Here is a 57,671-nt window from a genome sequence, read left to right as displayed (position 1 = left end):
CATGCTTTTTATTATTGCCCGTAAAATATTTTATGGCGGCAGTGTTGATGGCTGGGCTTCATTAATTACTATAATGGTCGGATTAGGCGGACTACAACTATTTTGTCTAGGGATTGTTGGCAAGTATATTGGCAATATTTATTTGGAAGTAAAAAATAGACCTTTATATATAGTTAAAGAGAAAAAATAGAGATATCATTAATCATTAGCCTTCGTTACAACCTTAAAAGATTAATTTCAAGCATTTTAGAGAGACTATGTCAAAAGTTAAATTTTGATTTAGTCTCTTTTTTGTATTAAATGCTACACCTTAGACTACCTTGAGGAATTGGTTAAGGCACTGCAACAAGAAACACAGCTAACTATTAATTTTGTTTTATTTGAAAATCAATGTTGGCCTAGTACTGACCGATTAATCTCATATAGCAGGAGTAAACAAAAATGAATGATAGGGAAAAAATTGATGATGAATTTAAAGAAACAACATAAAGAATTATCGAAAATAATTATTGCTCCTATTCTGTTATTTTAAAATTTTTAATAGATCAAATTTATTTTGTTAACCGACTCGTATATTCTACAATTTTACTATGATACTATAAATGTAAAGGGGTTGTTTAATATGGGAGTAGTTGGAAAAAGCGGAAAAAAATTTGCTTATGACTCTACAGATTTAGTAAATAACTTGCAAAAAGAAATTGATGTTTATGGTGAATTTGATTGCTGGACCACCTTTTTCCTAAGAGATGGGGTACGAATTTATACTTCTTATTTGAAGAAAGAAATGGACCACTCGGAAAAGTACAAGGTAAAAAACATGCGGAAATCTAATGAATATTTAGAAGTTATCCAAGCAAAAAATTTACTTAATAAATTAAAAAAACAAAATAAGTTATAATTTATTGTTGATACTAAAATTCACTCGCAATTCAACACACATTCTCCACTAGCTTTGACAATTAATTAATACAAAATAGCGACAGTTTTCTTGTAGTCGAGCCCTTCTGGGTTGCCTTTTTAATTTCTTTATTCCGTTTTGCTATTAAACATTGCCAATTTTTATGTAAATCATATTCCATGCTTTGCTAATTAATTAATGCTACACTCGAATTAAAAGGAGTTGTCCAAATGTACGAATACAAAAAGAAAATTAAATTTAATTGGCTACATCTAATTGTTTTTATACTTATCATTGAGCTAATTGGTGGTCTATCAGCTTTATTCGCAGGAGATATTAAAGGTATCTATAATAATCTGCACCTCCCTTTTCTATCTCCACCCGCTTATTTATTTGGAATCGTTTGGCCCTTTCTTTATGTCTTAATTGCCATCTCTGGTTATCTAATTTATCAACGCTACTCATTGAGACGAACTAAAATAGTAGACTATTCCCTATTCGTTGCCCAATTAGCGCTAAACTTCATCTGGAGTATTATTTTCTTCAGAGAGAATTCATATTGGCTGGGATTTGTAATAATACTTGTACTAGATTTTATCGTTCTAACCTGTATCGTTCATTTTTCCAAAACCAGCCGCTTAGCATCAATCCTGATGATTCCATATCTGCTATGGATTATTTTTGCATCTTATCTCACTCTAGGAGTCGCCATCTTAAATTGACTTCTGCTAATGACTTATGTTCTCACTTAAATGAGACACTACAGACTACAGTAGCCAGAAGATTTTGACCTATGAGAGAATGCTTATTTGAACTCAAGAAAGAGGAGCTGGGTCAAAAGTTAAATTTTGATTCAGTTCCTCTACTTATTCCGTATAAATGTGTTTCATAAGTCAAAATTCTCCGTCTAACTTCGAATTGCTCATAGCAAAGTGCCTGCTATGTTCGTAATTTCGAGTTAGTACTCAAATTTTCCCGACCTATGGCTCTCTCTTTTATTATACATATGTCTAAATTCTGTCATGCTTAATATATTGAAATTATGCATCTCACCAGATATTAGCAACAGGTCCAATCATGTACATTCCAAAGACCATGACAATAATGCATAATATCGTGACCGTCCACTTATAAATTCCCTTCATTTGATATTCTTCAGGTATTACCTTAGCTTCAAGAACTAACAAAAAACCGAGCACAATTGGAAGCAGTAATGCATTCATAACTTCAACAGCCACCGCCATATTTACCAATTCAAAATTTGCAAGTACCAACACAGCCCCCACTATGTGTGCTAAAGCATAGATTATATAAAATCCTGCTGTTTTATGATTCAATGGTTCATTTAAACTATGCTTCCAGTTGAGTACTTCGGTAATCCCCCAAGTACCAGCTAACGCAACAACTAGTGCAGCCACCATGGCACCGCCTAAAATACTTGCCCCGATTAAAATTTTTGCTGTCATGCTCCCAATAAATGGTGATAAAGCTCTAGCCAAATCACTTACTGAATTCAAGGAACCAGAGAAATTGCGATTTCCAACTGTTGCTGCAAATGCGATTACAAAAATCAACATTATTCCCTGTGTTATTAAAGTTCCCACAAAAGTATCATGACGCGCCTTCGTAATCGAATGTACATCTAACCTCTTGTCAACGACTGCTCCTTGTTGATAAAAAATCATCCATGGCATAATTACTGCACCAACATTAGCTGCTACCAAATAAACATATGATGAATGCCTCCAAGGTATGGTAATTAGGCCCTGTACCATTTGTGACAAACTCGGTCGAATAATAATTATTGCAATAATAAATGCTAATTCAGCTGACCCAATCACCACTCCAATTTTCTCTACCCGTCGATAACTTCCAATAAATGCGATTCCTACTAATAAAATGGTAGCAAGTGGAACCGTGATCCATTTTGATATTCCAAATAGTTCTCCGACACCTGCGATCCCTATAAACTCAGTTAATAACGCTCCAATTGCAGAAATTGCCAGTGTTCCTGCTGAAAGCCAAGCCCATCCAGTGCCAAAATTTTCGCGAATTAGTTCCCCATGTCCTTTATGTGTCACAATTCCTAATCGGACTGTCATTTCTTGAGCCATATATAAAATTGGAATTAAAAGTATTTGCGGTAAAATTATTGTATATCCCCACTGTGCTCCCGATTGAGCAGCAGTAATCAGGCAGCCTGCATCTGTGTCCGCAAGCATCACAATTAGCCCCGGTCCCCAAACCTTTAACCATTGATATTTTGAGACTTTTCCCTTCTTCACCTGCACTTTTTTTGTAATATTTATCTGCAAATTAATCACTCCTCTAATATTACTAACTATATTACTACCTCTAGAAGTATTTTTAAATAGCAAACACAAAATGTAGTGTGTATTTAAAAATCGCACACAATATGTTGAAAAATGATAACTGCTATATTTAGTTGTGCTAAACAAATAAACTTAATTAAAATTGGCCATAGATATTTTTAAACAATATCAACTAAAAGATAAAATAAAATCATGAATATTCATAAGTATTTTACATAGTTAACATTAACCAATTAGTAATAAAATAATTATTCGAAGTGGTGAAAATAACTTAGCTAATATAAAAACTAATTTTTTATGGATAGATTGTGATATCATAAAAATAAAGGGTATGATTTTAATGCATCTAATTGGGAAAAGTGGTAATCCATTGATCCATGACTGCAACTATCTGATAGATCTGCTGAAAGAAGATATTGAACTACACGGGGATTTTACTTGTTGGTGCACTTTTAAGATTTTTGATGGAATCAAACTGTATACTTCCTATATGAAAGTTAATAATTATCGAACCGAAGGAATTAACCTAAGTAACCATCATCGAAATGGAGAATATTTCGAGAGTATTCAAGCTGTGGACCTGCTCAAAATATTAAAAAAGCGCAATAAAATTGAGTGAAAAATAAGGCTGAAATTTCGTAATCTGTGCAAATTGTGCACCAAACACTTTCAAAATAACGTATATTAACGTAAGTAAAAAAATAGAAACGTTGATATATCAACGTTTCCAGATGTATATAATTAAGTAAAATTAATAAAATAAGGAGAGTACAGGATTTGAACCTGCGCGCCGGTATAAACCGGTTCGCCGGATTTCGAGTCCGGTGCATTACCACTCTGCCAACTCTCCAACAACGATAAACATTATATCAATTATCCGAGTGGAATGCAATGCAATCAAAGACTATTTATTTTAAGCAGAGGCCCTGACTATGCAAAGTCTCTAATAATTCATCTCGCTTAGTTTCTTTTGTCCCTAACTTCTTTGAACTCACTTGCTTTGTAAATGAGTCAATTCGGCGATTAGAGTCTCGTAAATCATAATATGTCTGTACAGTCTCATCATATTCCTTTAAATCAGCCACATTAATCTTATGATATTCATTTTCAAAGAAGACTGACTCTAATGGCAAGCGTGGTTTCAATTGTGGCTTCTGATCTGCAATCCCTACCTGTAATCCAAGTATCGGAAAAGTCATCTCTGGTAGATTTAATACTGCCAATAATTCTTTTGGACTATTGGTAACACTCCCTAAAATAACTGCTCCCAATCCCATACTTTCAGCTGCATTAACCGTATTTTGTACTGCCAAAACAGTATCCTCCACACCTTGCAAAAAAATGTCTGTTTGATGCAATCTACCATCATCTTTGCCTAACTGTCGTCGAATGCTCTGATTTCGATGTAAATCAACTATGAAAATAAATAGATCACCATCTGCTCCAACATATTTTTGCCCTGAAATTTCCCTGATTTGTGCCCTTTTTTTCTCGTCAGTAATATGCAATATGGAAAATTGTTGCATAAACATACTTGAAGAGGTATGACGCGCTACCTCTGCTAGTGTATTTAACTGCTCCACTGTCAGTTTCTGCTTTTTAAAAGCCCTAATTGTTTTATGAATAATCTGCTGGTTAACAATTGCATTTTTAATCATCTAATATAGCACTCCTTTATATAAACCGATGGAATAATTCTACCACTTGCTTTGTAATCTGGGAATCTTTTATTTCAGCTTTAACTCAAATAAATCTTCTTTGATAGAACCATCACGATATACAAATGCAGTATATGCTGTTCCTGTCATCGCTCCTTTGGCAAGTGCAGTTTTAGAAATTGCCTTTACAAAGAATTTCTCATCATCATCCCATAGGCAATTCCATATCCAGTCTCCATTATTGTTACCCAATTGCCCTTCTACTATAGAAATTGCATCATTTTTATTATGTACTTTGATTAGCTCAGGTCCATCAGGAACAATTGCTAATTTGCTCTCTAGGTTTACCGTTTCTTCAACGAGTTCATTTGGTAAAAAGCTCTCACGATTATCTTTTTTCAAAATTTTCTCCTTGTTTTTTCTATACAATACTATTCCAACCAAAGAAGCAGAGATACAACAATAAATAAGTATTGATTTTTTCATATATTAACGACCCTTTCATTTGCATATTATAACCCAATTTTTGACAAATTAATGTATGTCTAAATTAAACTTATAATTTACGAGGAACAAAAAAATCACAACATATTACCTGCTGTGATTTCCTTTAATTATTTTTTATTTAACTTCAGTAATCTTAACTTGCATTGAACCACCAGGAGTTTCGATCTCGACAACCTCTCCTAAACGATGGCCCACTAATCCCTTTGCAATCGGTGATTCATTTGATATTTTCCCAGCAAGTGGGTCCGCCTCTGCCGCTCCAACAATTGAGTACGTTTCAGGTTCTTCATCAGGCAATTCCTGGAATGTGACCGTCTTTCCAACTGCGATTTCATCAGCATCAATATTACCGTTATCAATAATTTCAGCATGGTTCAACATTTGTTCAATTGTCTTTATTCGTCCTTCAACAAAGGACTGTTCATCTTTGGCTGACTCATATTCAGAATTTTCAGATAAGTCACCAAAACTCCGTGCAATCTTGATTCGTTCAATAATCTCTGAACGTTTTGTTGTCTTAAGTGTATTTAATTCTTCCGCTAACTTTTGCTTTCCCTCAATGGTCATCGGGTATGTTTTTTCTCCTGCCATATCTTATGACTCCTCTCAAAATAAATTAACTGTGCGAATGTCTATTATGCCGAAGAACATCACGAATCTTCGTTGTTAATAAATCAATCGCTACTTGGTTTGCCCCACCTTCAGGCACAATAATATCTGCGTACCGCTTGGTAGGTTCAATAAATTGATGATACATTGGTTTAACTGTTCGCAAGTACTGTGAAATTATTGATTCCAATGAACGCCCACGTTCTTCAGTATCACGTTTTATTCGTCTAATAATTCTAATATCATCGTCAGTATCAACAAAAATTTTAATATCCATCAGGTTGCGCAAACGTTGATCATTAAGCACAAGAATTCCTTCAACAATTATTACTTCCTGTGGATTTTTTATTAATACCTTGTTACTCCTAGTATGTGCACTATAATCATACACCGGAACTGCAACTTGCTTCCAATTCAAAAGATCTTGCAGATGTTCAATCAGCAAATCAGTATCAAAAGCATCTGGGTGGTCATAATTAACCTTTATCCGTTCTTCAAAAGACATCTCACTTTGATTTTTATAGTATGAGTCTTCCTGAACCATCAAAAGTGAATGCTGCTTCAATTGGTTAAATATTGCCATACTTACAGAAGTTTTACCACTGCCCGAGCCCCCTGTAACTCCAATAATAACAGGTCGTTTCTTGCCCGAATTTGCCGTCATTTCTTGTTTCTCCTTTGCTTCTTTTAATTATTGTCTTTTGCTAACTTAGCAGTTAGTTTTTGGTGCTGCGCATATGTTTGTGAATAGTATACTTTACCAGTCTTGATATTCGCAATGAAATACAAATAATTTTTGTCTCTATCGGTTGGATTTAACACTGCATTTACTGAATCAATGCTTGGATTATTAAATGGTCCAGGACCCACACCTGTACTTTTGTACAAATTATAAGGTGAATCAACCTTCAAATCCTTATAAGTAACTGTTTTTTTATGCTTTCCAAGAGCGTACAGAACAGATATGTCTGACTGGATTTTCATATTCTTGTCTAATCTATTCTCAAAGACACCTGCAATCTTCTTCCGGTCTGAATCGGTTACACCCTCTCGTTCTACTAGTGAAGCAAGAGTTAGTACCTGTTGCACAGTCCACCCTTTTTTACTGATCTGTGAATAATAAGGTTTCATCATTTCATCGGTCTTCATAACCATTGAAGTAATTAACTGTTTTAATGTACTTTTCTTTGCGACAGTATAAGTTGCAGGGTACAGATATCCCTCTAACTTGTATCTTACATTTTTTGCATCCACTGCTGATCCCAACAAATTAGGATACTGTTCCTTTAATTCATTTAGAAAAGTTTTACTATTCAATAATGCTAGGAAAGCTTTCTTCTTGAATTGTGTCTTTTTCTGGATTACATCACCAATTTGGTCAGCTGTAACACCTTCGCGGACAAGTACTTTCCCCGAATTCTGTGACTCGCTTGCGCCACCTTTTTGCAACTTGAGAGCTATTTGCTTTAAAGTCATAGAGGGTTTTAACTCATAATAACCCGCCTTAAATTGTCCATATTTTTTTGCTTTAACATAATAGTCAAAAACAAAACCGCTTTTAATTACTTTTTTATTCTCTAAAATACTACCAATTTGTTTAGTTGTGCTGCCAATTGGCACTTTAACCTCGATTACTTTACTGCTCCCAGGACTCAACGGCTGCTTCGCGCTTTCGAAGTAATGATGACCGATAATTCCTATAACAACTAATAAAACAACTATCAGGAGCAACACACCTCGAACAATTCGATTCGCAAAAAGTTTATTATCCGTATTCTTATTGCTTTGCAAATCTTTATTGTCGTCATTCTTATTATTCAAAGTATCCCTCCATTCGAAATACACTATCCAGTTCATTATACATAAGATTTCTTGAATTTGCATCAAGATTCAATAATACTTAATGTATAAAAAATTAGCCTATACGAAAAAAGCCACAGATTCACTACTCTCTATAGCTTTTTTGTATCAGATTAACGAATTTCTACATTAAATTTTACTTGTAACTTACTCATTACTTTTTCAAAATCAGCGGTGACATCATCATCTTCCAAGGTTTTTGAGTTATCACTGTATGTTAACTCATATGCCAACGATTTTTGTTCAGTACTTATTTTGCCGCCTTCATAAACATCAAAAAGCTGCACATTACTTAAAATTTTGCCACTTTGTTTCTTAATAAAATTAACAATATCAGCATTTGCAATCTCCTTGCCGACAGCCATTGCAACGTCACGCGTGATAACAGGATATTTTGACACTGGTTGATATACAATTAGTTCATTATTAAAGTCAATAATCTTTTGCAAATCAAGTTCAAAGACGTACGTTCTTCCAATCCCATATTCCTTAGAAATATTTGGATGAACCTCCCCCACAAAACCGATAAAGAGATTACCTATAAAGATGTCAGCTGTTCGCCCAGGATGCATTTCTTCATGCACTTGTGAAGCTCTGTAATTGACATCTGTAACCCCCAGCACAGTTAGCAAGTGCTCCACAATTCCTTTGGTAACATAAAAATCAATCTGCTTTTTCTCATCATGCCATGATTGCACTGAATATAGCCCCGTCATTGCGGCAGCCACATGTTCAACTTCGCGCGGCCGATCATTATTCACATCACGATAAAAAACACGTCCCTGTTCATATAGCATCACATCTGAAACCTTGCGTGCATTATTATAAGCAACATCATCCAGTAAGCCACTAATCAGATTCATTCTGACGGTTGTTCGATCCGAACTCATTGGAAAATTCAATCTAGTTGATTGAGCATCTTCCATCATAAACCTTTGTGCTTTCTTATCTGAAGTTAACCCATAAGAAATTGCCTGCATCAATCCTGATTCTTCCAAAATACTTCTTGTATCCCGAATTACTTGTTGTTTATACGTATATTTCCCAGGTGTTAATTCACCACTAGGCAATGTTGCTGGTAAATTATCATAACCGTAAATTCTTGCAACTTCTTCAATCAAGTCTGCGGGAATACTGATATCCCATCTTCTTACAGGAACAGAAACTGTGAAATTACCATTTTCTTCTTCAATTGTAAAACCAAGCCTTTCGAAAATATCCTTGATTTCTGCAATTTGTAATTCAGTACCTAGCACATCATTAATTTTTTTAGTTGAAATATTAATAATCACTGGCTGAATACTATCTTGCGTACCAGCTACACCTGCAACGATTTTCCCATTGCCCAATTCAGCAATCAACTGAGCTGCCATATCAAGTGCTTCTGCAACCGTTCCGCGATTAATTCCACGCTCAAATCGCATAGCGGCTTCACTATGCAAATTATGCTTTCTAGCAGTTTTACGAATAGCCGATGAATTGAAAACAGCAGCTTCGAGTGCAATAACCTGTGTTTCAGCAGAAATACCACTATTTAAACCGCCCATCGTCCCAGCTAGAGCAATTGGCCCATTATCATCAGCAATCACAATATCATTTGGTAAAAGCTTCCTTTCTTCTTCATCAAGTGTCTGTAATGTTTCACCTGACTTAGCAAGACGAACTTCAATGCCTTTACCAGCAATTTTCTGATAGTCGAAAGAATGTAATGGTTGACCATAATCGAGTAAAATATAGTTTGTCACATCAACAACGTTGTTCATTGGGCGAATACCAGCATTCCACAAACGTCTTTGCAACCACATTGGACTTTCTTCAACCTGCACATCTTTGATAATTCGCAGCAAATATGTAGGAGATAGTTCTTTATCAGCTGCCACTTGAATATAATTAGAAATCTTATCGGTTAGATCCTCTTGTAATGCAGGCTTCTTTAAGATCACTTTCTGATCATAAATCGCTGCAAGTTCGTGTGCCGTACCTCGCATACTCAACATATCGGCTCGATTTGGTGTAACATCAAGGTCGATGATGTCTTCATCCATCCCCAAGTATGAATATACTGGTTCGCCAGGCTTAGCATCATCTGGAAGAAGGTATATTCCGGCAGCGTAGGCCTTGGGCACAACACTTTCTGAAAATCCAATTTCTTGAAGCGAACAAATCATTCCTTCAGAAACTTCGCCTCGCATCTTACTTTTTTTGATTTTCACATTTCCTGCAATTCGCGAATTAGGCAACGCTACAATTACTTTCTTGCCTGCAGCAATGTTGGGTGCACCACAAACAATTTGCAATAATTCAGCTGCTCCAACGTCAACTTGGCAAATATTAAGATGATCTGATTCGGGATGTTTTCTCACTTCGACAGTGGCACCAACCACAATCTTCTTTAAATTCTTATCAAGTCTAGAAACACTGTCAACTTCAACTGCCGTTCTTTCAATTTTCTCAGCTAGTTCTTCTGGATTAATATCTAAGTCAATATAATCCTTGAGCCATTTTGTAGAAACCTTCATTTATCTCTATCCTTTCTGCGCAAATTGTGATAGGAAACGAACATCATTTAAATAAAACTCGCGGATATCATCAACCCCATATTTTAACATTGCAAAACGATCTGGGCCTAATCCAAAAGCAAAACCACCGTAGACTTCTGCATCAATTCCTGCCATTGTTAAAACATTCGGATGAACCATCCCTGCTCCTAAAACTTCAATCCAACCAGTTTGCTTACAGACAGTACAACCCTTGCCCCCACACTTAAAGCAAGAAACATCTACCTCAACTGAGGGCTCAGTAAACGGAAAATAACTAGGCCGCAATCTAATTTCACGCTCATCCCCAAAGATAGTTCGTGCGATACTCTGCAAAGTTCCCTTCAAGTCGCCCATCGTAATATGTCGATCAATGACAAGACCCTCGACTTGGTGAAATTGGTGAGAATGTGTCGCGTCGTCAGTATCACGCCTATACACTTTACCGGGTGAAATCATTTTCAATGGGCCTTTAGCAAAATCATGCTTTTCCATGGTACGAGCTTGTACTGGAGAAGTTTGTGTACGCATCAAAATTTGTTCGGTAATATAAAAAGTGTCTTGCATATCACGTGCAGGATGATCCTTTGGTAAGTTCATCATTTCGAAGTTATAATGATCTTCCTCAATTTCAGGTCCATCCACCACTTGATAACCCATTCCAAGAAAAAGCTTCTCAAGCTGATCAATAACCTGCATTATAATGTGCGGCTGTCCCGCCTTGACTGGAACACCGGGTAAAGTAACATCAATTTTTTCTTTCTCAAGCTTTCTGGCAATTTTACTTATTTCTAATTTCTCACGGCGTTGCGTAATTGCTGCTGTCAATTCATCACGCACCTTATTTGCGAGACTACCCACAACAGGCCTTTCTTCTTTTGAAAGATCTTTCATTCCGCGCAACACTTCTGTGATGGGACCCTTCTTACCTAACAAATTAACCCGAATCTCATTAATCTTCTTTAAATCTTCAACAGTATCAATTTCACTTAAAGCTTTAACTTTTAATTTTGTTAATCTATCTTTTAAGTCCATTTGTTTTTTCCTTTCTTGTTCTTTCATACATAACGGGAACTATCAAGAAACAGTCCAAATCAAAATTTAACTTTTTGCACCGTTTCCCTCTCAAGACAAAAAGACCCCATCCCATCAAAGGGACGAGGTCTCGCGGTACCACCCTTGTTCTAGCTAATATAACGCAAATGTTATTACTACCCAGCACTTTCATGTTAACGCCCATGTAAGCGGCACATCATTCATTATGACTAAATTCCGATGGCAACTAAGGAAATGAAATTCAGATAATCTTATATGGAATAATTTCAGCCAATATATTCCTCTCTGACTATAAAAAAAATCCTACTATTTTCCGTCAATGTCTTTACTCTTTATAGAGTCTATACTCTTACATGTAATCCGTCAAGCCTTACTTGCAATCATCAAGTGTATACCATTTTTTTGCCCAATCATGCAATTCACCCATGACACAGCGAAGATTTTCGCCACGCTCAGTTAAACTATAAACTGGCCTGCAACTATCCTCATATATCACACGTTCAAGCAGTCCTTCTTCTTCCGGTTCTTTCAGGCGTTCAACCAAAACACGATCACTACACTTATCAACCTTGTTGGCAAGATCCCGAAAGCGTTGAGGTCCTTCAGTTAATAAAACATCAATTATTAACCCATTCCATTTTCTTCCCAAAATACCGAAAGTTTTTTCAAATCGTGGGCATTGAACATAGGTTTCAACTACTTTTTGCACTATCTTCACCTCCAAAACTTATCCTAACATATTTATAATTACACGAAAAAAGCCTCACCGTCAAATAAAAAGGCGAAGTTTTTCCAACTTTATTATTTCACAAAACCTAAATGCTTCTTTAAGCGGCTCTCATAACGATTAAATAAAGGCACACTAACTTCAGATGTAGCTTCATATTTATCAACCATCGTTACAATATAGCCTTCAAGATAGCGGGGAGGAGCCACAGTTGCACCCCACATATGCTTGATTATGATATCACGTTCCATTGCGGATAAATCGGTAATCTTCTTTGCATTTCGTACAGCAATTCGTGGATGAATCCATGCATGCGTTCCATTATCAAACTTAGTTGTGCGCCAATCATAATAAAACAAATCATGAAGTAATCCAGCCCTTGCAGTTGAACGAGCATTCAAATGCATTCTCTTCGCAATTCGATAACTATCAAAAGAGACTGCAATCGAATGCTCTAAACGATTTGAAAAATAATGTTGCTTAAAATCAGCTAATCGTTGAACTTCAGGAGTCTCAAGAAGCTCGCCTACATAACTCATATATTCTGAATCATCTTGCCATTCATTCTTTTTCATGCAATACACCTCTTAATAAAGTTATCTCTATCATACCTAAATCAGTATAATTTGCAATTATTAAATATTGAACTTGGAAGTTTATAAACTAATCTTAATAATTAGCTTTTTAAGGTGTACATTAAGATTCCAGCAGCGACTGCCACATTTAAAGATTCTGCCTGCCCAATGATTGGGATATATAAATTATACTTAGTCATTTCCAAATGTTTAGCTTGAACACCGTTACCTTCATTACCCATTATTAACCCAAAATCAGAATACTTGCCAATCTCGTCATAACTTTTGGCATCCTTGTTTAGTTCAGTCCCAAACGTAGGAATTTCCTTCTTTTTCAGTTCAGCAATGAAAGTTATCAAATCAGACTGCAATAATTGCAAATGAAACTGGCTTCCCTGCATTGAACGAACAACTTTTGGCTGATACAAATCGCCAGTTCCATCTCCAAATACAACACCTCTGAAACCTGCTGCATCTGCTGTTCGAATCATAGTTCCAATATTTCCAGGATCTTGAACACTGTCAAGCAACAACCATGCACCAGTTAAATCTGACGGTAGCACATTTTTCGATTCATCAATCATAATAATCGCAAAAACACCTTGTGGACTGGGAGTTTCACTTAAAGCATGGGCAACTTCAGGAGAAATATATGTAATCTCTGCTTTTGTCACATTAAATTCATTGAATTCATCAACATACCGCGAATCTGGTACAATTAAGAAACGCTGAATACTTTCATTAGCTTGCAGTGCTTCTTTAACAAGATGCCAACCATCCAAAATATATTGTTTTTGATTTAAACGTCCTTTTTTAGAAGAAAGCTTTTTCCATTCCTTAACCTGTTTATTCTGGGGTGACTGGATAATTTCCATTAATATCTTCTCCAATTTAATAATTTCTAAACAAGTATAGCATATAACGATCAACTTAAATCATACTAATATATAATGAAACAAAGCATCTAATCGGAACAACATGTGAGTGGGTAAATTAGAAGTTATCATGTGGTGCCCAGAATGCAAGTAACTAACTAAAATTTGTAAGAATTAATTTATATAATACGAGGAGTGTTTATCATGAAATCTATTAAAATAACAGTCCAGGGCAGAGTACAAGGCGTTGGTTTCCGTTATTGTACAAAAATGGTAGCTGATCAATTAAATATAACTGGAATCGTGAAAAATCAAAGTGATGGTTCAGTCTATATTGAAGCACAAGGTAATCCGCAAGCAGTTCACAACTTTGCCAAGAAAATTATCGCGTCACCCAGTCCCAGCGGCCATGTTTCCAATTACACTATTGCTGATAACGAGATAAAAGAATATACGTCATTTGAAGTAACCCTTTAGTTAAGAATTCAATATTTCTTAATAAATTATTATATTGTGAAGTGTAATTGAAAAAGTACTATATATAAAGTATAGTAAATAGCGTAGTTTATTTGAAAGGAACAATACAATGAAAAAAATAAAGCGTCTTACTATGTTACCAGTGTTCGTTGTCGCTTCTTTGATTTTAAGCGGCTGCGTTCAAAGAACTAAAAGCGGTAAACCATATGGCTTAATCTACGATCATTTAGCTATACCCACGCAACACGTTATCAATTGGCTAACAAGTGTAATGGGAGGCAGCTACGGTTGGGCAATAATAGCAATCACCTTTATTGTAAGAATGTGTCTCATGCCCTTGATGCTAAGACAAGCCCGTGGTGCAACAATCCAGCAAGAGAAGATGGCTTCTGTTCGTCCACAAATGGCTGATATTCAAGAACGTCAGAAAAACGCATCCTCAACTGAAGAAAAGACAGCAATTAGCCAAGAAATGATGGCACTGTATCGTGAAAATGGTATTTCCATGACAGGTGGAATTGGTTGTTTGCCATTACTTATTCAAATGCCAATTTTTGCAGCTCTATACGCAGCAATTCAATACTCGCCTGAATTGTCAAAAACTGTTTTCATGGGAATCAATCTAGGAAATCCAAGTATTATCCTTGCTGTTTTAACGGTTATCATCTATGGGATACAGGCTTATCTTTCACTCCTTGGAGTTGCTCCAGAGCAAAAAAAGCAGATGCAGTCAATGCTTTTTATCACACCAATCATGTTAGGCGGAATGACATTTGTCTCACCTGCTGGTTTGGGACTGTATTTCTTTGTTGGTGGAATCTTTGCTTGTTTGCAAACTATTTTGGTAAATGCAATGCGACCAAAAATCCGTGCAGAAATAGAAGCTGAATTAAAGAAAAATCCACCTAAGAAAATAGTAACTCCTGCAACTCCAGTAGTTGAAAAACCTGAGAGTAAAAAGGGAAATAATAATAATGTATCAACTAATAACCGTTCGCGCAATGCGGGAAAACAACATCGAAATAAATAGAATCACAGTTTGTTGGTAAGTAAACAACGGTATAGCTGGATGAAGTTAAGGGAGCTGGGTCAAAAGTTAAATTTTGATGCAGCTCCTTTATTTATTCCGTATAAACGTGTTTCATAAGTCAAAACTCTCCGTCTAACTTCGAATTACTCATAGCAAAGTACTCGCTATGTTCGTAATTTCGAGTTAATACTCAAATTTTCCCGACTTATGGCACACTCCCCTGATTTTATTCCAACCAAATGCATTTCATAAGTTTCTTGACAAAAAAGAGTTACAATTTCATAATAGTTAACTAGTTAACCATTATTATTTAATTTTTTCAAAAAATACCAGTTTTAGCTATTAAGGAGAAAATTCAGATGAATATCGACTTGTTATTCAATCAAATTATCCTGATGTTTGGTTTAATGTTAGTTGGTGTTTTAACTAATAAGTTGAAATTCCTTCATGAACAAACTGCCAATGATCTAACCAATATTTTGCTTTACATTGTATCTCCATGCCTAATTATCAAATCTTTTGAAACTCCTTACTCTGCCAGCCGCGTACATATCTTTTTAATGATTGCACTTGGAACATTCATTTTGTATTTAGTTCAAATTTTTTTGTCCAGTCTCATATTCAAACACGTTAAAGATCGCAATATGCGTCGAATATCAAAATTTAGTAGCGTATATTCCAATGCTGGTTTTATAGGTATTCCACTTGTTAGCTCCTTATTTGGTTCTAGCGGTGTCTTCTACGCTGTGGTTCCTTTGATTTTCTTCAATCTTTTTAATTGGACACATGGCATATCAATGTTTGTCACATCAAAAACCGAACATAGTATTAGCCAAAAATTTCGTAAAGTTCTGTCTAATCCCAATATTATTGCCATTATTTTGGGTCTGAATATTTTTTATTTCTCAATTGAATTACCTGCACTACTTAATCAAATTATTAAGTATATTAGTTCAATTAATACCCCAGTTTCGATGTTTGTAATCGGAAATAGTTTGGCCAATATTAGCCTTAAAAAATGCAAATTAACCCGCCCAATCATTATCTCACTAATTCTTCGTAATATATTCTATCCGTTACTAACGCTTATTATTATGCCTTTGCTTGGGATAAGTGGTCTTGCGTTATCAACAATAATTCTAATGATGGCCTGTCCAGTTGGCGGAATAGTTGTGTTATTTACGCTTCAAATTCACGATAACGTTAGCCCTGCAATTACATTGATGGGGATTTCAACTCTCTTGAGTCTTATCACTATTCCGTTCATTTTTTTTATTAGTAACTTATTTATTTAGCTTGACAAACACATCAAACGGGAAGGAGGATACCTACTTTGGTTCAAATTAATGAAAAAGATCTTGCGCACTCACTCAACCAAGTTTCGCGAAAAATTACTAATTTATTAAATGATCATCTCAAAGAATACGGAATTTATGCTTCACAATATCAATTATTGGTAAATATTAATCGTTACAACAATAGTACATCTAAAGAATTAGCAGCCAAACTCAACGTTAATCCAGCTGCAACTAGTCGTACTTTAAAAAGTATTGAACAACAAGGACTCATCACACGTAAACAAACATCAGATCGCAGAGCTTATCAAATAGCAATAACTAACAAAGGGCATGATCTTCTTTTAAAATTATCTGAGCGCGATACTGCTATATTTCAGAAGTTCTTTGCTCCTTTAACTCCTAACGAGAGGACAGCGTTATTAGAAATACTTACTAAGCTATTTTGATGTAATTAATAGTTACGACCTTTAATTTGTTCTCACACGTTCTTTTCCTTCCGCACACATTTCAAGTAATGGGCAAGTTTCACATTTAGGTGAACGAGCCATGCATTGGTATCGTCCCCAATATATCATCCTAAAATGTGCAACAATCCAAACAGATTCCGGGAGTTTTTTCATCAAGGTCCGCTCAATTTTTAGCACATCAGCGTCTTGTGCAACCATTCTCAGACGCTTAGATACTCTGGTAACATGGGTATCAACAGCAATTGCAGGTATCCCAAAACATTCAGCCAGAACAACGTCCGCAGTTTTTCTCCCAACACCCGGCAACGACATTAATTCCTTGCGCGATTGTGGCACAACTCCAGCGAAATCCGCAACAATTTTTTGCGCACATGCAACCAAGTACTTTGCTTTATTACGATATAGTCCGATTGTTCTAATCATTGCCATCACAACAGTGACATCAGCTTCTGCCAATTCATGCGGTGTCCTATATGTTTCAAAAAGCTTAGGCGTTAACATATTCACGGCTTTATCAGTTGTTTGCGCACTCATGATAACAGCTAATAAAAAATGAAAATCTGTATCCGCAACCAGCGAAGAATGTGCATCAGGAAATGATTCACCCATTATTTCAATTGCCTGCAAACATTCTTCATTAGATAACATTAACTTACTCCTTTTTGTTATTATTTGACCAATGATATAAAGGAATACTTGGTCTGTCTGGATCACTTTTCGTTCTGCCCTGACTCGCCGAGCTATCCTGGGTTTTCATCCTTTTTCTTTGTTGTTCTCGTTGTACATCCTGTGCAGATCGAATATTTTGTCTTTCCCAACTTAACAAAATTCGGTCAATATACTTCAGACTGTATGCCTGATTCAGCACCGCTTCTCTCAATGCCAACAGAATCAATTCAGGTAAATAATTGTCCTTGTGCAGCCATAGATTAACCGTTTCAATCTCAATGGGTGATAACGGCCTACCAAACTCAACTTCAATGCTTTGAAAAACCTTTTCTTGAGTGGACTTAAAATCTTTGTTCACCAGAGACTTTTGTTTTTGTTGTTCCAACATTATTAGTTTTTCGAACAATTTTTTAAATTGATAGATATCATGCTTAATCCCACTTTCATCTTGAATACTAGTTATTTCCATAATGTTCTTTTGGATCAAGCTATGCATTGCTTGATAAACTTCAGCTTCACTTTTTCCCATCCGCTTGGAGATGAGCTCTACTCCTGGGAAAGAATTACCTGCTTGAGTTGCACTCATTATCTGAAATACCAATATTATTTCGGTCTCATTCAAACCAAGCAGCGGATAATTATAAAGAATAAGATTAGAAATAGTTGTCTGTCCTGCTTTAAGATATTCTTCAAATGCTTTATCCATTCATACTCCCCATCCCCACTCTTCATTTTTAAATAAAAAGCCGTCAAGATAATATACATTACCCTAACTGCTTTTAGCTTACTTACTTATGGATAGATTCTGTTCAATAAACGTGGAAATGGAATTGCCTCACGAATATGTTCCTCACCAGTAAGCCATGTAATTGCACGCTCAAGTCCCAAACCAAAACCAGAATGAGGCACACTACCATAGCGACGTAAGTCTAAGTACCATTGGTAATCATCTTTATTTAATCCAGCTTTTTCAATTTGTGTCTCTAAGAACGCTGGATCAGTCGCTCTTTCAGAACCGCCGATAATTTCACCATAGCCCTCAGGTGCCAGTAAGTCAGCACATATCACAACATCTGCGCGTGTCGGATGTGGCTTCATGTAAAAAGGCTTAATTGCTTTAGGATAATTCACAACAAAAACCGGCTTGCTAAAGTGTTCAGCCAAATATGTTTCTTCTGGAGAACCGAAATCCACGCCCCATTCTATGTCAGAGAATTCACCCGATTTTTGCAACATTTCAATCGCTTCATCGTAAGAAATTCTTGGGTATGGGAGTTCAGTATACTTTTTCAAAACAGCAACATCACGTTCCAAAATTCCAAGCTCGTAGGTACAATTATCGATTATGCTTTGAACTAAGAATGCAATGTAACGTTCCTGAATTTCTAGGCTTTCTTCTTGATGCATAAAAGCCATTTCTGGCTCGATCATCCAGAATTCAATTAAATGCCGTCTTGTTTTAGATTTTTCGGCTCTAAATGTCGGACCAAATGAAAATACCTTGCCATAAGCCATGGCACCAGCTTCTTCATAAAGCTGTCCCGACTGAGAAAGATAGGCATCTTTATCGAAATACTTGGTGTGAAAGAGTTCCGTTGTTCCTTCTGGAGCAGAACCCGTCAAGATTGGTGCATCAATCTTGATGAAACCTTCTTTGTTGAAAAACTCATAGGTTGCCCTAATTACCTCGTTGCGAATTTTCATTACTGCAAATTGGCGTTTGGAACGCAACCATAAATGACGATGATCCATTAAAAAGTCGACACCATGTTCCTTAGGCGAGATTGGATAGTTCTCACTTGCCCCAACTTTTTCAATTCCTGATAATTCTATTTCATACCCAAATGGTGAACGCTGATCCTCATGGATAGTCCCTGTCACGTAGAGACTTTCTTCTTGCTTGACTTCTTTAGCAAGAGCAAAAACTTCTTCGCTAACATTATTTTTAACTACCACTCCTTGGAAAAATGCTGTTCCATCACGTAATTGCAAAAAAGCAATTTTTCCGCTTGATCGCTTATTTGTAAGCCAAACTCCAATCTTCACTTCTTCACTAATGTGATTTTTTGCGTCAATAATACTAATTGTCTTCAACAAAAGAATCCTCCTACATACGTTTTTCAATAAATGCTTTTATTCTCTTAACAGCCTCTTCTAAACTCTCTAAATCAGTAGCATAACTCATTCTTATATGGTCAGACATACCAAATGCACTTCCAACAACGACTGCCACATGGGCCTCAGATAACAATGCTGCCACAAATTCAGCAGTAGAGGCAAAACCTGTCAATTTTACAGTTTCCTTAACATTAGGAAACAGGTAAAATGCGCCTTGCGGCTTATTTTCCAAAGTAACTCCGGGTAATGCAGTTAATTCAGGATAAATTTTATTCAGTCTTTCTTCAAAAGCATTCCGCATATCTTCAACTACTTCCTGCGGACCCGTTAATGCCTCAAGCGCAGCATATTGACTGACTGCAGCAAGATTACTTGTCGCATGTCCAATCAATGCGCCCATTTTCTTAATTACTTCAGCCGGAGCAATTGTATAACCAATTCTCCAACCTGTCATTGAGTAAGCCTTGGACAAACCGCTAACCAAAATCGTCTGCTTTCTAATCTCATCACTAAGCTCAATCAGAGATACAAAATGCGCCCCATTATATACCAACTTACCATACATATCATCAGTAATAATCACAATATCATGTGCAACAGCCCAATTGCCAATTGCTTCAAGTTCATCCCGTGTATAAATCAACCCTGATGGATTCTGAGGTGAGTTGATAATCACAATACGTGATCTGTCTGTTCTTGCATTCTCAAGTTCTTCCACAGTTACCTTTAAACCATTTTCTGGTGTAACAAATACAGGTACCCCACCTGCTAATTTCACTTGTTCACCATAGCTCACCCAATATGGTAGAGGTATTAAGACTTCATCACCTTCGTCCAACAACGTTTGAGCCAAAACATATAAAGAAAACTTGCCGCCCACTGTTACAGCAACTTGATTTGGCTCATAATTAACTCCAAAATCAGTCGCAGTCCTTATACAGATTGCTTTTTTTAGCTCATTGATTCCTGTAGCGGAAGTATAAAAATCAGATTTGCCTTCCTTAATTGCCCTAATTGCAGCTGCCTTGATATTCTTTGGTGTATTAAAATCAGGTTCACCAACGCCAAGATTAATAACATCAATTCCCTCAGATTTCATTTGTTTTGCTTTAGCTGATAATTCAAGTGTTGCTGATGGTTGGATTTGCATTACTCTTTTTGAAATTCTCATAAACTATGCCTTCAATCTACTAAATATTTTGAATAGACTTTACCGTGTTGCCATCTTTGTATGCATACAGAATATAGCAAAGGTTGTCCGACTTATTAAGATATGTTACTTCCCAAACAGGTTCATTAGACCAAAGTCCCAAAGCTGTCTTTAAGATTTTCTTAGGTTTTTCTTTTTTTGCCAATGAGACAGCATCTTCTTCAGTAATACCCTTTTTTTGCTGCAATATTTTTGTAGCTCCACCCTTTTTCGCAATAATAACATAAATCTTCTGCTTCTTAGAGTTGGTACCCGCTACAGTGAAGTAAGTCTTTTCTCTGTTGAATAAATAAAAATCTGTTTCTGTTTTCAAAGCAGCATGCTTGCGTGCAAAATTAACTGCATTCTTTTCAGCGGTTTCCTTCGGTGACTGTGCTTGCCACCAAATGATGAATACACCAAAAAGTAAAACCACTATGACAGCAACTGCAAAGAGTTTTTTTGTGCCGCTACGATAATCTTTTGCCCTCTTCATAAGAACCTCGCATATCATTTAATTAAATATATTGTTACCGACGTCCTTATTATTATAACAATAATAAACTTCTTTTTGAAGATAACGTCTCTAATTTTCCCAAAAATCAAACAAATAATTCTGAATTTCGGTTGACTCGATAATTCTTACTGGCATCTCATGTGGAAAAACTTCTCGTAATTTAACACCATATGTTCTCGAGACCACCCGGCTATCCAAAACAATTACGACCCCCTTGTCTTCCTTTGTTCTAATCAATCGACCAAGTCCCTGTTTCAAACGAAACATTGCTTCTGGCAACGCAATTGTCTTAAACGAATCTTGCCCTTGGCTTTGTGCCAAGCGATACTTCGCACGATTGACCAAAGTATCTGGTGGCTGAAATGGCAGCCGTGTGATAACCAAAAGCTCCAACCGATCCTTAGGCAGATCAATGCCTTCCCAAAAAGTTCCTGATCCAAGTAAAACAGCATTGTCACCCAATTCAAACATCTTAATTATTTTTTCATTACTACCTGTAATTCCTTGAGCGATAATCAGTCTCTCGTCAGAAACCTCAGCTTGCCGTAAATAATCATAGATTTTAGAAATCATCTCAAGCGAATTGAATAAGATCATTGTCTGCTTATTATTATTGCTTAGAATATCCTCTATGACCCTGCCTAAATAGGCTACATAACCTTCAGTATCAGCGACGATATCAGGTGCATCAGCAATTAATAGTCCTAATGCTTGGTTTCGATAGTCAAAACTACCATTGAGTTTTAATACCTTCGTTTCCTTAGCCAAGTCAAGTTGATTTTTCATGTAATCTGAACCCTCCGGTAAAACTAGCGCGGCTCCGACAAAAAGTGTGTGTTCAAACTTCGAGTAAATAAAAGGCGAAAGATAATTATTTGTCTTAAAAAGTCCGAAACTAAGCCGTAAATGACCATTGATTTGCTTCGTTGGAATTTGGAGACTAATGACAGTTTCTTCAGCAATCTGATCAAGTTCATCGAGCTCGAATCGATGCCAGTTTTCCAATACCTTCAAAAGCTCAAGACCACCGTCAATAAAATCCAGTATAAATGTTCGCGTATTTCCATCCAATCTTTCTTGACTTTTAAATTCAATAAATTTTGTTTTCAACCGCAAGAGCTGTATCTGGAATTCTGCTTTAGCCTTAGCGATTTTTTGATAATCTACAAGATGTTCCTTTACAAAACCTTGAAATTTACTTGTCTTCACAGCAACTTCATTGAAAGCTGCTTCCTTATTTTCTTTTTCTTCTTTTCGCAGGAATCTTTGCTTGAGCAATTCCCGCAGTATAGGTACTCTCTTATCAATTACTCTAATTTGTGCTGCAATTTTTTTTGCTTCTGACGATGACAGAAAATATTGCTGTTCTAATTCTTTAAACGAAAAAGATCTTTGCGAGCCAATTTTAACTAAAAGTGTATCAGAAATAATTTTAATCAAATCAAAATCAATAACTGCTCGATTGCTCTTCAATGCAATGCTTCCAAAATGCTGTGCCTCATCAATAATCAATGATTTTTTTTTAAAGCCCCCGAGCCCCTCAGCATGATTCAACAGATAAGAATGATTTGTAATTATCAAATCAGCTGTCGCTTGTCTTAACTGCTGCTGCAACACAAAATCGTGTGTATAATAACTGCTGCTGCTCTCAATACTTAACGGTCCTTTATGCCTGATGTCATCGAAAAGCGGATCCTGCATTTTTGTCAGATGAAGTTCACTCAAATCACCAGTCTTAGTCATTGTTAACCAAACAACTATTCGAAGTTGCAATAGCCGTGATGGTTTACTCTGCGGTTTGCTAAGAGACGAAACAAATTTCTGCAAGTCTATGTAATTATGGCTCCCCTTTAAAACAGCTACCGTAAAATTAAAGGGCATTATTTGTCTAAGAAGCGGAACTGTCTGCTCTAATAACTGCATTTGTAAAGTCGTGGTGGCTGTTGACACGACACTTGGATGTCCCTTGACAGCAGCATATAATGCAGGTATTAAATATCCTAGTGTCTTACCTAACCCAGTTGGCGCCTCAATCATCAGCTGCTTTTCTTCTTGCTGTATTAATAAATGATATGCTTCATCCATCATTTCTGATTGTGTTGGACGCCACTCTAAGAATTTACCAAATAACTTTTCTTTTTGTTCGCGCGTCTGTGGATAATCATGCTCCCTTGTCTTCTCAATCGTCAGCACTTCCGCTCTCAATACTAGTTCACCAACAGCTTCAAGATAATTTGGTAGACGTTCTGTCCTTGACCGCTGCTTTTTAAGAGTATCAGCAAAACAATCTCCTGTTTGGAAAAGAAGGTTTTCACGAAAACGATTGATTATTTTCAAAACCTGAACTGGTAGATTGTTAACCGCCCTTAACAGCAACAAGAAAAGCTTTGCTGTAACAAACGCATCACTGTCAGCATGATGTGGATGTTCATGTCTGATAGCAAAATACTCGCCAAGATATGTCAGGCGATAGCTTGGTAATGTTGGTAAAATAATTTGACTTAGCTGCACAGTATCGATTCCTTGAATACTCAGTTCTGGGTAGCCACAGCGTAAAAATTCTTCATTCAAAAAACGATAATCAAAATTAATGTTATGAGCAACAAATACCGTATCTTGCAACAAAGAATAAATTGTTCCTACTATGTCTTCAAAAAAAGGAGCTTTTCTGACATTTTTATCACTAATACCTGTTAGTTTTTGAACTTCAATAGGAATTGGTATTCCTGGATTAATCATTGTATTAAATGTGTTAACTATCTTTTGATTATTTATAAAAACACAACTGAATTGCAGCATCCGATTACTGCCATCCATACTCGTGCCTGTTGTCTCAATATCAACAACTGCATATGTGGTTGTCGAGCGCATTATAGTCCACCGACTTTCTAGCTTAATCTATTCGCAATTTTAGCACAAAAACAGATTTTTTACGTACTTTAGAGAAATTTATCTTGCAAAATACTTCAATAGTAATTAAAATTTTCCTTAATTGTGCTTTTAATTACAGATATTTGTTATATTAATGATAAATATGTATAATCTATTTGCTTATACAACTTTTGTACTTACTGCGTTACAGATAATCTATCGCAAGAAAGGAAGCGGCATTTTGACTATGTTTCATGCCCATTTTAGTGAAGGCGTAAGCCACGCTAAAATAATTCTAATTGGTGAACACTCCGTTGTTTACGGAAAACCAGCAATTGCATTACCATTGTCTGAGGTTAAAACAACTGTCACAATAGAGCAGACCTATAATCTGCCTTCTTCAATAAAAAGCCGGTATTTTGATGGACCCTTGGCATCAATGCCTAAAGCAATGAAAGGATTGAAGCACCTAATATTATTGATTTTAAGAAAAAACAATAAACAGGATCTTTCATTTGTAATGACAATAAAAAGTGATTTACCTGCTGAACGCGGTATGGGTTCTTCTGCCGCAACAGCAATTGCAGTTACCAGAGCATTATATAATTTTCTTGAATTAGAACTTACACATGCAGACTTGTTGGCTCTTGCCAATGTTTCTGAAATTGATATGCATGGTAATCCAAGCGGCTTAGATGCCGCTACATCAGCCAGCAACCAACCTGTCTGGATGATTAAAAAAAAGGAATTAAAAAAGATTCCGATTCATCTTGATGGCTGTCTATTAATTTGTGATAGCGGCATTAAAGGTAGAACTGGCGAAGCTATTGCCGGTGTTCGCAGACTGCTGCAAAAGAGGCCTTTTGAAACAACTGCTTTGTTGAACAAACTTGAAAAACTCACATATGCTGCAAAAAAACAGCTCAATAATAATGATATTGCTGGACTTGGAGATACTTTTAATCATGCACAAGAGCAACTCAGAAAGCTTGGTGTTAGTAACGAGAAACTAGATAGGTTAATCAACCTCAGTAACCAACTTGGTTCACTTGGCAGCAAATTAACTGGGGGTGGTCGTGGCGGATGTTTCATTTGCTTGATGCCATCCAAAGAAGCAGCGCGAAAAGCCGAAGTTATTTTAAAACGCAAAGGCGCTGCACAAACCTGGATTCAGCCCCTAGGAATTACCGCAACGGAGGAAGTTAATTAATGAATGCGACAACTTACACAGCTCGTGCACACACTAATATTGCCTTGATTAAGTATTGGGGAAAAAAGAATGAAGAGCTAATTCTGCCAATGAATAGCAGTCTCTCATTAACACTGGATCGATTCTATACCGAAACAAGTGTTACATTTGATGAGCGACTTAAAGAAGATTTGTTTTTGCTTGATAATTCTAAGAAAAATCGTATCAAAGTTAGCAAATTTCTTGATATTGTCCGCCAAAAGGCCGCAATCAGTATTAAGGCAAAAGTTGTTTCACAAAACCATGTACCTTCTACGGCAGGATTAGCATCCTCAGCCTCGGCTTATGCAGCTCTGGCACTGGCCGCGAGCAAAGCAGCAGGCTTGGACTTAAATAAAAAAGAACTCTCACGCTTAGCAAGACGAGGTTCTGGTTCAGCTTGCAGATCCATTTATGGCGGCTTGGTCGAGTGGCAAGAAGGAAATGATGACCAAACTTCATTTGCGTATCCAATCAAAATACCCACTGATTTCGAGGTTACAATGGTGGCTCTTGTAATCAGCACAGACTACAAGAAAATTTCTAGCAGAGCTGGAATGAAGCGTGTCGTTGAAACATCACCTTATTATTCAGCTTGGATTCAAAATACTGCTGAGGATCTTAATAATATCAAACAGGCCATATTAGAAAGAGACTTCGAAACTTTTGGAGAGATTTCTGAAGAGAATGCAATGAAGATGCATGCCCTGAATATGAGCGCTCATCCTCATTTTAGTTATTTTGAACCCGATACAATCAAAGCCATGCAAATTGTGGAAAAGTTGCGTTCACAAGGTATATCCTGTTATTATACTCTAGATGCTGGACCAAATTTAAAAGTCATCTGTCTGAAAAAAGATGTTCAAGTAATTACAGACTTTCTTTCGGATAGTTTTGGTCAAGAAAAGGTATTTGTGGCTGGACCTGGACCTGCCGCACACCTAATTTAACTTATTTGTCGAAGGGACATGATTTTTTGATAACCGTTAAAGCTCCTGGAAAGCTTTATATTGCAGGTGAATATGCTGTCGTTGAAACTGGATTCCCTGCTATATTAGTCGCACTTAATCAATTCGTGACTGTCACAGTCGAAGAAAGTGATGACTATGGAACGATCAATTCTCAGCAATACAAAGAGACACCACTGTATTGGAAGCGCGAGGGCGACAATATGATATTTGATAATCGTGATAATCCATTACATTACATTTTATCTGCCATTCGCCTAACAGAATCATATGCTCAATCTTTAAATAAGACTATGAAATGCTATCATTTACGGATTGATAGTGATCTTGACAGCCCTGATGGAAAAAAGTATGGTCTGGGAAGTTCAGCAGCAGTTACTGTAGCGACCGTCAAAGCGCTCTGCCGCTTTTATGATTTGCCAATTGCAAATAACATTCTCTTTAAATTATCTGCCATTGCACACCTTGATATTCAAGGGAACGGATCCTTAGGCGATATTGCTGCCAGTGTATACGGTGGCTGGATTGCATATCGTTCTTTTGACCGTGAATGGCTTAAAAGCGCAAGAAATACTTTTAATTTAAAAAAACTCCTTTCAATTGAGTGGCCGCAGCTGAGTGTTGAATTGTTAACACCACCTACGGACCTAGAACTATTGATTGGTTGGACAGGCTCGCCAGCTTCAACGTCACATTTGGTAGATGCAGTTGGACTAAAGAAAGCTGAAAAACGTTTATCCTACCAAGATTTTTTGAACTCAAGCAAGCAATGTCTGTTAAACATGATTGAAGGCTTTCACAATCATAGTATTGAAGTGATTCAGAAAGAAATTCGTAAAAATCGGGAATTACTGCAGGAACTTGGTCGACTCAGCAACGTTGAGATTGAGACACCTCTTCTTCACCTACTATGCGAAACTGCTGAAAAAGCTAAAGGTGCGGCAAAAACATCTGGTGCTGGCGGCGGTGATTGCGGAATTGTTGTAATAAATAAAAAATATGAAACACAGTTATTAACTGATAGCTGGAAAAAAATCGGCATTAATCCGCTAAAACTTCATGTTCACCAAATCAGTGACTAGTTTCTAAAAGGAGGAGTATTTTGGATCAAAGACACGCACATCGTAAAGACGAACATGTCTTTATTGCAGAAAAGCAGTTCAGCACTCAAAGTAATAATGGGCTTGATCAGATTCGGATACTCCCCAACAACTTGCCGGAAATAGCAGTAGAAGAGGTCGATTATTCTACTAGCATTGCTGGTAAGTTGTCCGCTGTGCCCTTTTTTATTAATGCGATGTCAGGTGGAAGCCCCTCAACAAGGAAGTTAAATAAAAAATTAGCTTTAGCAGCGAATGAAACAGGAATTGCAATGGCAACAGGATCCCAAAGTATTGCGGTTAAGTTTCCAGATGCAAGCACTAGTTTTCAAGTTGTCAGAGAATCAATGCCTAATGGATTTGTAATAGGCAATTTGGGTGCAGGAAATAATTTGCACGCTGCAAAAGAGGCAATTAAGATGATTTCTGCTGACGCATTGGAAATACATCTCAATGCTGTCCAAGAAATCATTATGCCTGAAGGTGAACGTAGTTTTTATTGGCAGGATCAGATTGCTGAAATTGCAGCTGAACTTGAAATACCTGTAATCGTAAAGGAAGTCGGTTTTGGAATTTCCCCTGCTACCTTAGAAGAATTAAAAAAGATAAATATCAAATATGTGGACCTTTCTGGTCGTGGTGGTACAAATTTTGCACGAATTGAAAATCAGCGGCTGCATAGCGAGAATTTTAATTGTCTAGACGATTTTGGAATGAATATCGCTGAATGCTTAATTGCAAGCCGACCATTTGAAAATGATTTTTCTTTTACAGCTTCTGGTGGTATTCGGGATGCTCTAGACATTGTCAAATGTCTTTGCCTTGGTGCAGATAATGTTGGAATCTCTGGATTATTTCTGCACACTCTACTAAAAGAGGATATTGCTGGTTTAATCAAGCAAATTGAAAGTCTAAAACACCAGGTCAAAGCTATTATGACTATTTTAGGCTGTCATAATGTCGATGAACTTCGTAAAGTTTCATTAATACTTTCTGATAGACTGCTAAACTTTAAAAATCAATTAATATAAATATAGAGAGTGTGACATAAGTCTGGAAAATTTGAGTACCAACTCGAATTATAAGTAATTCGAAGTTAGACAACGGATTTTGACTTATGAAACACATTTATTCGTAATAATATAGGGTCTGGTTCAAAATTTAACTTTTGAACCAGACCCTATATTATTGTATGTCTTCATCAAATTGTGAAGCGTAAACCCTTTGGAAAAAAGTTCTTCAAAGTCCCATTAACAGACTTAGCAAAACCAAATACTTTTCCGTTGCAACGTAGAGCATACCAGCCATTTGGAGGCAATTTGCCTACCAATGTGATTATATTTCCGGATACATAGTTCTCCCATTCAGCAATTGTCACATCAATAATTTGTTGTACATTTGTGCTTTTAATTGCCAAGGCAAGTCCATATGCTGGTTCAAATCTTTTTTTCTTAAAAATTCCAACCTGAAAACCGGGTTTGATAAATTTCAAATCTTGAATATTGGGCCAGTTACTTGGATAGTAGAAAAGCTGATCTCCCCAACATCTAAGATCATCAAGAATAAAGAGTTGCTGCCTGAAGACTTTGCTTTCAAAATCTTTCCACAACTTTTCTTCTTCCTTACTAAGATTTCTGAATACTGAATTTGTTTTTTTCTTTTTCTTTTTTTCCTTGATATTACTGCAAACATTAGTTGTTTCTCTTTTGTCTTGAAGCTTGGCTATAAAATGCCCCTCGCCTCTAAAATGATGCGGGAATAGCCTGACTGCCTTTTCCACCTCTTTATTATTGCCAGCAAGCCTTGAGAATCCCGAATCCATTCCTTCGTACTTCTGCACAGGAACTAATGCTAACTCATAATTTTCCACGAGCCATTCGATAATCTGTTCATCTTCTTCAGGCGCAAAAGTGCAGGTTGAGTAAATTAGCTGACCTCCTGGCTTCAACATCTTCATTGCTTCAGTCAAAATCTCTTTTTGTCTAACGGCACATTCTGCTGGATAATCTTTATGCCAATATTTAATTGCAGCGGGATCTTTTCTAAACATTCCTTCACCTGAACATGGTGCATCAACAAAAATCTTATCAAAATAATTCGTTATTTTTCGTGCCATTCCTTGCGGACTCTCATTTAGAATCACAACATTTGTCGGCCCAACACGCTCAATATTTTCAGCAAGGATGCCTGCCCTCTTTCGATTAATCTCATTTGAAACAAGCAAACCCTTACCAGCTAATTTTGCTGCAATCTGAGTTGATTTACCACCTGGTGCTGCACATAAATCCAAAATAATCTCACCTGGTTTAACATTCCCGACCTCTGCAACATACATAGCACTCGGCTCTTGGCTATAAACATATCCTGTCTGATGCTCCAGTGACTTGCCGCTAACACTTCCATAAAACCCGGTTGGTGCATAAGATACTGGATAATCAAGCGGATAACCAATGTTTTCATAATCTTCCTTTAACGGATTGACACGAAATGCTTTAACTGCCTCAGTTTGTAACCCTGCAAAAAAAGAAGGTGCATCATCGCCTAAAAGATTAGTATACTTTTTTTTAAAATCCGCTGGAAACTTCATTAAATCATAACTCCTATTCAGACCTTTTTAATCTTTTTCTTAAAACCAAAATATAGATAATATTTGCTAAAATAACTCCACTTATATTATAAATCAGTAGCGGTATATAATTAGTTAAATCAGTAATAAGCATTCCACCCATTACTCCAAAAATTGTTCCTAGACCTGATAAAAGAGCATAGAACTCCCACTCTTCAAACAATAGCTGCCGAGATTCTTTCCCTTGACCTAAAAGACTGCGCTGACGTTTCCCATTGCTGATTATCCAAATAATTGTTCCAAACACGAATAATATAAACAATGCAGCTAGTATTAACAACTCTTGAAAATGGTCTAATATCCATGAATCTTGATTAATAAAGAAATGTTTCTGAGCCAAATGTTCGACCGCTTTAGCATCTAATACTGATTTCAATACATTTCTATTCAATGCCTTTTTCCCATCAATTATTATCCGGTAGTTATTAGCAGTTAATTGTTTACTCTTTTCAATACTTGGTGCAATAAAAATCTGTTTATCTAATTGTGATGAATACTTATCACCCATCACACCTAATACCGGCACGTACTTATTGCTGATTTTTAAATACTCTTGGTCTTTTGGTTCGTATAGCTTCTTCTCATAATTCTTTCCAACAACCGCTACTTCAACTTCAGAATCGAAAGTTCCAGTCCCAAAAAAGCTACCATTAATCATTGGTGGAACACCAAAAGTTCCAGTCCCAAAAAAATAAGTCAAGTGCTTATTTTTCTTGTCTTGGAAATGAATTTGTACATTTTTGATATTTTTATTTTTTTCAATTGCCTGTGTAACATCCCAAATTGTTTCTTTTTTGCTCAAAGTAACATGGTATGCAGCCGCAGACAAGTTATGATTATCCAATTGAATTATTAAACTTCTTTGCTGAATCTTTACAAAAAGAAATACGCTTGCAAGCGCAAGCACAGCAGTATATAAAAGTAAGAACAGTCTTTTAGTTAACAATTATTTTGTCTCCCAGCCTTTTAATGAATCCCCAAAGCCATCCTGGCATATCTTGTCATCTTGTCAATTGTCCATGCTGGCTCCCATACAAAATCAATATTTACTTGATTGACTTCAGCAATTGGCTGGAGTTCACGCTCAATCATTTCAGCCAAGACATCGGTTAATGGGCAGCCCATTGTTGTAAGCGTCATTTTTATTTCACATGAACCAGCTGCATCGAGGTCTATTTCGTAAATTAAACCCAAGTTTACAATATCAATTCCCAACTCAGGATCAATCACATTTTCTAACTTTTCAATAATTTCATCTTTTACATCTTCAACACTTCTACTAGTCATGCTGGATCCCCCCATTTTAGGTTTAATTAAAATATTCGGAAAACTTTTCCGCCATTTCTATGGTTGTTGCCTGAGAAACCTTATGTCCGCCGCCTTGAGTAGTGGAAAAGCTGACATTTTCTGCGTACGAATGGTCTTTTATCTTATCGTAAAATTCCTTAGTTGGTTTATAAGGAACCATTCGATCCCCAGTTGCATGCCAGAAATGCACTGGTCTTCCAGCAATTTTTTGTGGCTTCGTAGATAAATCGATAATTGATAATTGCTCTAACTCTTTTTCAATATATACCGGGTCAACATCTTGAACTCCTGGAATTTTACCTAACAGAATTCTAGCAAATTCTACAGGGCGAGGTGAACCCATCAAGCATACCGCAGCGGTTATTTCTGAATAGATACTCAAGAGAGCACACGTAGTTATCCCACCCATTGATAAGCCGCTCACACCTATTTTATCATCTTTGATACCAAATTCTTTTTTATAAAAATTAATCAGAGTTGGAAATTCTTTAACCGAATTTGCAATTATTTGCCAGAATTGTAACTGATGATCTTCGGCAGGACCATCAACTTCACGTTCACCATGATACATTGCGTCTGGCAAAACAACACGAAAGCCCTTCTTTGCAATTTCATATCCCTGCGTCAAGACCCGCTCCTTGCAACCAGTCCAACCATGATAGAAAATTACTAGCGGTAGACTATCCTCTTTTCTGTCAGCTAAAACAACCTCCAGAACAGGGATGTTTTTGATGCTTTTTGGTTCAACAATCATCATTGTGCTATCGCCTCCATATAATTATGTACCAATTATACACCGTTAGTTATGTCAAACTCTAGTAAAATTAGTGTTTTTATGGTATCTTAAATTCTACGAGTTTTCATGAATGAGGTGTTAATTTGGAACAAAAATTAATTGCATTAGATTTAGACGGAACAACGCTGAATGCAAATTCACTTATTAGTTCAAAAACTATTAGTGTTCTGCAAAAAGCGAGTAAGGCTGGGCACATTGTCTCAATTGTAACTGGTCGCCCATATCGTATCTCAAAAAACTACTATGACGAGCTGCAAATAAAGACGCCTATGATTAACTTCAATGGTGCACTTGGTCATATTCCTTACAGAAATTGGGGTAAAGAATATCAAGATACTTTTTCACGCGAGATTGCTTTTGATTTATTAAAAAATAAAGAAAACTTGGGAATCAAATTAATCGCGGCTGAAGCAAAAACAATGATGCTTGCAGATAGTGTTAATCCTGTAACTGATGGCTTTTTTCCCACCTCTCTAAGCACACAACAGCTTCTAAACGAAGATAACCTGGCAACTGATCCAGCTTCGATTACACTTTTGATTGAGGAAAATGCCAAAGACAAAATAGTTTCTGAATTAAAGAAAAACTACGGTGATTATATTGAAGTTGGCGTATGGGGTGGAGCAAACCCAATTCTGGAACTAGCTCCTAAAGGAATCACTAAAGAAAAGGGCGTTCGCCTTCTAGCTAGCAACTATCACATTGACCGCAAAAATATTGTTGCATTTGGTGATGAACACAACGATTATGAGATGATTGATTATGCTGGTTGGGGTGTTGTTATGAAGAATGGGACAGATGCGCTTAAGCAAATCAGTAATGATGTGACCGAACTTGATAACACACAAGATGGTTTGGCCAATTATCTTGAGAAATATCTAGGCTTGGCTGAATGACCAATTCAAAATTGGATAGCATCATCAATGGGACCGAGACAAAATTTTATTTTTTGCCCCGATCCCATTTTTTAGCTTTTACAGCTGGTAGACCGCCACTTCTTAAATTTAATACTTAAAATTAAATTTTTAAATCATTGCTCAAAAGATGATTATATAATTCGTGCATCACAAAGATAATTGCTGCTATTAAGAAAAACGAAAACATAAAAATACAATAAACCGGAAGTTCTCCCAGTGTTTGGAAAACTGTTCCAAAAATACTATTATAGTTTATTACTGTATTACTGATTGCCAAATCACTAAAACTTGCTATTAGAAGTAACCCAACTCAAACAATTGTTGAAACCAAGAATAACTTTTTCTTAGCACTATACTCCATCCCCTCATCTCCTTCAACTTGAAGTCTACAACAAGATTATACAGATCCTGTCATACTTTGTTGTCTTCTATATAAAATATTAAATTACAGCATTTTCAATATATAAATTAAAAAAGCTCTAAAATAATTGATGAAAATCAACTAATTTCAGAACTTTTTTAATTAGGGTTGAAACAAAAGTTAGATTCAGAAAATTAAAGTCCTAAGTCATAATTCAATAGATCTTCGTAAGTCTCGCGTCTGATAATCAGCTTATCCTCACCGTTTTCACAAAAAACAACGGCTGGTCGAGGATTACGATTATAGTTGCTTGCCATGGTATATCCATATGCTCCTGTTGATGGAACTGCCAAGATATCACCCGGATGTGTAATTGGCAGCAATGCATCTTTTACCAAAATATCACCAGACTCACAATATTTTCCTACTACGGTAACAATTTGCTCTTTCAATGCATGGGGCTTATTAGCCAGAATCGCAGCATACTTTGCCTGATAAAGCGCGGGTCTAATATTATCTCCCATTCCCCCATCAACCGAAACAAAGTGACAGACTCCTTCTACGTCTTTGCGTGACCCTACTGTATATAGAGTAGATCCTGCTTCAGCAGCCAGTGAGCGACCAGGTTCAATCCAAATTTCTGGAAATTCGAGATTGGCTTCAGTTATTTTTTTCTTAACCTCTGTAATAATTTGTTCTACAAAATTTTCAGCAGAAGATGGTTGATCACTATCAACGTAGCGTGCACCAAAACCTCCACCAAGATTCAGCAACTTGGCAGAAAATCCAAATTCTTCGTTCCATTGCTTCAGCAGAGAAACCATTTTATCGACTGCCATTACAAAACCCTTGACCGCAAATATTTGGGAACCGATGTGACAATGTACTCCGAGGACATTCATTCTAGGATTATCAAGCAATTCTTTTAGTGCTTTCTTCGCTTGACCACTGTGTACATCAAAACCAAACTTTGAATTTTCTTGACCAGTTGAAATATATTTATGTGTCTCAGCCTCAATACCTGGTGCAACACGAACTACTACAGAAATTGTCGTGTCTTTCTCTTTTAAAATTTTGTCCAAATATGCGATTTCTTGGAAATTATCAACTACAATACAACCAATCTGGGCATCAACTGCCATCGCCAGTTCGATCGGTAATTTATTGTTTCCGTGGAATTCAATTCTTTCAGCTGGCATCCCGCCCTTTAACGCAGCAACTAACTCTCCTCCAGAAACCACATCACATCCTAACCCCTCACCTGCAACTAATTGGTACATGGCAACAGCAGAAAAAGCCTTACTTGCATAGGTCACTCGATAAGGAACAGCAGCAGCAGTAAAAGCCTGTTTGAAGTGACTTATCTGACTTTTCATTTTTGAAACATCATACGCTATCAAGGGTGAACCATATTTAGATACAAGTTTTAAAGTATCGACCCCACCAATTGTTAAATGTCCTGCTTCATTCGTTGTTACTTCATCTGATAAACTTGTCAACTTCAAACATCCTCTCTTTTCAAAAATTCTAATTAAATAAAAAAGCCGGGAATACTGTCCCAGCCATCTCGCACACGTCTAATTATTCATCACTCTTGAGAATTCCGCCTACACTATAGCGGTTTTTTTTCATCTCACTAAGAATAACGTGGACATGTTCAGCTGGTGCTCCAGTGTTCTTGCTAACAGCTTTAGTGACATCTTCCACGAGGTGTTTAAGTTGATCTTGTGTGCGTCCTTCAATTAAATCAATATGTACAATCGGCATCCTTTTTCCCCTTTTCACTAAAACATTAATGTTAGTTATATTAAAGCAGAAATAATATTAGAAAGCAATTAAAATTCCTAAAAATGCTATTTAAAAAAAGATTCTTTCTCTTTTTACTAATTATCCAACTTGTTCTTGATTTTAACCTGCTGCTCTTTATCTGCAAATTTTTCGCATTAACAAAGTTTGTAGACATCACAGAATCCACTTATGCTACAATTTGCTTTAATTTATATAATTCAGACCGAATTAAGAAAGTCATTATGGTAATAACTTTTTTTACAACAAAGAACAATGCTATGCTAGAATTATTTTAACGAAATAATTTAGAAAAAGAAAGAAGAATTAATTTGGCATTTAAAGAACAAAGTTTTTCAGCTTGCACAAGTATTCTTGTAGGAAAAAAAGCAAGTATTGATGGTTCAATCATGATTGCTCGAAACGAAGATGCAAAGACTGCTTGGCCAAAACATTTTAAAGTATATCCTCATGGTGATCACGCCAAACAGAAGCTTTTTGTTTCACCAGACAATGGGTTCACAATGGAATTACCCCAAACTAGTGGACGCTACACTGCCACACCCGAATGGACAGATAAGTATGGGATCTTTGCCGAAGACGGCTTTAATGAGTATGGTGTCGCAATGAGTGCTACTGAAAGTGCATATGCCAACGAACGAGTTCTCGGAGCTGATCCACTGGTTTCTGAAGGAATTGGCGAAGAAGCAATGATCACAGTAACACTGCCATATATACATTCTGCACGTGAGGGTGTCCAGTATCTCGGCAGAATTGTTGAGGAAAAAGGGGCAAGTGAATCAAACGGTATTTTATTTGCTGATCAAGCAGAATCTTGGTATATGGAGATCGCAACAGGTCATCATTGGGTGGCACAACGGATTCCTGCTGATTCCTATGCTGTCGTTGCCAATCAGCTAGCAATTCAAGAAATCGACTTTACAGATAAGAATAATTTCTTATTCTCAACTGGTATTGTTGCTTTTGTTTCGCTAAATAAACTAAATATTGCCACAGACTCTTTTAATTTCCGTAAAATTTTTGGAACGCAAGATTTGAGTGATGCAATCTATAGCACCCCACGTGTGTGGTATGGTCAAAAATACTTGAATCCTGAAATTATCCAAGATCCAATGAGTCAAGAACTTCCTTTCATTCGTAAAGCAAGTCATCTCATCAGCCGTGAAGATATTGAATTCATTCTTAGTTCACATTTCCAAGGAACAGACTTTGATCCAATTGGACAAGGTCCTGTGGAATTAAAACACAAATTTCGTCCAATTAGTCTAGCAAAAACACAAGAATCACATATTCTCCAAATTCGTCCTGGATTCCCCACTGAACTTGCAGGAATCCAATGGCTTGCCATGGGTGTCACTGCTCAAAGTATTTTTGTTCCTTTCTATGCAGCCATCAGTGATACTCCAGAATCCTATAAAAAAGGAGATGCCACTTACAGTACAGACTCAGCTTATTGGAAATACAAATTACTTGGTATTTTGGTCGACAGTAACTATTTAGAATTTGGTTCAAAGTTAAAGGCACTGCAAAAGGACGTTAGGATTGAGCTAAATAAACGGATTCGTGAAACTGATAAACATGTTCAAAGTGGTCTAACTTCAAAAGATAAAATTATATTTATTACAAAAAGTTCAAATGAAAATGCTCTTTACGCAATCAAAAAAGTGGAAGAATTAACTGCTCAACTGATTACCGAAGCAACTGCCTTCTCACCACTTGATTTTAAAACCGATGCTAATTTATGATAAAAAGTAGAGTATCCCATCTGACAAAAAGTTTCGAGTACTACTCAGAATTACGAACAAAGTATTACTATGGGTAATTCGAAATTAGACGAATAAGTTTGCCTTGTAGAACACATTTATCTGAAACCAACAAAAAAACCAGATCAAAAGTTAAATTTTGATCTAGCTCCTACTTTACTCAGATTAAGGAATTATTAGCCTAAATTAGACTCCAACTTCAAAGCGCTCGACGTTGACAGCTGCCGTTAACTCACCAGAATTGGCACCTTTAAGACGTAACATTTGGGTCTTCTCATTTAGCTCTAAGGTCATATTTTCGTCCATGTACATCTTACTATAGCCCTTAATAGCAAATGAACCCATATCAGTATCAAGATTTTCATCATAATCATGCGAATCAACAGCTGGGTCAACTAAAAGTACGCGAAAAACGGATGCTAAAGTACAGGTGCCAACACGTGAAAAGGCTCCCACACCATCATCAAAGTCCAATAAAACTTTGACATCCGTGTCGCCTATCTTGCTTTGTAATTTTGTTTGTGCTTCCGGAGTGATTTTCAAATACATTTTTAATTCCTCCATTCATTTTTATTGTGCCTCAACTATATTGTACGCGTTATATTAAAAGACTCAAAATATCTGCTTCTAAAAAGTTAGTATTACTAAAGGAGATTTTAACATGACACATAATTCAGAATTGATTTTCGAAAATGTTCAGCTTGATGTTCGTGAAATTGTTCTTAAAGAACGGGTCTTTATCACACATTATAGTGAAAATAACATCCAAGCTCTGAAAACAGCCGATAAAAATATCAGATTCTACTTATCACAAGAACTTTACACGTTAATTCAAAAGTTAATCCGTTTTGGTTTCATTGCTAAGCTGCAAAACCAGCCTAAAATAATTCCAGCACAGTACACGCAAAAAATTGCTGGACTAGAAATAACAGCTTACAAAAATGATGACTCCTTATTCGGTTCACTTGTTTTTCTTATTAATTCAACAAATAAATCTATTTTTTATTGTCATTCATTTACTAATAAAGGTGCACATAATAAACGTATCAAAAACTGGAAAAAAATCATTCGCAAGGAGCAACCAATAGTTTTTTACTTAGATACAAAAATGTATACAAACAATTCCTCTCCTGTCATTAGTGAAACAGGTATCCAAAAACAATTTGGCAAATTCATTGCTCATCTCCCTGCTGATGCGCATGCAAAGGTCCGATTCTCCGCGCTAAATCCTGAGCGCCTTGCTAAATATAACGAAACTGCTAAAGAGCATAACACGCTGATTATTTGGCAAGAAGATTACGCCAAATTTCTAAGTTTTTTCTTTCCTAATGAAGAATTTTTAACTTCTTTACCAAAAGATAAAGAAAATTTGAGAAACATCCGCCAAATTAGTACAAAATTTGTATTAACCGCTTCCTCAGATAACTATGTTGATCCAATGCTGCACCCTATTATTGAAAAAGGCCCGGTTGGAGGGATTACACCCTTGATTACTCCCATCGATGACCATGAGCTTTTGCAATTAAAGCAAGATTTAAAAAGCACACAAATCATTTTCTGGTAAAAATACTATAATATACAAAAAAGAGTACGTTATTAGGGAGTAGAATTTGGATATTCGTCCAAAACTACTGAAAAACGCACTCTTTTTATTCTATAAAATTATCAATGTAAATATTCTGTAAAAAAGTGGCTTACTCTCCGCTGATATTCGTTTGGGTAATCATAGTAAGTCATCGCGTGCCCAGCCTTTGCAGCTACCCATATTTTCTTGGGTTCTTGAGCAGCTGCGTAATTTTGGTAGACCATCTTTGTGGGAACAAATGTATCTGCTCCGCCATGGATAAAATAGATCGGCAATTTATTCTTACGTAACTGTTTTAATGAACTTCCTGCTTTAAAATTAAAACCAGCCTTAAAGTTAGCATACCAAGCTGCAGTTGTAATTAATGGTTCCTTTGGTAGGTTAAACCGCGACTTCAGTTCATACGTCAGTTCCCCCTCAATCGTTGAATATCCAGCATCTTCAACGATTGCTTTAACCTGTTTAGGCAGCTTCTCACCGCTAACCATCATGACAGTTGCTCCACCCATACTGACACCAAAAAGTCCTATTTCAGAATTCTTACCGTCTTTCGCAATTATCTGCTTGATCCACTTCACATAATCTAGGCGATCCGGCCATCCAAAACCGATATATTTTCCCTGGCTCTGACCTGCACCACGATCATCTGGCGCCAAGACATTATACCCAAGATCATGAAACATTCGGATATAACTAGCCATATCTTTATGATTCTCCTGATAACCGTGGGCAACGATTATTGTCTTATTTGTCTCGTTTTTTGCTGGAACATATACTGCATGAAGTTTTAAATTTTGCCCGGCTGAGATTTCATTCCAACTCTTTTGCTTCACGTTATTTAACCACTTCTTATCAGTATTTTGTTTCTTAGCTTTTTTTATAGGAACTTTCGAATTAAGTGCCTTTTGCGGTTCAAAAGCAAAGTTATAAAGATAAGCACTTGCACCACCTATTCCTGCCAGTAAAGTAACAATTAATATTCCAACTACTATCCCAAAAATTCTTTTCTTGCTCATTAATTTCTCCATCTACTCTTTCAAAACAAATTAGAACTACTCAAGAATTTAAATTCTAGAGCAATTTCATCTTATATGATCACTCGGCAATACTCTCTATAGAATTGGAGATAAAAGTCTCGAAAAATACTGTTTGAACTTCAGCCACAATGATTGCTTCTTAAAATCATCCATCGTTAATTTGGTAGACTTTTTCATATCTTCCCTAAAAATATTACTTAATTGTTCACTTATTCCTTGATCATACAAGAAAGCATTAGCTTCAAAATTCAGCTTAAAACTTCGATAATCCATATTTGCAGAACCAACAGACGCAATTCTATCATCCACAACTAATGTTTTAGAATGCAAGAAACCATTATCATATCTATATATCTCAACGCCGGTTGCAATTAACGACTGGGCATAGTATTGCGTTGCACGATATACAAATGGATGATCTGGCATTGAAGGAATCATAATTTTTACTTTAATTCCTGAAAATGCCGCTAAAGAAAGAGCTTCTAAAATCGGATCATCTGGTATCAGATATGGTGTTTGAATCATTATATATTTAGTCGCATTATTGATCATCTTAATGTATCCGAGTTTAATCTTTTCAATATCATTGTCAGGGCCACTCGAAACAATTTGGATACTCGTCTTTCCTTGGCTCTTAACCAACGGAAAATAATTTTCTTGATAATCAATGCGATCCTTTTCAGGTGCCGTCGCATTCCAATCCATGAAAAATCTGGACTGCATAGAATCAGTCGCATTTCCCTGTACACGAATATGTGTATCTCTCCAGTATCCAAATTTCTTACTCTTACCTAAGTATTGATCTCCTACATTAAAACCTCCAATATAGCCGATCTTTCCATCAATAATCACTAATTTACGGTGATTACGATAGTTTAGACGAAAGCTAGAGAAACTTCGACCTGAACTAAAGAATGATTCCGCCCGCCCGCCGAGTTCCTCTAATTTAGCAAAAAACTTTTTAGTCGTACCATGTGAACCAAAACTATCATAAATCACCCTTACCTTGACACCCTCAGCAGCTTTTTTCTCAAGCAGGTGTAAGAGTTGGTTCCCAATCTCATCATTATAAATCGTATAGTACTCTACATGAACATGGTCAGTTGCAGTCGCAATATCCGCAAATAACCTTCTAAACTTTTCTTTACCATCTATCAATATCTCAACTTTATTGTGCTTAGTTAAAATAGCTTTATCGGTTTCTAAAAAAAGATGTGCCATCTCGCGGGCCGTATCAGTTATTTCATCTGCTGGCAGTAATTCTTTTTCATCCCACTGCTCTTTTTGCAGGCTAACCAACTGATCAATTCCAATTTGTTTTTGCGTACGAATATCATCAATTTTGTTTCGTGAAAGTTTTTTTCCAATAATTAAATACAGAATAAAACCTATTACAGGTAATAAAAGTAAAACCAGCAACCAAGCCCATGTGGCTGAGATTTCACGCTTTTCTCTGAACACTGTTAATATTGCAAAAACAAGGTTCAACATAAAAATAACTTCAATAATCGCTAATGTTATAGACATTTGCTTCCCCTTTTCTGAATTTTGCCGAATATCGTTGCAAAAAACAAGCTATCTATGCAAAAGTTTACACTTCATTAATTCATTTGTCATTTTTAATGGGCAGTGAACTTAATAAGACAAAAAAAACGAAGTCCTGATAATTCTCCGTCTTTTTTTAATTATAAATTATTCCTATTTTTTCTTAAGCCATGAAAAAACATTTTGAAAGAAGCCTTTCTTCCCGACTTCTTTGATATTCATCAAAGGAACTGTCTCTCCTTGCATCCTACGTGCGATATTACGATATCCCTGTGCAGCTGGGTTAGTCTCGTCCAAAACAATAGGCTCTCCCTTATTAGAGGTACTGATTACTTTGTCATCGTCAAAGACAATTCCAAGTAGATTAATAGATAAATGATGCGTTATTTCGTCAATATCCATAACTTGCCCGTCATTCATCATATGAGTTCTGATTCTATTGATAATTAATTGTGGAGCTTCTTCCAAACCAGCTTTTTCAAGTAGCCCAATAACGCGGTCTGCATCACGAACAGCCGAAATTTCAGGTGTTGAAACAACAATTGCCTGATCTGCCCCTGCAATAGCATTTAGGAATCCTTGTTCAATCCCTGCTGGACAGTCAATCAGAACATAGTCATAGTCAGGTTTTAATTCATCAACAATTGCCTTAACTTCACTTGGTTCAAGTACTGACTTATCAGCGTTTTGCGCCGCTGGCAGTAAAAATAGTTTGTCGTCAAAACGCTTATCCTTGATTAAAGCCTGATGCAATTTTGCTCTTCCTTTAGCAACATCCACAATATCATAAATAATTCTATTATCTAAGCCTAAAATAACATCGAGATTTCTTAAACCAATATCTAAATCAAGTAAACAAACCTTTTTATCCGAGAGTGCAAGTGCAGTTCCTAAATTAGCAGAGGTAGTTGTCTTTCCTACCCCACCTTTTCCAGAAGTAACAACAATCGCTTTGCCCATCTTTAGTAACCTCCCATGTGTGCAAATAGTTTTGGTCTAATTGCTTTTACTTGATCCCGTTCAGTATAATCAAGTACATGCAAATCGTTAACATACACTATATTCTCACCATTTTTCGTTATCTTGTGCTCGTCATCAGAAATGATATCAACTACATCCGCAATTCTAACCTGTTGGGCTTTTGAAACATTTCCCGCAATAATTGCCTGTGCATCACTTAAATAACCTGCATGTATGATTCCTTCACAATTACCAAGTAAGAATATATTACCAGTGGCTCTCAAAATTCCCCCACGATGCAAATTACCGATAAATAGAACATCACCTTTAATATATTCGATTTGTCCATTTCTCACCGTATTCGCATTGAGGTGCACTACTTTACTCTCAACCATCTCAATGGCATCTTGAACAAGCATAACATCTGAAGTGAATTTATGTATCGAAAAAAGCGGATAATTACTTACAATATCCTCAATCTTTTTCTTTTCTTCGGCACTTAGCAACCTTGTTCCTGTAGTAATGTTAAAAGAGATTGGCTGTGTGGCATCCCGTTTTTTATCCTTCTGCAAGTCTGCGAATAGAGCTGTTACTTCAGCAAGTATATCTTCAAACTTAGAATCAGCACGAATCGCTATCACATAACCATCTTTGTGCCCCTTTAAAACAACATTCTGCATTTCAATCCACCCCCCTTATCTTGAGGACATCTCCATTAGTCCTTTAATTGGCAAATATAATATTACAAACGCTGCCAAGTTAAATGCTAACGTGGGTCCTAGTGTACTGCTGATAAAGATTGCAAGCGAAACACTTGTAAAACCAATCAGTACGTTAATCCAGTAGAATAAAAGTGTAAAAAGTGCAATATCTATCAGATAAATTAATAGTACCACAATAAAGGATGGTGTAAAAAAACTATACATTACTTTGGTTAAATAAAGGATCAGTGGAACCAACATAAAAAATGGTCCAATTATGCCTGTAAAAAACAAATCAAAAGTTAATCCAACCGTAACTGCCCAAAAAAAAGGATGCTCAACTTTGGCAAAAAAAACACTCATTACAACCCAAAGAATAAATAAACGACTTTCAATGGACAAACTAGCCTTAAAGAAAGCACCCGCAAACATATTACTTAAAGTTCCATCTAGAAAAAGAGCGACGAACAGACCTAAAGGGTAATAATAACGTATTTTTGAAATTCTCATCAAACCAACCTCTAATCTGTTCTCTCTGCAACAGTAACAATATTAAGATTTGTCAAATCTGCTGCAGGCTTTATTTCGACTTTTGTGGCCAATCCATAATCGTCTTTTTCAACTTTCATAACGGTCCCAACATAGATTCCCTGAGGAGAATTGCCACCCATACCAGAAGTAATGACCTTATCACCCTTCTTCATTGTCTTTTGAGAATCAATCTGCCCCATTATTAGCCGGTTGGTGTTAGCATTATAGTTAGTAATTAAACCATTGACTGACCCATCATCTGTAATAATTGTTGTAGCAAAGCGATTAGCATTATCATTCGTTGTACTAATTAGTTCGACCTTACTATTCGTCTTATTTACTTCGGTAACTCGTCCAACCAAACCTTTGTCAGACAAGACGGATGCATTCTTCTTGACACCAGCTAGTGACCCTTTGCTGATAATTATTTGATTTTGCCATGAAGAAGGTGTCCTTGCGATGACATAAGACGTTACCGCAGTATAATTTGTCAAAGACTTATTCAACTTCAATTGTTTTTTCAAAGCTGCATTTTCTCTGCGAATCGTCTGATTGGAAACCTTCTCAGATGCCAAATTATCAACTTGTTTTTTTAATTTCTGATTTTCTTGATAAGTATTAAGCAAACTTCCGACTGCGCTACCCGCATTGCCAACCGCACTAATTGGATAACTTACCACCCTATCAACCAAGCCTGCAGTATCGTTACCAATTTGTTGGATAATTGGTGGTGTTGACCTGTCATTTCTAACAGTAACTGAAAATGCGACTAATACAAACCCAATAATCAATGTAATAAGTACAATGATAAGTCTTTTATTGAAAAAAAATCTTTGCATTGTTTCCTCCACTCACTAAACTCATAGACATATCCAAAAATTAGGAGGCTGGACGAATATACTCCCAACCTCCCAACATGACACGTTTCAATCGTCTATATTATCTTTTTTTCATTACTTCAATACTCTTAAGTGATTCACCGGTACCAATAGCAACACAGTCTAGTGGCTCCGATGCAATAAATACTGGTACTTTGGTTGCATCTGCAATTACTTCAGGAAGATGACGCAGCTGAGCACCACCACCAGTTAAAACAATCCCATGATCGATTACATCGGCTGCAATCTCAGGCGATGTTTCTTCTAGCGTTTCCTTGATTGCAGAGATAATTTCTTGTACGACCTCTTGGATTGCCTGTGCAACATCAACTGCTTCAATATCAATTGTTCTTGGAAGTCCACTTAACAAATCACGACCACGAATTGTCTGACTATCCAATTCTTTTGCGGCCTCAATTGAAGCCGATGCAACATCCATTTTCAATTGTTCAGCTGTTCTCTCACCAATCAATAAATTATGATGTTGTCGTACATAATAGATGATAGCTTCATCAATCTTATCTCCAGCCATTCTAATTGAACGACTAGAAACAATCCCACCCAAAGAAATCGTTGCAACATCTGTTGTACCACCACCAATATCAACAACCATGCTGCCAGTTGGATCCATAACTGGAAGGCCTGCACCGATTGCTGCCGCGAATGGTTCTTCAATCACATATGCATCGCGTGCACCTGCTACACGAGTAGCATCAATGACTGCTCTTTTTTCTACTTCGGTTACTCCACTAGGAACACAAACCATTACATATGGCTTTCCTGTCTTCCGAGCCAAAGCCTTTTGGATATAGTACTTCATCATTGCAACTGTTGTATCATAGTCTGCAATTACGCCGTCTTTCATTGGACGAATTGCAACGATACTTGCCGGTGTCCGTCCAATCATGTCTCGTGCTTCAGATCCAACTGAAACAACTTCGCCTGTTTTTGTATTTTTAGCTACAACTGAAGGCTCACGTAATACAATTCCTTTACCTTCTGCATATACAATTGTATTTGCTGTACCTAAATCTATGCCAATATTCTTCGTCCCGATTCCGAACACTATATTTCATCCCTTCACATTGCCTCATTTTAATAGATAATGCAGTTCTTCAGTAATAGCCCAATTATACCATAAGATTTAAATGTCGTTTACCAAAAAATGTCGTTCACCAAAAATTGTTTACTTAGCCAGCATACTAAATGAAAATCAAAATGTCTTGAGTTCTCAATATTCTTAATCATTATTTATACAATTATTTATTGTAGTGACTTACGTCGGCACTAAAGTACCGAGCTTCTAGGAACAAGCATAACTTATCTCATACATTTCAGTATTCGACAGCGGTTTACTCTATTTACTAAGGTTTAGCCCAAACCAAGTTTTAATATATTTTTACTTGCATTTACATCTCTATCTAGCTGTGTATGGCATTGAGGACAAGTCCAAGTGGTTGGGATCAAAAGCTCTCTATTTATTCCGTGTAAACGTGTTCCATAAGTCAAAATTCTCCGTCTAACTTCGAATCACTCATAGCAAAGTACTCGCTATGTTCGCAATTTCGAGTTAGTACTCAAATTTTCCCAACTTATGTCTCACTCTCTTACCATCATCATATCCACAATTAAAGCAGACTTGACTAGTCTTGTATGGATCTTAAAAGCATAAGTTTTCTTAGTTATCGAACCTTTAAATGGACATTAACCGCCTGTGGTCCTCGCTTTCCAATTGCAACAACGAAATCGACTCTCTGACCTTCTACTAATGTCTTATAACCTTCAGTTTTAATTGCTGAAAAATGAACAAAAATATCCTGTTTATCATCGTCAGGGGTAATGAAACCATATCCTTCGTCCTTTTCAAAAAAATGAACTGTACCTGTAAGCACATAAACACATCCTTCTTATAATCAGCTAATGAAAAGTTTAGCATATTCATCTCACTTGAACAAGGAATTCAAAGACTAAAAAAGATCTTAAGAAAGAATCTTCTCTTCACGCATGCTCATGTACTGCGATGAGCCTACAATAATGTGGTCAAGCAATCCAATACCAATTATATCCCCACACTCTGCAATTCTTTTGGTCAATTGCAGATCATTTTTTGAGGGCACAGTATCTCCACTTGGATGATTGTGGACAATCATTATTCTCGCGGCCGCGTACTGCAATGCAAACCGAAAGATTTCTCGTGGGTGCACTGTTGCTGTGTCCAGCGTTCCTTGAAAAACAATCTTTTTGGCAACTATTTGATTCTTGGTATCTAATAATATTACAAATAATACTTCTTGTAAGCTCAGTCCTAGTTCCAATGACATTTCCTCGCCTATTTCCTGACTTGTATATATTTTACCCAGCGTCAATTTCGGCCTTTTATTGAGTCTCTCAGCAAATTCACACAGCGCCCTGCACATCTAAACACCATATTTACTACCAACAAGTTCCGTCAATTCTATATCAGAAAGATCTTTTATTTGGCGCAAATCCGTGTATTGTAAAAAAAATTGGTTAACTTTTTTGCCCGCCTTTTCTTTTCCTAAAAACCCACAAATAAGTATAAAAAGAAGTTCCTTTTGACTTAAACTAGCTCCTTTATACTTAGTCAATCTTTGTATTATTTCTTCTTCATCATATCTGCTTGTTAACATAAGAAAACCCCTTTCGTTTTTAATTACGTAAACAAAAGGGATTCATCCTATTTTTCGAGATAGCTTTTTACTTCACTTAGATTTTCTAAAACCGCCTGTGTTTTTGCAGCAACTTCTTTTGTTGGTTGTATTAAATCTGGAACCATGATCACAGGAATATGTGCTTCGTTTGCCGCATAAACACCATTATATGAGTCCTCAAGTATCAACGCTTCGTTCTTATTGTGTTCACCCGACGCCGTCCATGCATGTTCAAAAATATCTGGGTCGGGTTTGGCCTTAGCCACATCATTGGCTGAAACTATCTCTGAAAAATATTGCCCAATTTTGGCAGTCTTCAAAAAATAATCAATTGCTTTTCGATCATTACTTGATGCTAAAATACTTGGAATTTTAACATCACGTAGATAAGAAGCTAACTCTAAGAAACCCTTTTTTAGTGGTAATCCTTCTTCTTTAATCACATTAAAGACTTGCTGTTTACTTAAATTAATAAAATCAGAAATCAGCTCCTGACTACCATAGTCGCGACTCATCTCTGAATACATCAAATCATCACCCGATCCAATGAAGCGCCGATAGTAGTCTAGTGAATATTGCATCCCCAACTTTTTGGCGGCTCTTTGATTTGCAGCAAAATATATTTTTTCGGAGTCAACCACTAATCCATCCATATCAAAAATTACTAACTTTAAATTCATTTTAAATATCCTCACCTAATCTAAAAAATAGTGTCGTACTTCAGAAACAAAATACAACGATCCAGTAATCAAAACCATATCTTCTTCTGACATCTGTGCAATGATTTCAACTAAGGCTTCCTGCCAATTCTTTGAATATTCGATTTTTTCACTTTCTTCGGTAACCTCCGCAACTTTAGCTACTGGTCGCGGGCCTGCAAATGTTGTGGCATATATTGTCGTATTAGGAAGCTGACTCAATTGGACAAACATCTCACGCGGCTGTTTATCTGCCAGTATTGCAGCAATTATATAAACATGCTGATTCTTGAACCTTCTCTTAATTGTCTTTGTAATCATATCCATTGCTGCAATATTATGTGCCCCATCCAATACAATCAATGGGCTTTCACTCACGGCTTCAAATCTTCCTGGCCAAGTCGCTTTTTTTATAGCCGCACGAATTTCCTTGCTCTTTACGTGCCATTTTTTTTGCCTTGCGACGACCAAAAAAGCACTGAGCGCGACTGCCGCATTCTCACGCTGAAATTCTCCCATCAGTGAGGTCTGTAAATCAGTAATTGCTAAATCAAAGCCCTCATAGTCAATAACTTCACCCCACGGAATCTTTTTATGCGCTTCTTTGAAAGAATACCCCTCACTTGGCATATACAATTCTGCATTCTTTTCTGCTGCTCTCTTCCTAATTACAGTGAGTGCTTCTTCAGGAATATCTCCGAGCACAACCGGTCGCTCTTCTTTGATGATTCCCGCTTTATGACCAGCAATCTGTGCCAGTGTATTCCCCAGTAATTTTGCATGGTCATGGGCAACGGTCGTTATCACCGCGACAAGCGGACTGCTTATTACATTAGTTGAATCAAAGGTTCCGCCAATGCCAACTTCAACAACCGCAATCTCAACCTTCTCCCGCGAAAAATATAAAAACATTAGTGCAGTAACAATCTCAAACTCAGTTGGTCCACCTCCAACTTCAGACAGTTCCTTATCCAATTGTGCAACAACTGGTACGATATAATTAACAAGGATTAACAACTCCTCATCAGATATCATTTGTTTATTGATTTGAATTCGTTCATTAAACCTGACAATAAAAGGTGAGGTAAATGTCCCGACCTTAAGTCCTTGTTCCTCCAGTAGTTCTCTTAAAAAGGCTACAGTTGAACCCTTTCCATTCGTACCTGTCACATGAATTATTTCCAAATCTGATTCAGGATTACCTAAGCGCTCCAGAAATAACCTCATTCTAGACAGAGTTGGAATTTTCTTAAATTGTGTTCTTCCGTGAATAAAAGAAACTGCCTGTTCATAATTATCAAACGCCATTATTCTCAACCCTTCTTACTCTCAAATTTATTGTACATTAAAGGGCTTACCAGAACAAACAACTTTTACGCCAATCTAGAAAAATATAATGCTAACTATGTTTAATTTTTATTTATGCAAATTAATACCAGTTAGCTTACAGTAAATTAAGAACTTGATTAAACATAGGAAGAGACCGAATCAAAAGTTTAATTTTGAGCCAGTCCCATTAGTGCTTCTGTATACATGTGTTCCATAAATCAATCTTTTCGTCTAATTTTAAATTACTAATAGCAAAGTGCCCAAATTTTACCGATTTATGTTGTGTCTCAATCCAGATGAAATAAATCTCTCGTATACACTTTAGTTTGAACATCTGTTAGTTCATCATTAAAACGATTTGCGACGATTACAGTGCTGTTTTTTTTGAATTCAAGTAAATTATTTTCGATTTTGTATCCTTGAAAATCAGAATGTTCTTTTAACATTGGTTCATAAATCAGAATTTTTATACCTGGGTGGATCTTTTGTAATTCCTTGATGACACCTTGAATTGAACTTTCACGAAAATTATCACTGTTCTGCTTCATAGTTAACCTATAAATACCTATATTAACTGTATCCTCAACAAGTTTATTTTTATTAATGAATCTTATAATCTGCTCCGCAATGAACTCTTTCCGTGTTGCATTAGATTTCACAATTGCTCCAATCAAATTCTGTGGAACGTCCTGATAATTTGAAAGCAATTGTTTCGTGTCTTTAGGTAGACAATAGCCGCCATAGCCAAAAGATGGATTGTTGTATCCATCGCCAATTCTTGGATCTAGACCAACACCAGAGATAATCTGCTGCGTATTTAGCTCCTTAGATTCTGCATAGGTATCAAGTTCGTTAAAATAACTGACTCTTAATGCCAAATACGTATTTGAAAATAATTTTACTGCCTCAGCTTCAGTATATCCCATTACAAGCGTTGCAACATCTTGTTCAAGTGCACCAGCTTTTAATAGACTTGCAAATTGCTGTGCATTCGCTCTTTCTTTATTATCTGTCATATCAGTACCAATAATAATTCTTGAGGGATGCAGGTTATCATACAAAGCTTTGCTTTCTCGTAAAAATTCTGGATTGAAAATTATATTTTCTAGTTTGAGCTCATTCTTGATCCGCTTTGTAAATCCTACAGGAACCGTTGACTTGACAACAAGAATCGCTTCTTTATTGTACCGTCTTACCAATTTTATAACTTGCTCAACTGAAGAAGTATCAAAGAACTGCTTTTCACTATCATAATTTGTCGGTGTTGCTATTACTACAAAGTCAGCTTCTTTGTAGGCTACCTCCGCATTAGTTGTCGGAATCAAATCCAATTCATGTGATGCCAAATATTCAATAATTTCTTTATCTGCAATTGGCGAAATCTTCTTATTCAATAGCTCTATTTTTCTTTTATTAATATCAACTGCAAAAACTTGATTATGCTGTGCCAATAAAATCGAAATGCTTAAACCAACATATCCAGTTCCCGCAACAGCTATTTTAAATTTTCCTTTTTTTGTCATCCTTCTAAGTCCTCTTTTCCAAAAACTACTCAAGATTATTTTGTTGATTGTAAGCTCTCATTGAATCATCAAAAACATCATTTTTATCATGATCCACAAAATCTTGCATCGTTCGCTGTGAATTTTTAGTAGCTCGTCCACGCGCCTTTTTCTGGATAAATTCCTCTTCGGATTTAGTGAAGTAATGATTAATTTGAACTCTATCCGTATTCACGCTTTGAGAAAATGGTCCATCCACTTCTTGTTTTTTTTCATTTACTGCATAATAGCCAGGTAAATAAAAAGCTCCGTGCGGATCATTTAAAAATCCTGCTACTTTTCTAGGATCAACCACTGATTTAATATGAAAGTTCTTCTCGAAATTTTTTTGAGCACGATATACAAAATTATTGGTTAACAATCCTTGAGGTTTCTTTTTCAAAAAAGAAGAACCAAATATTTGCCAGTTAATTACAAAACCTCCAACATGAGGGTCAATAAAATAATCATTTAATAAATTAACAAAACTCAATTGCTCACCCTTCAAGTAGATAAATTCATCTGCGTCTAAAAAACCCATGTATCTTGAATAGCTGCCATACCTATTCAGAGCATCATTATATGCATCCATTTGCCTTGCAGTCCCACTAAATCTTATATAAGTCACCATATCTTTGAATGACGCTATTATCTTCTTTAGATCATCTTGACTATCGTTATCATAAATATAAAAGTGCTCTACTCCAATTGAAATATAATACGCCAACCATTCTCTAATATATGGTGCCTCATTCTTCAAAATTATTACTATTGAGAGATCATATTTTAATTGCGTATGATTATTTCTTTTTGTCCATAATTTAATTAATTCTGCTGTGCCATTAATTGCTGCCTTTAATTCACTTTTTCTAAGTTCTTTCCCAATTTTTTGTTCATATGGTAAGTCAATAAAGAGTTGGGTTCTCCTAATACTGCCATGCAGCGCCTTTTTTAAGTTCATAATATGAAATTCTCCTTTATATCAAAAAAAGTGCAACTGTCCTATCCTTCTTAATTTTATAGAGTTTTTATGAATTTTTTGTGAAGTAATAACTAATACTCTGCGCTATTACTAGTAGCTTTAATTAAAATAGATTATTTTTTTACTCTATAATAATATTAGGAATCTCTATACCTTCACTCAAACCTATAGGAGAATACTTCATGTTCACAATGATTTTACACAAAAAGCACTCCATAATAATTAGATTTTTGTCTAACTATTATGAAGTGCTTCACTTTTAATCTAGTCTTTCTATTACAAATAAATATGTTTCATAAGTCAAGATTCTCCAGCTAGCTTCAAATCACTCATAGCAAACCCACTATGTTCGTAATTTCTAGTTGGTACTCAAATTTTCCCAATTTATGCTTATGGCACATTTCCCTTACTAATTCTTCTCCAAAGTCGCAATTCTCTCTTTCGTTGCTTCTAACTTCGTCTTGTACTCTCCAAGTTTTTCTCTTTCTTGAGTAACCACTTCTGCAGGAGCATTAGCAACAAAGCGTTTATTACCCAATTTCTTTTCTCCACGAGTAACTTCGCTTTCTAATTTCTTAACTTCCTTTTGCAATCTTAAAATTTCTTCGTCAATATTGATTAGGTCTGCAAGTGGCAAATATACCTCGGCACCAGTAATAACAGATGTCATTGCCAAATCAGGTGCAACAACAGCAGCACTAATTTTCAACTTCTTAGGATGACAGAAACGTTCGATGTAATCAACGTTAGCTTCAAAAATCTTCTTTGTTTTTTCACTTGACGTCTTAATTAGAATTTCAATTGCACTTGACATTGGAGCATTGACTTCAGCACGGCTATTACGAACAGCCTTGATCAGTTCAATTAGATTCTCCATTTCACTTTGTGCAACTTCATCTACATCAGCAGCAGCATATTCAGGATACTTTGCTGTCACAAGCGATTCACCATCGTGTGGCATTTCCAACCAGATTTTTTCAGTAACAAATGGCATGATTGGATGTAGCAGTCTCAAAGTTTGGTCAAGAACATAACACAAAATATTTTGCGTATCTTTCTTTGCCTGTTCATCTGTTCCATTCAAATCTTCTTTAGACATCTCAATGTACCAATCACAAAAATCATTCCAGATAAAGTTATAAAGTGCTCTGCCAGCTTCACCAAATTCAAAGCTGTCAAATAGGCGTGTGACTTCACCAATAGTTTCATTCAAACGGCTGATAATCCATTTATCCGACAATTTCCATTGACTCTTTACGGGTAATTGTGCTGTTGTATCATCATCCAGATTCATAATAACAAAACGGCTGGCATTCCAGATTTTATTGATGAAATTCCACGCAGCATCCATTTTTGTGTAACTGAAGCGTACGTCTTGTCCGGGAGCAGAACCATTAGACAAGAACCAGCGCAATGCATCCGAACCATACTTGTCAATCACATCCATTGGGTCAATTCCATTTCCCAATGATTTACTCATTTTGACACCATTCTCATCACGAATTAAACCATGAATGAGTACATGCTTGAATGGTCGCTCCTCTGTAAATTCGAGGCTTTGGAAAATCATCCTTGAGACCCAGAAGAAAATAATATCATAACCGGTAACCAAGGTGTCCGTTGGGAAGTAACGCTTAAAATCAGCAGCATCCTCATCTGGCCAACCCATTGTAGAAAATGGCCATAATGCACTTGAAAACCACGTATCTAATACATCTTCATCTTGAACCCAGTTTTCAAGATCTTGCGGTGCTTCTTCACCAACATAAATTTCACCAGTTTTTTTATGGTACCATGCAGGAATCTGATGTCCCCACCACAGTTGGCGCGAAATTACCCAATCATGAACATTCTCCATCCATTGTGTAAATGTATTCTCGAAACGACTTGGTACAAAATTTACTCTCTGTTCCGAGTCTTGATTTGCCAAAGCAACCTTGGCTAGCGGCTTCATCTTGACAAACCATTGTGTCGATAAGCGCGCTTCAACCTGGACACCCGTACGTTCAGAATGGCCAACACTATGAGTAATTGGTTCAACACGCAATAAGTAGCCCGCGGTATCAAGGTCAGCCACAATTGCTTTACGTGCTTCAAAGCGGTCCATTCCTTCATACTTACCGGCATTCGCATTCATCGATGCATCTTCATTCATGGTATTGATTCTTTCTAAGTCATGACGATTACCAACTGCAAAGTCATTAGGGTCATGTGCTGGCGTAATCTTAACCATCCCTGTTCCAAATTCTGGATCAACATATTCGTCAGCAATAATTTCAATCTTGCGTCCCTGTAATGGCAAGATCAGTGTCTTTCCAACAATCTCCTTGTAGCGCTCGTCATTAGGATGAACCGCAACTGCAACATCACCCATCATGGTTTCAGGACGAGTTGTTGCAATTTCAATATAGTTTTTCCCATTGAATGTTGTCTCATCAGCAAATGGATACTTAACATGATAGAAAGCACCCTTTACATCCTTATGAATAACTTCAATATCGGATAATGCCGTCCTAGCTTTAGGGTCCCAATTGATAATGTATTCACCACGATAAATCAGGCCTTTCTTATACAGCGTAACGAATACCTTCCGTACTGCTTTTGAAAGCCCATCATCAAGCGTAAAGCGTTCACGGTCATAATCTAAAGACAATCCCAGTTTTTTCCACTGCTGATGAATAATATCAGCGTACTCGTCTTTCCATTTCCAAACAGTTTCAATGAACTTCTCACGACCTAAATCATAGCGAGAGATACCTTGTTCAGCAAGACGCGCCTCGACCTTAGCTTGGGTTGCAATTCCTGCGTGATCCATCCCAGGAAGCCACAAAGTATCAAAACCCTGCATTCTCTTTTGACGGATAATCATGTCTTGCAGTGTCGTGTCCCATGCATGTCCTAAATGCAGCTTACCCGTTACATTCGGTGGTGGGATAACAATTGAATATGGTTTTGCTTCTTTGTCCCCACTTGGCTTAAACACTCCTTGTTTCAGCCATTTTTCATAACGACCAGGTTCAACCTGTTGTGGTTCATATTTCGTTGACATCTCAATCTCTCTTGTCATACACTCAGTCCTTCCTTTTTTATAAAACAAAAAAGCCCTCCTAAAAAAATTAGGACGACTTTCACCGTGGTACCACCTAAGTTGGGCGTTTAACCCCTCTTAATTACATGATAACGAACATGTCCGGTCAGGCTTACTTATGAATTGTAGAATCCAGTTCAGCTCAACAGCTTACAAGCTACAATTTCAAGATCAGTTAGAGGTATTTCAGCAGACAACCTCTTCTCTTGTAAACTTAAAATCTCAAAACCCTCTTGTTCTTCGCTTATGCACTATATAATAGCTTGAATATATCAGACCGTCAAGCCTAATTATAGAAGTTCAGCAAAACTGTCACTGGTTTCGTCCAAGAACTTCTGGTCACTCTTAATTTCAGTAATCTTAATTCCAGCCAGCGCTCTTTCTATCATTCCGTCAGCATCTAAACGCGCTTCGTAGAGTCTTGCCTTATCCAAACGTGGCTTTGTCTTAGGTGCTGGTGGAGCAAAAATTGTGCAGCAATCTTCAAATGGCATGATTGATAAATCAAATGTATCAATTTTTTGTGCAATCTCAATAATTTCATTTTTATCCATTGAAACTACTGGGCGCAATACTGGAAGAGTTGTCACATCATTTATCGCAACCATACTTTCAAGTGTTTGAGATGCCACCTGGCCAAGTGCCTCGCCATTAAAAATTGCGAGTCCACCACGCTTTTGAACAATCAGATCCGTTAAGCGCAACATGAAGCGTCTCTGAACGGTCATCAAATAACCTGATGGAACATCGTGCTTAACCGTTTCTTGAATCTCTGTAAAGGGAACCTGTATAAATTTGATACTCCCTACAAATGGTGCAAGCTTAGAGGTCAGTTCTTTTGCCTTATTTAAGGCTTGTTCACTTGTATAAGGAGGACTGAAGAAATGCACCATTTCAATTGCCACTCCTCGTTTCATAGCAAGATAGCCTGCCACTGGTGAGTCAATTCCACCCGACAGCATCAACATTCCCTTACCGGCAGTGCCAACTGGCAGACCGCCTGCACCGTTAATCGTTTCACTCGAAAGAAATATTCCATTACTTCTAATCTCTACACGCAATGTAATATCTGGCTTCTTCATCTGAACCTTAATCCCTGGAATATTATCAAGTACATAGCCACCAAGTAAGTCATTCATTTCATTAGTGTCTAGTTCAAAATCATGATCTGAACGGCGTGTATTAATCTTGAAAGTCGTGCCCTCTTCAAATTGTTCTTGAATCATCTCAACAGCCTTTTGCTTAACAAGTTCAATATCGCGTTTGACCTTAATGGATGGTGAGAAGTTCTGAATACCAAAGACCTGTCCCAAGCGTTTCATCACTGCTGTACTATCTTCATCATTTAATTGAATATGCATTCTGTCTCTGTTAGCCTTAATAATCAGCTTAGGAAAAGAATGCAGACTCTCTCTTGTATTAAAACCTAAACGATCAATAAAACTTTTTCTGTTTTTCCCTTTGGTTGATAATTCGCCATAGCGAACCATTATTTCTGTATATTGCACACTTTACTTCCTTTCATTTCTACGAATTAATCTTTTCAAACTGATGATATAATTGTTCAAAAACGCCAACAAATTCTCGAGCTTCTGCCAAACTGTTATGTTCATCCAAGCTAATACGGATTGCTGACGTTGCAATTTTATCAGGAATATTCATTGCATTCAGTGTTCCTGAGACAACATGTTTCTTGGAAGAACATGCACTCGTTGTTGAAATATAAATTTCATGTTCCTCAAAGGCATGTACGATTGTCTCTCCGCGAACACCATCAATTGTAAAGCAGAGAATATGCGGTGCAAAGTCTGCTGTCATTTGTGAAAACATCGTTACTTTAGGGAATTTAGTGACGTAATCATAAATAAATTTTTTTATTTCAAACTGCTTTTGCACCTTTTTTTCTTCTTCTTCTAACAATAATCGTAAGGACTTTGCCATTGCCGCAATTGCAGGAAGATTCTCCGTTCCACTACGCAGGTTTTTCTCTTGTCCCCCACCACTCATCAATGGCGCCAGTTTACGTCCGCGACGTTTAAACATGAACCCGATTCCTCTCGGAGCATGGAACTTATGCCCAGAAAATGTTACAAAATCAACGCGCTCATTCATAATCATCTGCTGGATTCCCTTACCGATACCCTGAACTGCATCAATATGAAAATGAATCTTAGGATAAGCTCTCAACACAGCAGCAATCTCATCAATCGGCTGAATTGCTCCTATTTCATTATTAACAGCCATGATTGAGACTAAAATCGTATCTGATCGAATTGCTCCTTCCAAGTCTGCAGCAGAAACCCGGCCGTTTTCGTCAACTGGCAAGTATGTGACCTCAAAGCCTAACTTCTCTAATTGCGCCATTGAATTCAGCACAGCAGGGTGCTCAACACTTGAAGTAATTATGTGCTTACCATGCATCCGTTTTTCAATTGCTGTCCCCTTTACGACCCAATTATCACCTTCAGTACCACCACTTGTAAAGAAGATTTCATCTTGTTCGACACCCATTAATTCTGCAATCTGTGATCTTGCTTGCTCCAATAAACCAAATGCTTTTTCACCTAAAGCATGGAGTGAAGATGGATTTCCCCAGATTTGCTTGCTGACCTTGCTGTAGGTCTCCAATACTTGAGGTGCAACTTTAGTTGTTGCACTATTATCAAAATAAATCATTTCTACCCTTCCTATGCCAAAAAATTTATACTTTTTTTTAAATAAAACTCGCAAATTATTTTACAATATATACTGCTGAAAACAAAGTTAATTTTTAAATATTTAGAAAACAGAGTGTGATCATCATCGAATAGCTCTTGAGCACTAAGATAAATTGCTAAAGCAACCTGATTGTGGTTGTGTGCAATTTGTTTAGGCGCAAAGAGTTGATGATGTGAACACGTTTAAAATCTGAGTGTAATCATCGTTGAATAGCTCTTGAGCACTAAGATAAATTGCTAAAGCAACCTGATTGTGGTTGTGT

57 protein-coding genes, 1 tRNA gene and 1 other annotated feature (1 of these 59 running past the window's edge) are annotated in these 57,671 nt (G+C 36.6%); of the genes, 15 read left to right on the top strand and 43 right to left on the bottom strand.

What is annotated here, in order from left to right:
• The 3 genes from ABF682_RS07005 to ABF682_RS06995 all read left to right on the top strand — a co-directional run.
• Positions 1 to 190 carry the 3' portion of a glycosyltransferase family 2 protein gene (locus ABF682_RS07005; protein WP_415619377.1) on the top strand. The gene continues 743 nt to the left of window position 1, outside the view, so the window shows 190 of its 933 coding nt (coding positions 744-933); its start codon lies off the left edge, out of view; it ends in the stop codon at positions 188 to 190.
• Positions 191 to 622: 432 nt separating this feature from the next.
• A complete protein-coding gene (locus ABF682_RS07000; RefSeq protein ID WP_415619376.1) occupies positions 623 to 898 on the top strand; it encodes a hypothetical protein in 276 nt (91 codons plus the stop codon).
• 230 nt (positions 899 to 1,128) lie between these two features.
• Positions 1,129 to 1,620, top strand: coding sequence for a TspO/MBR family protein (locus ABF682_RS06995; protein WP_289978551.1), 492 nt, complete (start codon positions 1,129 to 1,131; stop codon positions 1,618 to 1,620).
• A 327-nt stretch (positions 1,621 to 1,947) separates the two neighbouring features.
• On the opposite strand, the gene ABF682_RS06990 is transcribed toward ABF682_RS06995, so the two are convergent.
• Positions 1,948 to 3,213 carry an NRAMP family divalent metal transporter gene (locus tag ABF682_RS06990; protein WP_415619375.1) on the bottom strand — a complete coding sequence of 422 codons (1,266 nt, stop codon included), beginning with the start codon at positions 3,211 to 3,213 and terminating at the stop codon, positions 1,948 to 1,950.
• 358 nt (positions 3,214 to 3,571) lie between these two features.
• Here ABF682_RS06990 and ABF682_RS06985 point away from each other — a divergent pair, with 358 nt between their 5' ends.
• On the top strand, positions 3,572 to 3,850 hold the full coding sequence (locus ABF682_RS06985) for a hypothetical protein (protein WP_289978548.1): 279 nt from the start codon (positions 3,572 to 3,574) through the stop codon (positions 3,848 to 3,850).
• 143 nt (positions 3,851 to 3,993) lie between these two features.
• Here ABF682_RS06985 and ABF682_RS06980 read toward each other — a convergent pair.
• The 11 genes from ABF682_RS06980 to ABF682_RS06930 all read right to left on the bottom strand — a co-directional run bounded on the left by ABF682_RS06980 (position 3,994) and on the right by ABF682_RS06930 (position 13,635).
• Positions 3,994 to 4,081 (bottom strand) — tRNA-Ser (locus ABF682_RS06980).
• 58 nt (positions 4,082 to 4,139) lie between these two features.
• Positions 4,140 to 4,889: an NADPH-dependent oxidoreductase gene (locus tag ABF682_RS06975; RefSeq protein ID WP_415617714.1), complete on the bottom strand. Its 750-nt coding sequence runs from the start codon at positions 4,887 to 4,889 to the stop codon at positions 4,140 to 4,142.
• 69 nt (positions 4,890 to 4,958) lie between these two features.
• Positions 4,959 to 5,291 carry a hypothetical protein gene (locus ABF682_RS06970; protein ID WP_415619374.1) on the bottom strand — a complete coding sequence of 111 codons (333 nt, stop codon included), beginning with the start codon at positions 5,289 to 5,291 and terminating at the stop codon, positions 4,959 to 4,961.
• A 219-nt stretch (positions 5,292 to 5,510) separates the two neighbouring features.
• Entirely contained in the window at positions 5,511 to 5,987 is a 477-nt protein-coding gene (gene greA, locus ABF682_RS06965) for a transcription elongation factor GreA (protein ID WP_289978541.1), read from the bottom strand.
• A gap of 25 nt (positions 5,988 to 6,012) precedes the next feature.
• Positions 6,013 to 6,669 carry a uridine kinase gene (gene udk, locus ABF682_RS06960; protein WP_289978539.1) on the bottom strand — a complete coding sequence of 219 codons (657 nt, stop codon included), beginning with the start codon at positions 6,667 to 6,669 and terminating at the stop codon, positions 6,013 to 6,015.
• A gap of 23 nt (positions 6,670 to 6,692) precedes the next feature.
• A complete protein-coding gene (gene mltG / locus ABF682_RS06955) occupies positions 6,693 to 7,826 on the bottom strand; it encodes an endolytic transglycosylase MltG (RefSeq protein ID WP_415619373.1) in 1,134 nt (377 codons plus the stop codon).
• Between the two features lie 152 nt (positions 7,827 to 7,978).
• Positions 7,979 to 10,384 (bottom strand): phenylalanine--tRNA ligase subunit beta, encoded by a 2,406-nt coding sequence (gene pheT / locus ABF682_RS06950; RefSeq protein ID WP_415619372.1) that lies wholly within the window; start codon positions 10,382 to 10,384, stop codon positions 7,979 to 7,981.
• Positions 10,385 to 10,390: 6 nt separating this feature from the next.
• Positions 10,391 to 11,437 carry a phenylalanine--tRNA ligase subunit alpha gene (gene pheS, locus ABF682_RS06945; protein ID WP_289978531.1) on the bottom strand — a complete coding sequence of 349 codons (1,047 nt, stop codon included), beginning with the start codon at positions 11,435 to 11,437 and terminating at the stop codon, positions 10,391 to 10,393.
• Positions 11,438 to 11,552: 115 nt separating this feature from the next.
• Positions 11,553 to 11,787, bottom strand: a binding site (T-box leader).
• A 41-nt stretch (positions 11,788 to 11,828) separates the two neighbouring features.
• Positions 11,829 to 12,167, bottom strand: a complete 339-nt coding sequence (locus tag ABF682_RS06940; protein ID WP_415619371.1) for a winged helix-turn-helix transcriptional regulator — start codon at positions 12,165 to 12,167, stop codon at positions 11,829 to 11,831.
• 92 nt (positions 12,168 to 12,259) lie between these two features.
• Positions 12,260 to 12,760 (bottom strand): HD domain-containing protein, encoded by a 501-nt coding sequence (locus tag ABF682_RS06935; protein WP_289978527.1) that lies wholly within the window; start codon positions 12,758 to 12,760, stop codon positions 12,260 to 12,262.
• A 101-nt stretch (positions 12,761 to 12,861) separates the two neighbouring features.
• Positions 12,862 to 13,635 (bottom strand): TrmH family RNA methyltransferase, encoded by a 774-nt coding sequence (locus ABF682_RS06930; RefSeq protein ID WP_415619370.1) that lies wholly within the window; start codon positions 13,633 to 13,635, stop codon positions 12,862 to 12,864.
• Between the two features lie 204 nt (positions 13,636 to 13,839).
• Here ABF682_RS06930 and ABF682_RS06925 point away from each other — a divergent pair, with 204 nt between their 5' ends.
• From ABF682_RS06925 to ABF682_RS06910, 4 genes are all read left to right on the top strand, one after another.
• A complete protein-coding gene (locus ABF682_RS06925) occupies positions 13,840 to 14,112 on the top strand; it encodes an acylphosphatase (RefSeq protein ID WP_415617709.1) in 273 nt (90 codons plus the stop codon).
• Between the two features lie 109 nt (positions 14,113 to 14,221).
• Positions 14,222 to 15,142 carry a membrane protein insertase YidC gene (yidC, locus tag ABF682_RS06920; RefSeq protein WP_289978522.1) on the top strand — a complete coding sequence of 307 codons (921 nt, stop codon included), beginning with the start codon at positions 14,222 to 14,224 and terminating at the stop codon, positions 15,140 to 15,142.
• A 359-nt stretch (positions 15,143 to 15,501) separates the two neighbouring features.
• Positions 15,502 to 16,437: an AEC family transporter gene (locus ABF682_RS06915; protein ID WP_415619369.1), complete on the top strand. Its 936-nt coding sequence runs from the start codon at positions 15,502 to 15,504 to the stop codon at positions 16,435 to 16,437.
• 38 nt (positions 16,438 to 16,475) lie between these two features.
• Positions 16,476 to 16,886, top strand: a complete 411-nt coding sequence (locus tag ABF682_RS06910; protein WP_289978514.1) for a MarR family winged helix-turn-helix transcriptional regulator — start codon at positions 16,476 to 16,478, stop codon at positions 16,884 to 16,886.
• Between the two features lie 21 nt (positions 16,887 to 16,907).
• Here the strand turns inward: ABF682_RS06910 and nth are convergent, their stop codons facing one another.
• The 6 genes from nth to ABF682_RS06880 form a co-directional block, all read right to left on the bottom strand.
• Complete coding sequence (nth, locus tag ABF682_RS06905) at positions 16,908 to 17,555, bottom strand: endonuclease III (protein WP_289978511.1); 648 nt, start codon at positions 17,553 to 17,555, stop codon at positions 16,908 to 16,910.
• A 4-nt stretch (positions 17,556 to 17,559) separates the two neighbouring features.
• Positions 17,560 to 18,282 carry a DnaD domain protein gene (locus ABF682_RS06900; RefSeq protein ID WP_415619368.1) on the bottom strand — a complete coding sequence of 241 codons (723 nt, stop codon included), beginning with the start codon at positions 18,280 to 18,282 and terminating at the stop codon, positions 17,560 to 17,562.
• Between the two features lie 86 nt (positions 18,283 to 18,368).
• Positions 18,369 to 19,670, bottom strand: coding sequence for an asparagine--tRNA ligase (gene asnS / locus ABF682_RS06895; RefSeq protein WP_415619367.1), 1,302 nt, complete (start codon positions 19,668 to 19,670; stop codon positions 18,369 to 18,371).
• A 13-nt stretch (positions 19,671 to 19,683) separates the two neighbouring features.
• A complete protein-coding gene (locus ABF682_RS06890; protein WP_289978508.1) occupies positions 19,684 to 20,865 on the bottom strand; it encodes a pyridoxal phosphate-dependent aminotransferase in 1,182 nt (393 codons plus the stop codon).
• A gap of 19 nt (positions 20,866 to 20,884) precedes the next feature.
• On the bottom strand, positions 20,885 to 21,379 hold the full coding sequence (locus tag ABF682_RS06885) for a DUF5590 domain-containing protein (protein ID WP_415619366.1): 495 nt from the start codon (positions 21,377 to 21,379) through the stop codon (positions 20,885 to 20,887).
• Between the two features lie 90 nt (positions 21,380 to 21,469).
• Positions 21,470 to 24,271 carry a helicase C-terminal domain-containing protein gene (locus ABF682_RS06880; protein ID WP_415619365.1) on the bottom strand — a complete coding sequence of 934 codons (2,802 nt, stop codon included), beginning with the start codon at positions 24,269 to 24,271 and terminating at the stop codon, positions 21,470 to 21,472.
• 247 nt (positions 24,272 to 24,518) lie between these two features.
• On the opposite strand from ABF682_RS06880, the gene mvk reads away from it, so the two are divergent.
• The 4 genes from mvk to fni are packed head-to-tail and all read left to right on the top strand — an operon-like array spanning position 24,519 to position 28,598.
• Complete coding sequence (gene mvk / locus ABF682_RS06875) at positions 24,519 to 25,481, top strand: mevalonate kinase (protein WP_415619386.1); 963 nt, start codon at positions 24,519 to 24,521, stop codon at positions 25,479 to 25,481.
• On the top strand, positions 25,481 to 26,449 hold the full coding sequence (gene mvaD / locus ABF682_RS06870; protein WP_289978504.1) for a diphosphomevalonate decarboxylase: 969 nt from the start codon (positions 25,481 to 25,483) through the stop codon (positions 26,447 to 26,449). The genes mvk and mvaD overlap by 1 nt, the downstream gene beginning before the upstream one ends.
• Positions 26,450 to 26,475: 26 nt before the next feature.
• Positions 26,476 to 27,549, top strand: coding sequence for a phosphomevalonate kinase (locus tag ABF682_RS06865; protein ID WP_415619364.1), 1,074 nt, complete (start codon positions 26,476 to 26,478; stop codon positions 27,547 to 27,549).
• Positions 27,550 to 27,569: 20 nt separating this feature from the next.
• Positions 27,570 to 28,598, top strand: coding sequence for a type 2 isopentenyl-diphosphate Delta-isomerase (gene fni, locus ABF682_RS06860; RefSeq protein ID WP_415619363.1), 1,029 nt, complete (start codon positions 27,570 to 27,572; stop codon positions 28,596 to 28,598).
• Between the two features lie 170 nt (positions 28,599 to 28,768).
• Here the strand turns inward: fni and ABF682_RS06855 are convergent, their stop codons facing one another.
• The 4 genes from ABF682_RS06855 to ABF682_RS06840 are packed head-to-tail and all read right to left on the bottom strand — an operon-like array spanning position 28,769 to position 32,258.
• The gene (locus ABF682_RS06855; protein WP_415619362.1) at positions 28,769 to 30,154 is read right to left on the bottom strand and encodes an RsmB/NOP family class I SAM-dependent RNA methyltransferase; all 1,386 of its coding nucleotides are present in this window, start codon (positions 30,152 to 30,154) and stop codon (positions 28,769 to 28,771) included.
• Between the two features lie 13 nt (positions 30,155 to 30,167).
• Positions 30,168 to 31,139 (bottom strand): hypothetical protein, encoded by a 972-nt coding sequence (locus tag ABF682_RS06850; protein ID WP_415619361.1) that lies wholly within the window; start codon positions 31,137 to 31,139, stop codon positions 30,168 to 30,170.
• A gap of 20 nt (positions 31,140 to 31,159) precedes the next feature.
• Positions 31,160 to 31,480, bottom strand: coding sequence for a metal-sulfur cluster assembly factor (locus ABF682_RS06845; protein WP_289978490.1), 321 nt, complete (start codon positions 31,478 to 31,480; stop codon positions 31,160 to 31,162).
• 22 nt (positions 31,481 to 31,502) lie between these two features.
• The gene (locus tag ABF682_RS06840; protein WP_289978488.1) at positions 31,503 to 32,258 is read right to left on the bottom strand and encodes an alpha/beta fold hydrolase; all 756 of its coding nucleotides are present in this window, start codon (positions 32,256 to 32,258) and stop codon (positions 31,503 to 31,505) included.
• Positions 32,259 to 32,380: 122 nt separating this feature from the next.
• Here ABF682_RS06840 and ABF682_RS06835 point away from each other — a divergent pair, with 122 nt between their 5' ends.
• Positions 32,381 to 33,193, top strand: coding sequence for a Cof-type HAD-IIB family hydrolase (locus ABF682_RS06835; protein ID WP_289978485.1), 813 nt, complete (start codon positions 32,381 to 32,383; stop codon positions 33,191 to 33,193).
• Between the two features lie 576 nt (positions 33,194 to 33,769).
• On the opposite strand, the gene lysA is transcribed toward ABF682_RS06835, so the two are convergent.
• Together lysA and ABF682_RS06825 are read right to left on the bottom strand one after the other, a co-directional pair.
• Complete coding sequence (gene lysA, locus ABF682_RS06830; RefSeq protein ID WP_415619360.1) at positions 33,770 to 35,074, bottom strand: diaminopimelate decarboxylase; 1,305 nt, start codon at positions 35,072 to 35,074, stop codon at positions 33,770 to 33,772.
• 82 nt (positions 35,075 to 35,156) lie between these two features.
• Complete coding sequence (locus ABF682_RS06825) at positions 35,157 to 35,360, bottom strand: 2-hydroxymuconate tautomerase (RefSeq protein WP_289978481.1); 204 nt, start codon at positions 35,358 to 35,360, stop codon at positions 35,157 to 35,159.
• 332 nt (positions 35,361 to 35,692) lie between these two features.
• Between ABF682_RS06825 and ABF682_RS06820 the strand changes: the two genes are divergently transcribed.
• On the top strand, positions 35,693 to 37,126 hold the full coding sequence (locus tag ABF682_RS06820; protein ID WP_415619359.1) for a C69 family dipeptidase: 1,434 nt from the start codon (positions 35,693 to 35,695) through the stop codon (positions 37,124 to 37,126).
• A 204-nt stretch (positions 37,127 to 37,330) separates the two neighbouring features.
• Here ABF682_RS06820 and ABF682_RS06815 read toward each other — a convergent pair whose 3' ends face one another.
• Entirely contained in the window at positions 37,331 to 37,693 is a 363-nt protein-coding gene (locus tag ABF682_RS06815) for an iron-sulfur cluster biosynthesis family protein (protein ID WP_289978476.1), read from the bottom strand.
• 112 nt (positions 37,694 to 37,805) lie between these two features.
• Here ABF682_RS06815 and ABF682_RS06810 point away from each other — a divergent pair, with 112 nt between their 5' ends.
• Positions 37,806 to 38,708, top strand: a complete 903-nt coding sequence (locus tag ABF682_RS06810; RefSeq protein WP_415619358.1) for a hypothetical protein — start codon at positions 37,806 to 37,808, stop codon at positions 38,706 to 38,708.
• Between the two features lie 101 nt (positions 38,709 to 38,809).
• Here the strand turns inward: ABF682_RS06810 and ABF682_RS06805 are convergent, their stop codons facing one another.
• From ABF682_RS06805 to ABF682_RS06720, 18 genes are all read right to left on the bottom strand, one after another.
• On the bottom strand, positions 38,810 to 39,745 hold the full coding sequence (locus ABF682_RS06805; protein ID WP_415619357.1) for an alpha/beta hydrolase: 936 nt from the start codon (positions 39,743 to 39,745) through the stop codon (positions 38,810 to 38,812).
• 96 nt (positions 39,746 to 39,841) lie between these two features.
• Positions 39,842 to 41,293, bottom strand: coding sequence for a cardiolipin synthase (cls, locus tag ABF682_RS06800; protein ID WP_289978469.1), 1,452 nt, complete (start codon positions 41,291 to 41,293; stop codon positions 39,842 to 39,844).
• Positions 41,294 to 41,464: 171 nt separating this feature from the next.
• Positions 41,465 to 42,271, bottom strand: coding sequence for a septum site-determining protein MinD (minD, locus tag ABF682_RS06795; RefSeq protein ID WP_289978468.1), 807 nt, complete (start codon positions 42,269 to 42,271; stop codon positions 41,465 to 41,467).
• Positions 42,272 to 42,273: 2 nt separating this feature from the next.
• Positions 42,274 to 42,951 (bottom strand): septum site-determining protein MinC, encoded by a 678-nt coding sequence (locus tag ABF682_RS06790; protein ID WP_289978466.1) that lies wholly within the window; start codon positions 42,949 to 42,951, stop codon positions 42,274 to 42,276.
• Between the two features lie 15 nt (positions 42,952 to 42,966).
• The gene (gene mreD / locus ABF682_RS06785; RefSeq protein ID WP_289978464.1) at positions 42,967 to 43,482 is read right to left on the bottom strand and encodes a rod shape-determining protein MreD; all 516 of its coding nucleotides are present in this window, start codon (positions 43,480 to 43,482) and stop codon (positions 42,967 to 42,969) included.
• Between the two features lie 11 nt (positions 43,483 to 43,493).
• Entirely contained in the window at positions 43,494 to 44,342 is an 849-nt protein-coding gene (gene mreC, locus ABF682_RS06780; protein ID WP_289978463.1) for a rod shape-determining protein MreC, read from the bottom strand.
• A gap of 100 nt (positions 44,343 to 44,442) precedes the next feature.
• A complete protein-coding gene (locus ABF682_RS06775) occupies positions 44,443 to 45,447 on the bottom strand; it encodes a rod shape-determining protein (RefSeq protein WP_415619356.1) in 1,005 nt (334 codons plus the stop codon).
• 305 nt (positions 45,448 to 45,752) lie between these two features.
• Complete coding sequence (locus ABF682_RS06770) at positions 45,753 to 45,848, bottom strand: zinc ribbon domain-containing protein (RefSeq protein WP_354669247.1); 96 nt, start codon at positions 45,846 to 45,848, stop codon at positions 45,753 to 45,755.
• Between the two features lie 215 nt (positions 45,849 to 46,063).
• Positions 46,064 to 46,273, bottom strand: coding sequence for a cold-shock protein (locus tag ABF682_RS06765; RefSeq protein WP_415619355.1), 210 nt, complete (start codon positions 46,271 to 46,273; stop codon positions 46,064 to 46,066).
• A gap of 87 nt (positions 46,274 to 46,360) precedes the next feature.
• Positions 46,361 to 46,798, bottom strand: coding sequence for a JAB domain-containing protein (locus ABF682_RS06760; protein ID WP_415619354.1), 438 nt, complete (start codon positions 46,796 to 46,798; stop codon positions 46,361 to 46,363).
• A complete protein-coding gene (locus ABF682_RS06755; RefSeq protein WP_415619353.1) occupies positions 46,799 to 47,032 on the bottom strand; it encodes a hypothetical protein in 234 nt (77 codons plus the stop codon).
• A 47-nt stretch (positions 47,033 to 47,079) separates the two neighbouring features.
• On the bottom strand, positions 47,080 to 47,733 hold the full coding sequence (locus ABF682_RS06750) for an HAD family hydrolase (protein ID WP_289978458.1): 654 nt from the start codon (positions 47,731 to 47,733) through the stop codon (positions 47,080 to 47,082).
• A 15-nt stretch (positions 47,734 to 47,748) separates the two neighbouring features.
• Positions 47,749 to 49,059: a bifunctional folylpolyglutamate synthase/dihydrofolate synthase gene (locus tag ABF682_RS06745; RefSeq protein ID WP_415619352.1), complete on the bottom strand. Its 1,311-nt coding sequence runs from the start codon at positions 49,057 to 49,059 to the stop codon at positions 47,749 to 47,751.
• 308 nt (positions 49,060 to 49,367) lie between these two features.
• The gene (locus tag ABF682_RS06740) at positions 49,368 to 50,603 is read right to left on the bottom strand and encodes a nucleotide sugar dehydrogenase (protein ID WP_415619351.1); all 1,236 of its coding nucleotides are present in this window, start codon (positions 50,601 to 50,603) and stop codon (positions 49,368 to 49,370) included.
• A gap of 25 nt (positions 50,604 to 50,628) precedes the next feature.
• Positions 50,629 to 51,582 (bottom strand): glycosyltransferase family 2 protein, encoded by a 954-nt coding sequence (locus ABF682_RS06735; protein WP_415619350.1) that lies wholly within the window; start codon positions 51,580 to 51,582, stop codon positions 50,629 to 50,631.
• Between the two features lie 430 nt (positions 51,583 to 52,012).
• Positions 52,013 to 54,670: a valine--tRNA ligase gene (locus ABF682_RS06730; RefSeq protein WP_289978451.1), complete on the bottom strand. Its 2,658-nt coding sequence runs from the start codon at positions 54,668 to 54,670 to the stop codon at positions 52,013 to 52,015.
• A 311-nt stretch (positions 54,671 to 54,981) separates the two neighbouring features.
• A complete protein-coding gene (thiI, locus tag ABF682_RS06725) occupies positions 54,982 to 56,199 on the bottom strand; it encodes a tRNA uracil 4-sulfurtransferase ThiI (RefSeq protein WP_289978448.1) in 1,218 nt (405 codons plus the stop codon).
• A 19-nt stretch (positions 56,200 to 56,218) separates the two neighbouring features.
• The gene (locus ABF682_RS06720; protein ID WP_415619349.1) at positions 56,219 to 57,367 is read right to left on the bottom strand and encodes a cysteine desulfurase family protein; all 1,149 of its coding nucleotides are present in this window, start codon (positions 57,365 to 57,367) and stop codon (positions 56,219 to 56,221) included.
• Positions 57,368 to 57,671: the final 304 nt, after the last annotated feature.

The organism is Liquorilactobacillus sp. (assembly GCF_047719775.1).
GTDB lineage: Bacteria > Bacillota > Bacilli > Lactobacillales > Lactobacillaceae > Liquorilactobacillus.
This window is presented reverse-complemented; position numbering and strand designations above follow the sequence as displayed.

Excerpts from the sequence above, each read along its gene's own strand:
- ABF682_RS06815 (WP_289978476.1), bottom strand. The coding sequence starts at position 37,693 with ATGTATTTGAAAATCACTCCGGAAGCACAAACAAAATTACAAAGCAAG.
- udk (WP_289978539.1), bottom strand. The coding sequence starts at position 6,669 with ATGACGGCAAATTCGGGCAAGAAACGACCTGTTATTATTGGAGTTACA.
- ABF682_RS06935 (WP_289978527.1), bottom strand. The coding sequence starts at position 12,760 with ATGAAAAAGAATGAATGGCAAGATGATTCAGAATATATGAGTTATGTA.
- ABF682_RS06885 (WP_415619366.1), bottom strand. The coding sequence starts at position 21,379 with ATGAAGAGGGCAAAAGATTATCGTAGCGGCACAAAAAAACTCTTTGCA.
- ABF682_RS06845 (WP_289978490.1), bottom strand. The coding sequence starts at position 31,480 with ATGACTAGTAGAAGTGTTGAAGATGTAAAAGATGAAATTATTGAAAAG.
- ABF682_RS06880 (WP_415619365.1), bottom strand. The coding sequence starts at position 24,271 with ATGCGCTCGACAACCACATATGCAGTTGTTGATATTGAGACAACAGGC.
- ABF682_RS06975 (WP_415617714.1), bottom strand. The coding sequence starts at position 4,889 with ATGATTAAAAATGCAATTGTTAACCAGCAGATTATTCATAAAACAATT.
- ABF682_RS06720 (WP_415619349.1), bottom strand. The coding sequence starts at position 57,367 with ATGATTTATTTTGATAATAGTGCAACAACTAAAGTTGCACCTCAAGTA.
- ABF682_RS06735 (WP_415619350.1), bottom strand. The coding sequence starts at position 51,582 with ATGAACTTAAAAAAGGCGCTGCATGGCAGTATTAGGAGAACCCAACTC.
- yidC (WP_289978522.1), top strand. The coding sequence starts at position 14,222 with ATGAAAAAAATAAAGCGTCTTACTATGTTACCAGTGTTCGTTGTCGCT.
- ABF682_RS06985 (WP_289978548.1), top strand. The coding sequence starts at position 3,572 with ATGCATCTAATTGGGAAAAGTGGTAATCCATTGATCCATGACTGCAAC.
- ABF682_RS06890 (WP_289978508.1), bottom strand. The coding sequence starts at position 20,865 with ATGAGAATTTCAAAAAGAGTAATGCAAATCCAACCATCAGCAACACTT.
- mreD (WP_289978464.1), bottom strand. The coding sequence starts at position 43,482 with ATGAGAATTTCAAAAATACGTTATTATTACCCTTTAGGTCTGTTCGTC.
- ABF682_RS06730 (WP_289978451.1), bottom strand. The coding sequence starts at position 54,670 with ATGACAAGAGAGATTGAGATGTCAACGAAATATGAACCACAACAGGTT.
- ABF682_RS06925 (WP_415617709.1), top strand. The coding sequence starts at position 13,840 with ATGAAATCTATTAAAATAACAGTCCAGGGCAGAGTACAAGGCGTTGGT.
- mreC (WP_289978463.1), bottom strand. The coding sequence starts at position 44,342 with ATGCAAAGATTTTTTTTCAATAAAAGACTTATCATTGTACTTATTACA.
- ABF682_RS06900 (WP_415619368.1), bottom strand. The coding sequence starts at position 18,282 with ATGGATAAAGCATTTGAAGAATATCTTAAAGCAGGACAGACAACTATT.
- mvk (WP_415619386.1), top strand. The coding sequence starts at position 24,519 with ATGTTTCATGCCCATTTTAGTGAAGGCGTAAGCCACGCTAAAATAATT.
- cls (WP_289978469.1), bottom strand. The coding sequence starts at position 41,293 with ATGTCTATAACATTAGCGATTATTGAAGTTATTTTTATGTTGAACCTT.
- ABF682_RS07000 (WP_415619376.1), top strand. The coding sequence starts at position 623 with ATGGGAGTAGTTGGAAAAAGCGGAAAAAAATTTGCTTATGACTCTACA.
- greA (WP_289978541.1), bottom strand. The coding sequence starts at position 5,987 with ATGGCAGGAGAAAAAACATACCCGATGACCATTGAGGGAAAGCAAAAG.
- nth (WP_289978511.1), bottom strand. The coding sequence starts at position 17,555 with ATGTTATCTAATGAAGAATGTTTGCAGGCAATTGAAATAATGGGTGAA.
- ABF682_RS06810 (WP_415619358.1), top strand. The coding sequence starts at position 37,806 with ATGACACATAATTCAGAATTGATTTTCGAAAATGTTCAGCTTGATGTT.
- ABF682_RS06790 (WP_289978466.1), bottom strand. The coding sequence starts at position 42,951 with ATGCAGAATGTTGTTTTAAAGGGGCACAAAGATGGTTATGTGATAGCG.
- ABF682_RS06760 (WP_415619354.1), bottom strand. The coding sequence starts at position 46,798 with ATGTGCAGGGCGCTGTGTGAATTTGCTGAGAGACTCAATAAAAGGCCG.
- ABF682_RS06755 (WP_415619353.1), bottom strand. The coding sequence starts at position 47,032 with ATGTTAACAAGCAGATATGATGAAGAAGAAATAATACAAAGATTGACT.
- ABF682_RS06915 (WP_415619369.1), top strand. The coding sequence starts at position 15,502 with ATGAATATCGACTTGTTATTCAATCAAATTATCCTGATGTTTGGTTTA.
- minD (WP_289978468.1), bottom strand. The coding sequence starts at position 42,271 with ATGGGCAAAGCGATTGTTGTTACTTCTGGAAAAGGTGGGGTAGGAAAG.
- pheT (WP_415619372.1), bottom strand. The coding sequence starts at position 10,384 with ATGAAGGTTTCTACAAAATGGCTCAAGGATTATATTGACTTAGATATT.
- ABF682_RS06805 (WP_415619357.1), bottom strand. The coding sequence starts at position 39,745 with ATGAGCAAGAAAAGAATTTTTGGGATAGTAGTTGGAATATTAATTGTT.
- ABF682_RS06840 (WP_289978488.1), bottom strand. The coding sequence starts at position 32,258 with ATGATGATTGTTGAACCAAAAAGCATCAAAAACATCCCTGTTCTGGAG.
- ABF682_RS06745 (WP_415619352.1), bottom strand. The coding sequence starts at position 49,059 with ATGGCGTTTGATAATTATGAACAGGCAGTTTCTTTTATTCACGGAAGA.
- mvaD (WP_289978504.1), top strand. The coding sequence starts at position 25,481 with ATGAATGCGACAACTTACACAGCTCGTGCACACACTAATATTGCCTTG.
- ABF682_RS06930 (WP_415619370.1), bottom strand. The coding sequence starts at position 13,635 with ATGGAAATTATCCAGTCACCCCAGAATAAACAGGTTAAGGAATGGAAA.
- ABF682_RS06995 (WP_289978551.1), top strand. The coding sequence starts at position 1,129 with ATGTACGAATACAAAAAGAAAATTAAATTTAATTGGCTACATCTAATT.
- ABF682_RS06750 (WP_289978458.1), bottom strand. The coding sequence starts at position 47,733 with ATGAATTTAAAGTTAGTAATTTTTGATATGGATGGATTAGTGGTTGAC.
- ABF682_RS06855 (WP_415619362.1), bottom strand. The coding sequence starts at position 30,154 with ATGAAGTTTCCAGCGGATTTTAAAAAAAAGTATACTAATCTTTTAGGC.
- pheS (WP_289978531.1), bottom strand. The coding sequence starts at position 11,437 with ATGGACTTAAAAGATAGATTAACAAAATTAAAAGTTAAAGCTTTAAGT.
- ABF682_RS06740 (WP_415619351.1), bottom strand. The coding sequence starts at position 50,603 with ATGACAAAAAAAGGAAAATTTAAAATAGCTGTTGCGGGAACTGGATAT.